62 protein-coding genes and 1 tRNA gene (1 of these 63 only partly in view) are annotated in these 52,518 nt (G+C 67.3%); 35 read left to right on the top strand and 28 right to left on the bottom strand.

Features of this window, described 5'->3' with window-relative positions:
• Positions 1–104, bottom strand: partial view of an Hsp20/alpha crystallin family protein gene (locus DVK03_RS02585; RefSeq protein WP_004970480.1) — the 5' end (the start) only. 259 nt of this gene lie to the left of the window's left edge; only the first 104 of its 363 coding nucleotides appear in the window; the start codon lies at positions 102–104; the stop codon falls past the left edge of the window.
• Between the two features lie 267 nt (positions 105–371).
• Between DVK03_RS02585 and gap the strand changes: the two genes are divergently transcribed.
• Positions 372–1,424 (top strand): type I glyceraldehyde-3-phosphate dehydrogenase, encoded by a 1,053-nt coding sequence (gap, locus tag DVK03_RS02580; protein ID WP_115802150.1) that lies wholly within the window; start codon positions 372–374, stop codon positions 1,422–1,424.
• 75 nt (positions 1,425–1,499) lie between these two features.
• Complete coding sequence (locus DVK03_RS02575) at positions 1,500–2,705, top strand: phosphoglycerate kinase (RefSeq protein WP_115802149.1); 1,206 nt, start codon at positions 1,500–1,502, stop codon at positions 2,703–2,705.
• Between the two features lie 8 nt (positions 2,706–2,713).
• Here DVK03_RS02575 and DVK03_RS02570 read toward each other — a convergent pair whose 3' ends face one another.
• A complete protein-coding gene (locus DVK03_RS02570) occupies positions 2,714–3,013 on the bottom strand; it encodes a hypothetical protein (RefSeq protein WP_004044442.1) in 300 nt (99 codons plus the stop codon).
• Between the two features lie 107 nt (positions 3,014–3,120).
• On the opposite strand from DVK03_RS02570, the gene DVK03_RS02565 reads away from it, so the two are divergent.
• Entirely contained in the window at positions 3,121–3,609 is a 489-nt protein-coding gene (locus tag DVK03_RS02565) for a metallophosphoesterase (protein WP_115802148.1), read from the top strand.
• Between the two features lie 216 nt (positions 3,610–3,825).
• Positions 3,826–4,812, top strand: a complete 987-nt coding sequence (locus DVK03_RS19650) for a hypothetical protein (protein ID WP_147301738.1) — start codon at positions 3,826–3,828, stop codon at positions 4,810–4,812.
• Between the two features lie 138 nt (positions 4,813–4,950).
• On the opposite strand, the gene DVK03_RS02560 is transcribed toward DVK03_RS19650, so the two are convergent.
• Positions 4,951–6,018 (bottom strand): type II glyceraldehyde-3-phosphate dehydrogenase, encoded by a 1,068-nt coding sequence (locus DVK03_RS02560; protein WP_115802147.1) that lies wholly within the window; start codon positions 6,016–6,018, stop codon positions 4,951–4,953.
• Between the two features lie 189 nt (positions 6,019–6,207).
• Between DVK03_RS02560 and DVK03_RS02555 the strand changes: the two genes are divergently transcribed.
• The 4 genes from DVK03_RS02555 to DVK03_RS02540 all read left to right on the top strand — a co-directional run bounded on the left by DVK03_RS02555 (position 6,208) and on the right by DVK03_RS02540 (position 9,754).
• On the top strand, positions 6,208–7,167 hold the full coding sequence (locus tag DVK03_RS02555) for an aminopeptidase (RefSeq protein ID WP_115802146.1): 960 nt from the start codon (positions 6,208–6,210) through the stop codon (positions 7,165–7,167).
• 138 nt (positions 7,168–7,305) lie between these two features.
• Entirely contained in the window at positions 7,306–7,962 is a 657-nt protein-coding gene (locus DVK03_RS02550; protein ID WP_115802145.1) for an HVO_0476 family zinc finger protein, read from the top strand.
• Positions 7,963–8,059: 97 nt separating this feature from the next.
• Positions 8,060–8,998, top strand: coding sequence for a bifunctional 2-polyprenyl-6-hydroxyphenol methylase/3-demethylubiquinol 3-O-methyltransferase UbiG (locus tag DVK03_RS02545; RefSeq protein WP_115802144.1), 939 nt, complete (start codon positions 8,060–8,062; stop codon positions 8,996–8,998).
• 21 nt (positions 8,999–9,019) lie between these two features.
• Positions 9,020–9,754 carry a protein-L-isoaspartate O-methyltransferase gene (locus DVK03_RS02540; protein ID WP_004065276.1) on the top strand — a complete coding sequence of 245 codons (735 nt, stop codon included), beginning with the start codon at positions 9,020–9,022 and terminating at the stop codon, positions 9,752–9,754.
• Positions 9,755–9,805: 51 nt separating this feature from the next.
• On the opposite strand, the gene DVK03_RS02535 is transcribed toward DVK03_RS02540, so the two are convergent.
• Positions 9,806–10,006 carry a hypothetical protein gene (locus DVK03_RS02535; protein WP_004065277.1) on the bottom strand — a complete coding sequence of 67 codons (201 nt, stop codon included), beginning with the start codon at positions 10,004–10,006 and terminating at the stop codon, positions 9,806–9,808.
• A gap of 138 nt (positions 10,007–10,144) precedes the next feature.
• Here DVK03_RS02535 and DVK03_RS02530 point away from each other — a divergent pair, with 138 nt between their 5' ends.
• Both DVK03_RS02530 and DVK03_RS02525 read left to right on the top strand, forming a co-directional pair.
• The gene (locus tag DVK03_RS02530) at positions 10,145–10,420 is read left to right on the top strand and encodes a DUF2892 domain-containing protein (protein WP_115802143.1); all 276 of its coding nucleotides are present in this window, start codon (positions 10,145–10,147) and stop codon (positions 10,418–10,420) included.
• A 126-nt stretch (positions 10,421–10,546) separates the two neighbouring features.
• Positions 10,547–11,917: a hypothetical protein gene (locus tag DVK03_RS02525; RefSeq protein WP_115802142.1), complete on the top strand. Its 1,371-nt coding sequence runs from the start codon at positions 10,547–10,549 to the stop codon at positions 11,915–11,917.
• A gap of 17 nt (positions 11,918–11,934) precedes the next feature.
• Here DVK03_RS02525 and DVK03_RS02520 read toward each other — a convergent pair whose 3' ends face one another.
• Together DVK03_RS02520 and DVK03_RS02515 are read right to left on the bottom strand one after the other, a co-directional pair.
• On the bottom strand, positions 11,935–13,038 hold the full coding sequence (locus DVK03_RS02520; RefSeq protein ID WP_115802141.1) for a pyridoxal-phosphate dependent enzyme: 1,104 nt from the start codon (positions 13,036–13,038) through the stop codon (positions 11,935–11,937).
• Between the two features lie 76 nt (positions 13,039–13,114).
• Positions 13,115–14,071, bottom strand: coding sequence for a succinylglutamate desuccinylase/aspartoacylase family protein (locus DVK03_RS02515; protein ID WP_115802140.1), 957 nt, complete (start codon positions 14,069–14,071; stop codon positions 13,115–13,117).
• 70 nt (positions 14,072–14,141) lie between these two features.
• Here DVK03_RS02515 and DVK03_RS02510 point away from each other — a divergent pair, with 70 nt between their 5' ends.
• On the top strand, positions 14,142–14,459 hold the full coding sequence (locus DVK03_RS02510; RefSeq protein WP_004044454.1) for a hypothetical protein: 318 nt from the start codon (positions 14,142–14,144) through the stop codon (positions 14,457–14,459).
• Between the two features lie 50 nt (positions 14,460–14,509).
• On the opposite strand, the gene DVK03_RS02505 is transcribed toward DVK03_RS02510, so the two are convergent.
• Positions 14,510–15,718 (bottom strand): potassium channel family protein, encoded by a 1,209-nt coding sequence (locus tag DVK03_RS02505; RefSeq protein ID WP_115802139.1) that lies wholly within the window; start codon positions 15,716–15,718, stop codon positions 14,510–14,512.
• A 298-nt stretch (positions 15,719–16,016) separates the two neighbouring features.
• Here DVK03_RS02505 and citZ point away from each other — a divergent pair, with 298 nt between their 5' ends.
• Positions 16,017–17,156 carry a citrate synthase gene (gene citZ, locus DVK03_RS02500; protein WP_115802138.1) on the top strand — a complete coding sequence of 380 codons (1,140 nt, stop codon included), beginning with the start codon at positions 16,017–16,019 and terminating at the stop codon, positions 17,154–17,156.
• 110 nt (positions 17,157–17,266) lie between these two features.
• Here the strand turns inward: citZ and DVK03_RS02495 are convergent, their stop codons facing one another.
• The gene (locus DVK03_RS02495; protein WP_004044457.1) at positions 17,267–18,658 is read right to left on the bottom strand and encodes an MATE family efflux transporter; all 1,392 of its coding nucleotides are present in this window, start codon (positions 18,656–18,658) and stop codon (positions 17,267–17,269) included.
• A 356-nt stretch (positions 18,659–19,014) separates the two neighbouring features.
• Here DVK03_RS02495 and ilvA point away from each other — a divergent pair, with 356 nt between their 5' ends.
• Entirely contained in the window at positions 19,015–20,226 is a 1,212-nt protein-coding gene (gene ilvA, locus DVK03_RS02490; RefSeq protein WP_004065285.1) for a threonine ammonia-lyase, read from the top strand.
• A gap of 44 nt (positions 20,227–20,270) precedes the next feature.
• Here the strand turns inward: ilvA and DVK03_RS02485 are convergent, their stop codons facing one another.
• Positions 20,271–20,477 carry a hypothetical protein gene (locus DVK03_RS02485; RefSeq protein WP_115802137.1) on the bottom strand — a complete coding sequence of 69 codons (207 nt, stop codon included), beginning with the start codon at positions 20,475–20,477 and terminating at the stop codon, positions 20,271–20,273.
• A gap of 368 nt (positions 20,478–20,845) precedes the next feature.
• On the opposite strand from DVK03_RS02485, the gene DVK03_RS02480 reads away from it, so the two are divergent.
• The 10 genes from DVK03_RS02480 to DVK03_RS02435 all read left to right on the top strand — a co-directional run bounded on the left by DVK03_RS02480 (position 20,846) and on the right by DVK03_RS02435 (position 28,652).
• On the top strand, positions 20,846–22,270 hold the full coding sequence (locus DVK03_RS02480) for a cytochrome ubiquinol oxidase subunit I (RefSeq protein ID WP_115802136.1): 1,425 nt from the start codon (positions 20,846–20,848) through the stop codon (positions 22,268–22,270).
• On the top strand, positions 22,263–23,261 hold the full coding sequence (locus DVK03_RS02475) for a cytochrome d ubiquinol oxidase subunit II (RefSeq protein WP_004065288.1): 999 nt from the start codon (positions 22,263–22,265) through the stop codon (positions 23,259–23,261). The genes DVK03_RS02480 and DVK03_RS02475 overlap by 8 nt, the downstream gene beginning before the upstream one ends.
• A 39-nt stretch (positions 23,262–23,300) precedes the next feature.
• Positions 23,301–23,507, top strand: coding sequence for a hypothetical protein (locus DVK03_RS02470; protein WP_004044462.1), 207 nt, complete (start codon positions 23,301–23,303; stop codon positions 23,505–23,507).
• 84 nt (positions 23,508–23,591) lie between these two features.
• Entirely contained in the window at positions 23,592–23,978 is a 387-nt protein-coding gene (locus DVK03_RS02465; RefSeq protein ID WP_004044463.1) for a Rid family detoxifying hydrolase, read from the top strand.
• 1 nt (position 23,979) lies between these two features.
• A complete protein-coding gene (locus DVK03_RS02460) occupies positions 23,980–24,186 on the top strand; it encodes a hypothetical protein (protein WP_008577134.1) in 207 nt (68 codons plus the stop codon).
• A gap of 29 nt (positions 24,187–24,215) precedes the next feature.
• A tRNA-Ser gene (locus DVK03_RS02455) sits at positions 24,216–24,296 on the top strand.
• A 566-nt stretch (positions 24,297–24,862) separates the two neighbouring features.
• On the top strand, positions 24,863–25,045 hold the full coding sequence (locus DVK03_RS02450; protein WP_004044465.1) for a hypothetical protein: 183 nt from the start codon (positions 24,863–24,865) through the stop codon (positions 25,043–25,045).
• A 63-nt stretch (positions 25,046–25,108) separates the two neighbouring features.
• The gene (locus tag DVK03_RS02445) at positions 25,109–25,501 is read left to right on the top strand and encodes a hypothetical protein (protein ID WP_008606282.1); all 393 of its coding nucleotides are present in this window, start codon (positions 25,109–25,111) and stop codon (positions 25,499–25,501) included.
• Positions 25,502–25,716: 215 nt separating this feature from the next.
• A complete protein-coding gene (gene thsB, locus DVK03_RS02440; protein WP_004065290.1) occupies positions 25,717–27,360 on the top strand; it encodes a thermosome subunit beta in 1,644 nt (547 codons plus the stop codon).
• A gap of 296 nt (positions 27,361–27,656) precedes the next feature.
• Complete coding sequence (locus tag DVK03_RS02435) at positions 27,657–28,652, top strand: ornithine cyclodeaminase family protein (protein WP_004065291.1); 996 nt, start codon at positions 27,657–27,659, stop codon at positions 28,650–28,652.
• Between the two features lie 57 nt (positions 28,653–28,709).
• Here the strand turns inward: DVK03_RS02435 and DVK03_RS02430 are convergent, their stop codons facing one another.
• From DVK03_RS02430 to hisH, 6 genes are all read right to left on the bottom strand, one after another.
• Complete coding sequence (locus DVK03_RS02430) at positions 28,710–28,928, bottom strand: hypothetical protein (protein WP_004044470.1); 219 nt, start codon at positions 28,926–28,928, stop codon at positions 28,710–28,712.
• A 123-nt stretch (positions 28,929–29,051) separates the two neighbouring features.
• On the bottom strand, positions 29,052–31,928 hold the full coding sequence (leuS, locus tag DVK03_RS02425) for a leucine--tRNA ligase (protein WP_115802135.1): 2,877 nt from the start codon (positions 31,926–31,928) through the stop codon (positions 29,052–29,054).
• A 213-nt stretch (positions 31,929–32,141) separates the two neighbouring features.
• A complete protein-coding gene (hsp14, locus tag DVK03_RS02420) occupies positions 32,142–32,585 on the bottom strand; it encodes an archaeal heat shock protein Hsp14 (RefSeq protein WP_008608090.1) in 444 nt (147 codons plus the stop codon).
• 116 nt (positions 32,586–32,701) lie between these two features.
• Positions 32,702–33,112, bottom strand: coding sequence for an archaeal heat shock protein Hsp14 (hsp14, locus tag DVK03_RS02415; protein WP_008605294.1), 411 nt, complete (start codon positions 33,110–33,112; stop codon positions 32,702–32,704).
• Positions 33,113–33,255: 143 nt separating this feature from the next.
• A complete protein-coding gene (pheA, locus tag DVK03_RS02410) occupies positions 33,256–34,062 on the bottom strand; it encodes a prephenate dehydratase (protein ID WP_004044474.1) in 807 nt (268 codons plus the stop codon).
• A 54-nt stretch (positions 34,063–34,116) separates the two neighbouring features.
• Positions 34,117–34,776: an imidazole glycerol phosphate synthase subunit HisH gene (gene hisH, locus DVK03_RS02405; RefSeq protein ID WP_004044475.1), complete on the bottom strand. Its 660-nt coding sequence runs from the start codon at positions 34,774–34,776 to the stop codon at positions 34,117–34,119.
• A 453-nt stretch (positions 34,777–35,229) separates the two neighbouring features.
• Here hisH and DVK03_RS02400 point away from each other — a divergent pair, with 453 nt between their 5' ends.
• The 3 genes from DVK03_RS02400 to phnE all read left to right on the top strand — a co-directional run bounded on the left by DVK03_RS02400 (position 35,230) and on the right by phnE (position 37,941).
• The gene (locus DVK03_RS02400; protein WP_004044477.1) at positions 35,230–36,087 is read left to right on the top strand and encodes a PhnD/SsuA/transferrin family substrate-binding protein; all 858 of its coding nucleotides are present in this window, start codon (positions 35,230–35,232) and stop codon (positions 36,085–36,087) included.
• A 95-nt stretch (positions 36,088–36,182) separates the two neighbouring features.
• Positions 36,183–36,986, top strand: coding sequence for a phosphonate ABC transporter ATP-binding protein (gene phnC / locus DVK03_RS02395; protein WP_006600721.1), 804 nt, complete (start codon positions 36,183–36,185; stop codon positions 36,984–36,986).
• Positions 36,976–37,941 carry a phosphonate ABC transporter, permease protein PhnE gene (phnE, locus tag DVK03_RS02390; RefSeq protein WP_004065296.1) on the top strand — a complete coding sequence of 322 codons (966 nt, stop codon included), beginning with the start codon at positions 36,976–36,978 and terminating at the stop codon, positions 37,939–37,941. Before phnC ends, phnE begins: the two co-directional genes overlap by 11 nt.
• A 137-nt stretch (positions 37,942–38,078) precedes the next feature.
• Here phnE and DVK03_RS02385 read toward each other — a convergent pair whose 3' ends face one another.
• From DVK03_RS02385 to DVK03_RS02375, 3 genes are read right to left on the bottom strand one after another with little or no spacing between them, the layout of a single operon-like run.
• Entirely contained in the window at positions 38,079–38,675 is a 597-nt protein-coding gene (locus DVK03_RS02385) for a uracil-DNA glycosylase family protein (protein ID WP_004044480.1), read from the bottom strand.
• Positions 38,676–38,699: 24 nt separating this feature from the next.
• Positions 38,700–39,311: a DUF99 family protein gene (locus tag DVK03_RS02380; RefSeq protein WP_006600722.1), complete on the bottom strand. Its 612-nt coding sequence runs from the start codon at positions 39,309–39,311 to the stop codon at positions 38,700–38,702.
• Positions 39,308–39,478, bottom strand: coding sequence for a DUF5786 family protein (locus tag DVK03_RS02375; protein WP_004044482.1), 171 nt, complete (start codon positions 39,476–39,478; stop codon positions 39,308–39,310). The genes DVK03_RS02380 and DVK03_RS02375 overlap by 4 nt, the downstream gene beginning before the upstream one ends.
• A gap of 129 nt (positions 39,479–39,607) precedes the next feature.
• Between DVK03_RS02375 and DVK03_RS02370 the strand changes: the two genes are divergently transcribed.
• The gene (locus tag DVK03_RS02370) at positions 39,608–40,234 is read left to right on the top strand and encodes an MBL fold metallo-hydrolase (RefSeq protein ID WP_006600723.1); all 627 of its coding nucleotides are present in this window, start codon (positions 39,608–39,610) and stop codon (positions 40,232–40,234) included.
• A 1-nt stretch (position 40,235) separates the two neighbouring features.
• Positions 40,236–40,616, top strand: coding sequence for a hypothetical protein (locus DVK03_RS02365; RefSeq protein ID WP_004065298.1), 381 nt, complete (start codon positions 40,236–40,238; stop codon positions 40,614–40,616).
• A 15-nt stretch (positions 40,617–40,631) separates the two neighbouring features.
• Here the strand turns inward: DVK03_RS02365 and DVK03_RS02360 are convergent, their stop codons facing one another.
• Positions 40,632–40,778 carry a 50S ribosomal protein L40e gene (locus DVK03_RS02360; protein ID WP_004044485.1) on the bottom strand — a complete coding sequence of 49 codons (147 nt, stop codon included), beginning with the start codon at positions 40,776–40,778 and terminating at the stop codon, positions 40,632–40,634.
• A gap of 113 nt (positions 40,779–40,891) precedes the next feature.
• Positions 40,892–41,173, bottom strand: coding sequence for a thioredoxin (gene trxA, locus DVK03_RS02355; RefSeq protein ID WP_394295201.1), 282 nt, complete (start codon positions 41,171–41,173; stop codon positions 40,892–40,894).
• Positions 41,174–41,396: 223 nt separating this feature from the next.
• On the opposite strand from trxA, the gene DVK03_RS02350 reads away from it, so the two are divergent.
• The 4 genes from DVK03_RS02350 (at position 41,397) to DVK03_RS02335 (ending at position 44,082) form a co-directional block, all read left to right on the top strand.
• Positions 41,397–41,561, top strand: coding sequence for a preprotein translocase subunit Sec61beta (locus DVK03_RS02350; protein ID WP_004044487.1), 165 nt, complete (start codon positions 41,397–41,399; stop codon positions 41,559–41,561).
• A gap of 55 nt (positions 41,562–41,616) precedes the next feature.
• On the top strand, positions 41,617–42,225 hold the full coding sequence (pdxT, locus tag DVK03_RS02345) for a pyridoxal 5'-phosphate synthase glutaminase subunit PdxT (RefSeq protein ID WP_004044488.1): 609 nt from the start codon (positions 41,617–41,619) through the stop codon (positions 42,223–42,225).
• A 78-nt stretch (positions 42,226–42,303) separates the two neighbouring features.
• A complete protein-coding gene (gene hisE, locus DVK03_RS02340; RefSeq protein WP_004044489.1) occupies positions 42,304–42,606 on the top strand; it encodes a phosphoribosyl-ATP diphosphatase in 303 nt (100 codons plus the stop codon).
• 222 nt (positions 42,607–42,828) lie between these two features.
• Complete coding sequence (locus DVK03_RS02335) at positions 42,829–44,082, top strand: MFS transporter (RefSeq protein WP_115802134.1); 1,254 nt, start codon at positions 42,829–42,831, stop codon at positions 44,080–44,082.
• 30 nt (positions 44,083–44,112) lie between these two features.
• On the opposite strand, the gene npdG is transcribed toward DVK03_RS02335, so the two are convergent.
• The 4 genes from npdG to DVK03_RS02315 form a co-directional block, all read right to left on the bottom strand.
• Positions 44,113–44,781 (bottom strand): NADPH-dependent F420 reductase, encoded by a 669-nt coding sequence (gene npdG, locus DVK03_RS02330; protein ID WP_004044491.1) that lies wholly within the window; start codon positions 44,779–44,781, stop codon positions 44,113–44,115.
• Between the two features lie 91 nt (positions 44,782–44,872).
• The gene (locus DVK03_RS02325) at positions 44,873–45,088 is read right to left on the bottom strand and encodes a hypothetical protein (RefSeq protein ID WP_004044492.1); all 216 of its coding nucleotides are present in this window, start codon (positions 45,086–45,088) and stop codon (positions 44,873–44,875) included.
• A 49-nt stretch (positions 45,089–45,137) separates the two neighbouring features.
• Positions 45,138–45,992, bottom strand: coding sequence for a TIGR01548 family HAD-type hydrolase (locus DVK03_RS02320; protein WP_115802133.1), 855 nt, complete (start codon positions 45,990–45,992; stop codon positions 45,138–45,140).
• A gap of 31 nt (positions 45,993–46,023) precedes the next feature.
• Positions 46,024–46,476 (bottom strand): UPF0146 family protein, encoded by a 453-nt coding sequence (locus tag DVK03_RS02315; RefSeq protein WP_115802132.1) that lies wholly within the window; start codon positions 46,474–46,476, stop codon positions 46,024–46,026.
• 39 nt (positions 46,477–46,515) lie between these two features.
• Between DVK03_RS02315 and DVK03_RS02310 the strand changes: the two genes are divergently transcribed.
• The 3 genes from DVK03_RS02310 (at position 46,516) to rtcA (ending at position 48,637) form a co-directional block, all read left to right on the top strand.
• Positions 46,516–47,037, top strand: a complete 522-nt coding sequence (locus DVK03_RS02310; RefSeq protein ID WP_004065304.1) for an archaemetzincin family Zn-dependent metalloprotease — start codon at positions 46,516–46,518, stop codon at positions 47,035–47,037.
• A gap of 91 nt (positions 47,038–47,128) precedes the next feature.
• Positions 47,129–47,578 carry a universal stress protein gene (locus DVK03_RS02305; RefSeq protein WP_004065305.1) on the top strand — a complete coding sequence of 150 codons (450 nt, stop codon included), beginning with the start codon at positions 47,129–47,131 and terminating at the stop codon, positions 47,576–47,578.
• Positions 47,579–48,637, top strand: a complete 1,059-nt coding sequence (gene rtcA / locus DVK03_RS02300) for an RNA 3'-terminal phosphate cyclase (RefSeq protein ID WP_115802131.1) — start codon at positions 47,579–47,581, stop codon at positions 48,635–48,637.
• A 24-nt stretch (positions 48,638–48,661) separates the two neighbouring features.
• On the opposite strand, the gene DVK03_RS02295 is transcribed toward rtcA, so the two are convergent.
• The 4 genes from DVK03_RS02295 to DVK03_RS02280 form a co-directional block, all read right to left on the bottom strand.
• Entirely contained in the window at positions 48,662–49,144 is a 483-nt protein-coding gene (locus DVK03_RS02295; protein ID WP_115802130.1) for a YbhB/YbcL family Raf kinase inhibitor-like protein, read from the bottom strand.
• Positions 49,145–49,198: 54 nt separating this feature from the next.
• Complete coding sequence (locus DVK03_RS02290; protein ID WP_115802129.1) at positions 49,199–50,140, bottom strand: VOC family protein; 942 nt, start codon at positions 50,138–50,140, stop codon at positions 49,199–49,201.
• Between the two features lie 208 nt (positions 50,141–50,348).
• A complete protein-coding gene (locus DVK03_RS02285; RefSeq protein ID WP_004044500.1) occupies positions 50,349–52,163 on the bottom strand; it encodes a ribosome biogenesis/translation initiation ATPase RLI in 1,815 nt (604 codons plus the stop codon).
• Between the two features lie 2 nt (positions 52,164–52,165).
• Positions 52,166–52,480 (bottom strand): hypothetical protein, encoded by a 315-nt coding sequence (locus DVK03_RS02280; RefSeq protein WP_004044501.1) that lies wholly within the window; start codon positions 52,478–52,480, stop codon positions 52,166–52,168.
• Positions 52,481–52,518 lie beyond the last annotated feature (38 nt).

Genomic DNA, 52,518 nt, shown 5'->3' with positions numbered 1-52,518 from the left:
GTCTCGGAGGCGAATCCGGCGTCGCCTCCGGTCATGTCGTTCATCATCCGTTCGATTTCGTCGAAGATGTTGTCGAACGGGTCGTCGCGGTCGTCTCTGACCATGAGGGGCGCTATGAAATCGGAGGATAAAACGTTTCTGCCTGTGACAGTCACCTGCCAGCGAATCGCCAGGATTCGGCCGCGAGCGACCGTCTACAACCTGACCACTCGCCCCCGTGCGGGCGTGTCAATCGCCGCCCGTGTCTGACCGGTTATGTTCGTTTCTGTCTAGATTGTGATTGTGAATGAAAGGTAACGTTCGATTCAGTCTGATTTACCGAAACAGATATACTCCTGCGCTCGAGATATCTATACGGATACTACTCGAACATGAGTGAAAAATCCTACCTCAGCGCGGGCGAGAACGTGGATGAATCGGACGTGGTGCGGGTGGCACTCAACGGCTTCGGCCGCATCGGCCGGAACATCTTCCGTGCCGTCCTCGACAACCCGAAGGTCGAACTGGTCGCCATCAACGACGTCATGGACTTCGACGACATGGCGTATCTCGCGAAGTACGACTCCGTCATGGGCCGGCTCGACGGCGTCGAGCGAGACGGCGACTCGCTGTCCATCGGCGGCACCTCGGTGAGCCTCTACAACGTCCAGTCCCCCGCGGAGCTTCCGTGGGGCGAACTCGACGTGGACGTGGCGCTCGAATGTACGGGCATCTTCCGCACGAAGGAGGACGCCTCCGCACACCTCGAAGCGGGCGCGGAGAAGGTCGTCATCTCCGCGCCGCCGAAGGGCGACGAGCCGGTCAAGCAGATCGTCTACGGCGTCAACCACGACGAGTACGACGGCGAGGACATCGTCTCGAACGCCTCCTGTACGACCAACTCCGTCACGCCGGTCGCGAAGGTGCTCGACGAGGAGTTCGGCATCGAAAACGGTCTCCTGACGACCGTCCACGCCTACACGGGCAGCCAGAACCTCATCGACAGCCCCCACGCGAAACAGCGCCGCGGGCGCGCCGCCGCCGAGAACATCGTCCCGACGACGACCGGCGCGGCGCAGGCGGCCACCGAGATTCTGCCCCAGCTCGACGGCAAGCTCGACGGCATGGCGATTCGCGTCCCCGTGCCGAACGGCTCGCTCACCGAGCTCGTCGTCCGCCTCGAAGACAAGCCCTCCGTCGAGGAGATTAACGACGCCTTCCGCGCCGCGGCCGACTCCGGCCCGCTCGCGGGCGTCCTCGGCTACACGGACGACGAGGTCACCTCGCGTGACATCCTCGGCCTGCCGTTCTCCAGCACCGTCGACCTCAACACGACCAACCAGGTCAACGACGGCGGCCTCTACAAGATTCTGACGTGGTACGACAACGAGTACGGCTTCTCCAACCGGATGCTCGACGTCGCCCACTTCGTCACGCACCAGTAGACGCCGCCGCGAATCGCCCGCGGTTTCAGCGCGAGCTACCCACCACTAAGTACTCCCTCCACGTTCTTCCACCCGATGTTCAAGACCCTCGACGACCTCGACCCGGAGCAGCGCGTACTCGTCCGACTCGACCTCAATTCGCCGGTCGAAGACGGCGAGGTCCAAGACAACCGACGGTTCGACCGCCACGCGGAGACCGTCCGCGAACTCGCCGAGGCCGGCCACCGCGTCGTCCTCATGGCCCATCAGGGCCGCCCCGGCGGCGACGACTTCGTCTCGCTCGAACAGCACGCGGACATCCTCGCCTCGCACATCGACCGCGACGTGGGCTTCGTCGCTGACACCTACGGCGACGACGCCATCGCCGCCATCGACGCGCTCGAAGCCGGCGACGTGCTCCTCCTCGAAAACACGCGGATGTGCGACGAGGAACTCCCCGAAGAGGACCCCGAGGTCAAAGCCGACACCGAGTTCGTCCGGACGCTCGCCGAGCACGTCGACGCCTACGTCAACGACGCGTACTCGGCGGCCCATCGCTCGCACGCCTCCCTCGTCGGCTTCCCGCTCGTGTTACCCGCCTACGCGGGCCGCGTGATGGAGACCGAGTACGAGGCCAACTCCTCCATCGCCACCCGCGAGTTCGACGGGCAGGTGACGATGGTCGTCGGCGGGACGAAAGCCACCGACGTCATCGACGTGATGAACAACCTCGGCGACAAGGTCGACCAGTTCCTGCTCGGCGGCATCGCCGGCGAACTGTTCCTCCGCGCGGCCGGCAACGACGTGGGCTTCGACCTCGACGGCATGGACTTCTTCGACGACCAGTGGGAAGCGAACCGCGAGACCATCGAGTCGCTTCTCGACGAGCGCGGCGACCAGATTAAACTCGCGGTCGACCTCGCCTACGAGGACGAGACCGACGACCGCGGCGAAATCGCGGTCGCCAACATCACGGAGAAGGACCGCGCGTACCTCGACGTGGGCTCGATGACGGTCGACGAGTACGACCCCATCATCCGCGACTCCGAGGCCGTCTTCGTGAAGGGCGCGCTCGGCCTGTTCGAAGACGAGCGCTTCGCGGTCGGCACGACCGGCGTCCTCCGCGCCATCGCCGAGACCGACTGCTTCTCCGTCGTCGGCGGCGGCGACACCTCCCGCGCCATCGGGATGTACGGCATGGACGAAGGCGACTTCGGCCACGTCTCCATCGCCGGCGGCGCGTACATCCGCGCGCTGACCGGCGCGCCGCTGGCCGGCGTCGAGGCGCTGAAGCAGGACTGAAGCCGCGCTCAGAGATCCGCGTCCCTTTTTGCGACGAGCCCGGCGGCCCCGTCGACGAGTAACCCCACGCCAGTTGCGAAGACGCCGAGCGTCAAAACCGCAGTGAGAAGCCCGCCGTCCGGGAACGAACCGGCCGCGCGGACTGCGAGTGTATGAGCCGCGCTGTACGTCGTCACACCGACGAGCACCGCGCCGGTGAAGACGGTCCCGTGGTCGCCGGTTTCGAGGACGAGACCGTCCGAGTCGGTCGCGGCTGTCGGCTCGTCGTCGGGAATGTCGTCGCCGTGACGGTTTGGGTCGTCGCTCATTTCCCGGCCTCCGAGTCGATGGCGAGATGGCACATACCGGCGACAGCGGGCGCTCGGGATAAAAGTGTCACCCAACGTTGATAGCCGACGCCGCCGAACCGGCTCCTATGAAACTCGGCGTCGTCTCCGACACGCACGACAACCTCGACCACGTCGAAGCCGCGGTCTCGCACTTCGAATCCGAGGGCGTTGACGCGGTCGTCCACTGCGGCGACATCGTCGCGCCCTTCTCGGCCGCGCCGTTCGACGCGGACTTCGACTTCCACGCCGTCCGCGGCAACAACGACGGCGAGTGGGCGCTCCGCGAGGCGGTCGAGTCGTTCGGCACCTACCACGGCGACTTCGCGCACCTGACGCTCGACGGCCAAGAGATAGCGGTGTACCACGGCACGGAAGCCGGACTGGTGGACGCGCTCGTCGACTCGGGGACGTACGACCTCGTCCTGCGCGGCCACACCCACGAGCGGGTGGTCGAACACCGCGGGAAGACGACGCACATCAACCCCGGCGGCCTGCCGATTCCCGGCGCTGACGACGCGTTCCACGTCGCGGTCGTGGACCTCGACACGGGGAACGTGGCGTCGCGGTCGCTGTGAGGGAACAAATCGGGTGGGTGGCCCGTGTAACGTCTATTATTTATCGGATTGTCCTGTGAAACAGTCGCATGGAGATTCGGACTCGGCAATGAGCCAACTGTTTAAACAGTTATCTCCGTAATCAAAAATAGACGATTAATCGAACTTCAGATTGTTATGCGTAGTTCAACTGATTGGGATGCCTTTCTCCACTCACGGTTTGAGCGATTCAGTCAGATGCATGGGTCCGAATTGGCACAGGCATCCTTTGAAACAGTGTTTCGAGAATCAACATCCATCTCAGAAACCCATAACCCAACGCAGGCAGGTCCACCTGGACGATTCCTCGACCCTTGGGAAGGGTTAGATCTTCCGCCCCATGCACAGCGCAAGGTGGCGATATATCTGCTTGCTATCACCTTACTGAGTGACACCAACCGTGTCGACTCAGGACATTTTGAATATTGGCGTTGTACTGGTGCTTTTGCATCAAGATTCTTAGAGGAGATAGAAAATCGGAGGAAACATATTGAACTCAGTGAACGAGGTGGCAATTTCACAAAAGAAGAGATTGTGAAACTGCACGGTTGGACGGTTGAACACCCGTTTGATGAAGTGGATATACACGAACTTTGTCTCCTCATCCAACTTGGATTACTTAGTTCGAATAAGGAGGAGCGTCTGGAAAACATCACCTATATCCCTTGGAAAAAGGTTGCTACGTATTCTTTCCAGATTGCGTCTCGATTTGGACTTCCCGTGTTAGAGGACCTATCTGATCGAATGTCAGAGCGCGGAAGCCGTATTCAGAAAAACCTCCGTTATTGGTTTGAAGAGACTGAAAACAGAGAGACAGCACGAGTTCTACTCGAATTTAATCGCTTGGGTGACGTAGATACGTCTTCATCTACCTCTGTCGTTTCACAAATCCATGAGACGGTGGATCAAAATGATCTGAGAGACCGTTCGGGCCAGATTCGTGGGGATGGACTGATTAGGAAGTTACACCATATTCGAGGAGGTGTAGCTCACGGTGATTTGGGTCGTGGAGTCGCAGTTATCGCGATTACACTCTGTTGTTTAGTATTCTGGGATTCACTATATCAAGATCAATATACTGCGATTAAAGATCGACTTGCATTTGACTATGCCTTTGGAATCTCAGAATCTGAACAAACCAGTAGACAGAATACATGGCATCCGTATGATTTTTATACTCTCTAATCTGGTGGAATAAGCTAACTGAGCAGAGTCAAAATACACCATCTGCTACGGGGTTCAAAGAGTCGAATGGGTGAAAAGCCGCGGCCGCACCGAACCGTCCCGAACTGCACCGCACCGAACTGAGCAGACGATTCGCCGTTAGTCGTCGGCGAACTCCGCGCGCGCCTGCTCAGAGAACCCAGAAGGGTCGCCGGAGATGCCGATGCCGAGCGTCCGGTCGGTGAGCGCCATGCTGTCCTGTTGGTCTTCGAGGTCGAACATCGCGCGGATGGCGTCGACGTTCTCGGGAATCACGTCGGACTGCTGGTGGATGGCCTGGAACAGATAGAGGTCGCGGCCGTTGACGCCGATGGACTCGCCCCACACGCAGTTTTCCCACATGTCGCCGCGCGGGCGGCCCGCGTCGAGCGCGAAGTCCATGAGCTTGCCCGCGCCGTCGATGCCCATCCCCTCGGGGATGACGTAGACGCGGTTCTCGCCTTCGAGCAGTTGGCGGACGTGCGCGCCGGTCACGTCGTCTTCGAGCGTGACGTTGAGCGCGTGGACGTGCATCAGCGTCGCCGGCACCTTCAGCCCGAGCGTGTCGATTTCGAGGCCGGGGAAGATGGTCTTCACGTCGGGGCCGTGGTGCGACGGAATCTCGATTGGGTTCGGCAGGATGTCGTTTATCGGCCCGCGGGAGTTCTGGCCGGGGTCGCCGCCGCGGCGGACGAGCGTCGCCCGAACCTTCTCGACGCCGTACTCGGCTTCGAGCGGCGCGATGATGCGCGAGAGGCCGGTCGTGTTACAGGAGACGACGCGGACGTAGTCGGCGTCGCGGGCGGCGTCGAAGTTGGCCCGCGCGTTGAAGCTCACGTCGGCCACGTCGGCGTCCTCGCCGCCTTGGAAGATGGCGGGCGTGTGGTGCGTCTCGTACAGTTCGCGGTTCTCCGCGCCGATGCCGGACGGCGTGCAGTCGACGATAACGTCGGCCTCGGCGACCAGTTCGTCAACCTCGCCGGCGAGGTCGACGCCGGCCTCGGAAAACAGCGGCGAGCGTTCCGGAATCGCGGCGTACATCGGGTAGCCCCGTTCGCCCGCGGTGTGCGCTTCGAAGTTGGGCTGGGTCTTGGCCACGCCGATGAGTTCCATGTCGGGCTGCGCGTGGACCGCGTCGGCGACGCGCTTTCCGATTGTGCCGTAGCCGTTGACACCCACTCGTATCATGGGAGACAAACGACCGGGCCCAACCATAGTTATTTCGATGGTTAATACTTAGAAATTAACTCTCGGGCGAGTGAGTCCCTCGATTACCTCCGAGGCGAGTGAAACCCCCGATTCGGGGCGACGGGGCGGAAACCGAACGCGAGGGGGCAGATGGGAACGCCTAACAGCGCCGGCGGCGCAGGTGTCCACATGACCGAAGCCGACGCCGACCTCCGCGCCGCCAGCGAGACGGCGGTCCGTCAGTGTCTCGACCTCCAGCCCGACGAGTCGCTCGTCGTCGTCACCGACGACAAGCGCGAGCGCATCGGCGAGGCGCTCTACGAGGTCGCAGGCGAGGTGACCGACGACGCGACCATCGTCCGCTACCCCCCGGGGAACCAACACGGCGAGGAGCCGCCCGCGCCGGTCGCCGCCGCGATGCAGGCCTGCGACGCCTTCCTCGCGCCGACGACGAAGAGCCTGAGCCACACCCGCGCCCGCGGCGACGCCTGCGACGCCGGCGCTCGCGGCGCGACCCTTCCCGGAATCACCGAGGAGGTGTTCGTCACCGGCCTCGACGCCGACTACGACGCCATCTACGACCACAGCGCGGCGATGCTCGACGCCGTCGGCGGCGCCGACGAACTCCGCGTCACGACCGAGAAAGGCACGGACGTCACGTTCGTCCGCGGGGACCGCGAGTGGCTCGCAGACACCGGCGCAATCGCGGACGCCGGCTCGTTTTCGAACCTCCCCGCGGGCGAAATCTTCCTCAGCCCCGCGTCCGCGACGGGCACCTACGTCGTCGACGGGACGATGATGCCCCACGGCCGCCTCGACGAGGGACGGGAACTCCGCTTCGAAGTCGAAGACGGCTACGTCACCGAGATTTCCGACGACGACATCCGCGAGCAGGTCGAGGCCGCGGCGGAGGAAGTCGGGCAGGACGCCTACAACCTCGCCGAAATCGGCATCGGCACCAACGTCGGCGTCACCGACCTCGTCGGCTCCGTCCTGCTCGACGAGAAGGCCGCCGGCACGGTCCACATCGCCATCGGTGACGACGCCGGCATCGGCGGCGACACCGACGCGCCGCTCCACCTCGACGGCATCATCCGCGAGCCGACGGTGTACGCCGACGGCGAGGCAGTCGACCTGCCGCAACCCTAAGCGGGCGCACGCCGCGCCCGTGACCGGCCGGTCCGGTCGGTCGGCTCGCCCCGTTCGTTGAGCGAGCGTCCTGCCACCGAGTCCCACGCCGAGGCGGAGAAAGGCGGCTTTTTACGGCCTGATGGGCTAGCGACCCGTATGAGCCTACCCGACGCCGGCGAGCGCGTCCCCCTCTCCTGTCCGACGTGTTCGCCCGACGAACCCACCGTCCACGAGGTGCTGAAGCCCGGCGGTCACTCGACCGTCCGGTGTACCGAATGCAGCCACGTCCACAAGGAGAAAGTCGAGATTCCCGACGAGACCGAGATGAACGTCGTCGTCTCGCAGGACGGCGACTCCGTCTCTACCGGAGTGCCCGTGCCGGTCGGCACGACCATCGAGGTCGGCGACGAGTTCATCGTCGACACGCCCGAAGCGATTCAGCTCGTGCGCATCACGGGCATCGAAGTCGGCCCCGAACAGCGCGCCGACGAGGCCGCGGTCGCGGACGTGAAGACCGTCTGGACCCGCGTCGTCGACAACGTCGCGGTCAACGTCACCATCCACCCGAAGGACGGCAAGCGCGAGGACACCCGGAGCGTCACCGTCAACGTCCCCGGCGACTACGAGTTCGTCGTCGGCGAGACGGAGGCGTTCGGCGACGAGGAGGTCGAAATCGAAGGCCTCGTCGTCCGCTCGGACGCTCCCGAGTACCGCCACGGCAAGCTCGACCACCCCGGCGACATGGTGTACGCGAAGGACGCGAAACGCGTCTACGCCCGCGACCAGACCTCGACCGCGTGGTCGGCCTGGTAAGGGCGAATCCGACGCCGAAGCACTCCGCCCCGCCGACGCCGAACGGCACCGCCCGCCCAACGCACGACCTTTTGATTCCCGGCCCGTCGGTTCGACCATGCCTACCCGCGACCGGTCGCAGTCGTCGGTCGAATCGCTCGCGCTCCTGTGGGCCGCCCGCGAGAGCGGCGTCATCGACGCGCTCACGACGAGCGCCGGCACCGCCGAGGCCGTGGCCGACACCGCCGGTATCGAGCCCCGTGCGGCCCGCATCACCGTCGAGGCGCTGGCCGCGATGGGCTTCATCAAGCGCGTCGGCGACGAGTACGAGATAACCAACCGCGCGCTCGGCTTCCTCGCCAAGCGCGACGTGCGCTCCATCGGCCGCCTCCCGCACGCGCTGGACCGCTTTTCGCTCTACGCCGACCTCCCGGAGACGATGGCGACCGGCGAGCCACCCGCGTTCCCGGACGACTGGCTTCGGAACCGACTCGGCGCGCACGATGCCACCGAGGAGTCGGTCGTCCGGGCCTGCGTGACCGCCGCGGTCCGCGCGGCTCCCGACGCGACGCGCGTCCTCGACCTCGGCGGCGCGTCGGGCGTCTTCGCCCGCGAGTTCGTCGCCCGCGGCCGCGACGTGACCCTCGTCGACGACGCGGAGACCGTGGAAGTCGTCCGACCGCTCCTCTCCCGGGCCGGCGTGGACCTCGTCGCGGGCGACCCGACCGACCCGCCGGTATCGGGGTTCGAACTGGTCTTCGCCGGCGACGCCTTCGCCGGGCGCGACCCGGACGACTCGCGGGCCCTCGTCGCGGGCGCGTTCGACGTCCTCGAACCGGGCGGCGCGGCGGTGTTCGTCGATAGCCTGCACGGCCGGTGTTCGACCGACGCGACTGCGGGGCGGGCGGTGAACGCGCTCGCGGCCGGCCGCGGCGACCTCCACGACGAGGAGACCGTTCGCTCGTGGGTCGAATCGGCCGGATTCGACGGCTGTACGGTTCGAGACGTGCCGGGGACCGACCTCCAGGCGGTCGTTGGCGAGCGTGCGGTTGATTAGGACCGACCTCCGAGGTCGACTATGGACAACTCGGTGCTGCGCGACGACATGGTCGACGGTTTGGAGCACTCGCTGGAGTCGCTCCCGGAGGCCGTCTCCATCGCCATGCGCAGCGTCCCGCGACACGAGTTCGTCACCGACTCGCCGTATCAGAACCGCCCGACGGAGCACCGCGACACGAACACGACCATCCTCGCGCCGACGACGGTCGCGCGCCTGCTCGCCGCGCTCGACCCCCAACCGGACGACGAGGTGCTCGTCGTCGGCGCGGGCGTCGGCTACACCGCCGCGGTCCTCGCCGAAATCGTCGGCGACGCCCGCGTCCACGCGGTCGACATCACGCGCTCGCTCGTCTACGAGGCGCGCGAGAACCTCCAGCGCGCCGGCTACGGCGGCGTCCTCGTGGACTGCCGCGACGGCGCGGAGGGGCTGGCCGACTACGCGCCCTTCGACCGCATCCTCGTCGAGGCCTCGGCGGTCCGCCCGCCCGCGCGACTCCTCGCACAGCTCGCTGACGGCGGCCGACTCGTCATGCCGAAGGGCGTCGGCGAGCAGACGCTCGTCGCCGTCGAGGACGGCGAAGTGGCCGAGTCGTTCGGCCCGCTGTCGTTCAAGCCGCTGCTCGTCGACGGCGAACAGACCGGAAGCATCGTCAGAAACCGGACGCGCCGCGAGGACCCCGAGTACGAGGGTCGCGGCTGGCACGCCGGCCACGGCTGGGAACAGGACTGGATAGACTGGGGCGGCAGCGGGTAGACGAGGCGGAACGACGCGGGAGGGTGGAAGCGGGCGCGGCAGGTTGGCCGACTACGTCGCGCCTTCGAGGTAGCCGTACCGGAACCCTTGAATCGCGGTGGCGAGCGTCCAGACCGCCATCGCGAGACACATCGCCCAGAGGACGCCGAGGATTTCGAAACCGCTGATAACGGCGTAAATGACGAGCGTGAGCGTCAGAAACCGACCGATTGTGTCGTCTTCGCCGGGGAGGAGGAACGAGAGCCGGGACATACGCGGGGGAGACGCGGCCGAGGGAGTTAGCTTTTGTCGACGTGTCGGCCGGCGTGACAGTCACGCGTCTCCGGGCGCGGGAATCACCAATCTACGATTTAGCCGCAGAGCGCGTACCTAGGTATCGGTGAATCAACCATGGAGAAGAACGTCGGCGGTTACGACCGTATCACGCGCGCCGTCCTCGGACCGGTGCTCATCGTCGTCGGGGCGGCGAGTCTCGCGGGCTTCCTGACCATCGCGGCCGGCACCCTCGGACTCGTCATCGCGGTCGCGGCGCTCCTCGTCGGGGCGGTCCTCGCGACCACGGCGGTCACCCAGAAGTGCCCGCTCAACGACCTGCTGGGCGTCGACACCTACGAGGGCGCGACGGCGACCGAGACCGAATCCGCGGGCAAACCCCGCGCGCAGTAAGCGTTTCTTCGACTCGTCACTCGGACCCGGCCGGACCGACGAGTGCGGCGAGACCGGGAACTGACTATCAAATCTGATATCTTGCGGGAAACAGCTTTTGCATCGCTCCAGAGACCGGAAGTAGCGATGACGCCACCACTCCCGACGCGGGAACAGCTCCCGGACGACCTGCTCGAACGGGCCAACTGGGTCGGGTGGCGAACGCAGCTGTGCGACGGCGAGGAGACAGTTGTGCCCCGAAGCACGACCGACGGCGGGCCCGCATCGGCAACTGACGACTCGACGTGGGCGACATTCGACGAGGCGCTCGCGTGTGCTCGGGAGGGGCGCGTCGACGGCGTGGGATTCGCGTTCACCGACGACGACCCGTTCGTCGGTATCGAGCTCGAAAACTGCCGCGACGTCGAGACCGGCGCGACCGACGAGTGGGCGCGGGCGCTCGTCGACCGACTCGACTCCTACACGGAAGTGACTCCCTCGGGAACGGGGTTCCGCGTTATCGTCCGCGGGACGCTCCCGTCAGGGAGCGCCCGAGCCGGCGGCCTCGAACTCTCGGACGCCACGCGGTTCCGTCCCGTGACCGGCGACTGCGCCGACGGCGCGCCCGCGGCGGTCGCAGAACGGAGCGACGCGCTCGCGACGGTTCACGGTGCGTACTTCGAAACCGACCCGGAGCCGTCGCCGTCGGTCGACGCCGTCGCCCCGGCCGCCTCAATCGACTCGGTCAACCCAGACGCTCCGAACTCGGACCGAGCGCCCGCCGACGCGCGTCTCGACGAGATAAGCGGCCCGGGCAACGACCTCACGGACGACGAGGTCGTCCGCCGCGCCTCGAACGCCGTCAACGGGGTGGCGTTCACCCGCCTGTGGCGGGGTGACGCGAGCGGCTACGACGACCGCGACGAGGCTGACGCGGCGCTGTGTTCGATGCTCGCGTTCTGGACCGCCGGCGACGCGCGACAGATGTGCCGCCTGTTTCGGGACTCCGGACTCTTTCGGCCGACGTGGGACGAAGTCGTCCACGCCGACGGCTCGACCTACGGCGCGAGGACGGTCCGGCGAGCGATTCGGGAGACCAGCGAGTTCTACGACCCGTCCGGTTGGTCGAGCGCGGTGCGGCGGTCAGCGACGCAATCGGACGACGACCGACACCGGGACCGACACCGGGACCGACACCGACACCCGAACCGGAATCGGCGCGACGACGACGCGGTGACCGACCCGGCGCGACGGCCGCCGGCCTCACCCGGCGCGTCACCGGGCGACGGTCGCGGGGGGTTCGACCGCCTCGACGAACTCCGGGCGCGGCTCGACGAGGTCGTCGACGAAAACGAGCGACTCCGCGACGAACTCGACGCGGAGCGCGAGCGGCGACGCGACCTCGAAGCCCGAGCGGGCGACCGCAACGCGGGAGCCGAAGCGAGAGCCGGCGTCGAAAACGCGGGACGCGGCTGGTCGTTGGTCGACTGGCTCCGGTCGTGGAGAGCGCTACGGTAGCTGTGTTCTGAGCCGGCTCACGATTTGAGACCGCTCCCGGTGAGCGGCACGACCACGTCGGCGTCGCGGTCGAGGACGCCCGAGAGACGCAGTTCGCGGAGCGCCGCGGGCGCGACGGCGCAGGTCGGCTCCGTGTAGAAGCCGTGGCGGTGGAGCCGGTCGAGTTCGTCTTCGACCGCGTCGGCCGACAGGGCGATGGCGTCGCCGCCGGTGGCGTCGAGCGCCTCGTGAATCTCGGCCTCGCGGACGGGGTCGAGAATCTGGATGCCGTCGGCCACGTCGTTGGTCTCGTCGGCCGTGTGGTGACGGGCGTCGGCGATGGGCGAGTAGCCGGCGGCCTGCGCGCCGTACAGTTCGGGCATCCGGTCGGTCCAGCCCGCCTCGTAGAGCGCGCGGAAGCCGCGGTACGCGCCGAGAAAGAGCGTCCCGTGGCCCAGCGGCGTGACGACCGCGTCGGGGACCGACCAGTCGCGCTGGGCGGCGATTTCGTAGGCGACGGTGGCCGTGCCCGCGAAGAACGCGGGGTTCCACGCGTGGCTCGCGTACCACGCGTCGTCGGCCTCGACGGCCTCGACGCAGGCGTCGGTCACGGCCTGTCTGGAGCCCTCGATTCGGACCGGCTTCGCCCCGGCGCGCTCGATGGCGCGGACCTTCGAGGGCTTGACCGACGCGGGCACGTAGATTTCGGCGTCGATGCCGGCGCGGGCGGCGTAGGTCGCGACGGCGGCCCCCGCGTTGCCCGAGGAGTCCTCGACGACGCGCTCGACGCCGAGTTCGGACGCGACGGAGAGCATCGTCGTCGCGCCGCGGTCCTTGAACGAGCCGGAAGGGAAGACGTACTCCAGTTTGAACGAGGCCTCCCACTCCGCGGCGTCGACGAGGGGCGTCATCCCCTCGCCGAGGCTGGCGCGCGGCTCCGTCGGGAGAAAATCGTCGAACGCCCAGAGGCCGTCGCGGTAGTCGAGGTCGGCGTCGTCGGGGGTCGCTGCCGACGGCGTCGGGTCGGCCGCGAAGTCCAGCGGCTCGCCGCAGGCACAGCGCCAGCGCCAGGCGTCGTACGTCTCGCCGCAACTGTCGCACGCGAGTCGGAGCCGAGCGGGGAGGTCGGGTGGTGTCGTCATGGGAAGTGAGTGGGGTGAATCGGGTGAGGTGGTCGAGTCGAGTGAAGCGGTCGAATCGGGTGGACTGGAGTCGGTATCAGTACGTGTCGAGGTCGATGCCGACGGAACAGACGTACTCGCCGGAGGCGACCTGCGGGAGGCGGCGCGCCCGCCAGAAGATGCCGTCGTGGTCGGCGGTGACGCGGGCTTTGAGCGTACCGAACACGTCGGTCACCTCGAACACCACGTCGCCGGCGGAGACGCGCTCGCCGAGGTCGCGCTTGAACCGGACGAGGCCCCCGACCGGCGAGCCGTACTGGTCGAAGCCGCGGGCGCGGGTCTGGGCTTTCAGCTCCACGTCGCCGTCGAGGAAGTCGTAGCCGCGGAGGACGTTGTGGACGCCGCGAACGCCCTTCTCGATGCTCTCTTCGTCCCAGCCGACGCAGCCGCCGAGTTCGGGGTCGATGGTCGGAATCCCGGCGTCGGGGCCGGCGCGGGCGAGTTGGCCGTCGGGACCCTTCTGGTCGAGGACGTAGCCGCAGCCGAACGTCTTGGCGAGCCGGAGACATTTCGCGTGCATCCGGTGGTGGCGGCCGCAGCGGACGCGGACCTCGTCTATCATCCGGCTCGTCGAGCCCTGATGGAGGTCGACGATGAGGTCGGCGTCGCGGGCGGCGGCGAACGTCGCGGCCGCGATGCGCTCCGAGGAGGTGCCGCGCTCGTCGCCGGGGTACGCCCGGTTCATCTTCGTGTCGTCTATCGGATTGCGGTGTTGTGCGACCTGAAACGCGTGGTAGTTGACGATGCCGACGACGAGAATCGCCCCGGAGATATCCGCGGGGTCGAGCTGCGGGACGACCCGCTGGATGACGCCGACGCCGTTGAGTTCGTCTCCGTCCGACGCCGCCTGCATGTAGAGCGTCTTGCCCGACGACGCGCCGTTGATGACGGCGACGGGCAGACCGACGCTCCCGCCGTCACGGGACTCGCCGACTTCGAGGCGGCCCACGTCCATCTCCCCGAGGGCCGCGCTCGCCGTTCCCAAGGTAATCATACCGCCAACCTCGGACCCGCCTCCCTTTAGGGGTTCGGTCCGCTGAGGCCCCGAGGAAAGCGTTGCCGCTATGGTCTCGCGGCCGCAACCGCCGACCGTGACAGACGACGTTCCCGAACGGCCGCCGACGGGGGGACTGGTACAGGCGCTGGACGTGCCGCGAAACGCCGCTATCGGGGCGGCCGTCGGTCTCGCCTTGGCCGTCGTCGCCTACCTGTTTCGGGTGCTCGAACTGTTCGGCCCCTTTGCCGGCACCCGCGAGTACCCGATACTCGGCCCCGAGGGCTGGTTTCTTCTCCTCGCGTTCGTCCTCGCCTCCGCGACGGCGCTGCTCGTCGCGACGGTGCTGACGCTCGTCTCGGCGTATCGACTGAGTAAAACGCTCTGATTCGGGGGTTTCGGCAGTTCGGTTCCGGGATGGATCAGGTCGGGGTCGGCCTACTCGTCGAACTCGCGTTCGTCGCCGACGAGTTCGCCCAGTCGCTCCGCGCCGGCGCGGGTGCCCTTGGCGATGATGAGGTCGCCGCCGTGGAGCCGCGTTTCCGACCCCGGCGAGACGACCCACTCGCGGCCGCCGGCCCGGCGGACCGCGATGACGCGCATCCCCGTCTCGGACTTGACGCGCCGGTCCCCGAGGGTCGCCTCCGCGAGGTCGCTTGTGGGGGCGACCCGCAGGCGGATGATGACCTCGTCGGACTCCTTGACCGCGGCGGCGACGACCGGGTGGGCGTCGATGCCGCGGAGGACGCCCTCGGCGATTTCGAGCGCGGCGTCGGAAATCATCTCCGTCGCGCCCGCGAGTTGGACGAGTCCGCGGAGCGACACTGGGTCTTCGACGCGACTCGCCGCGCGGAGCGTCCACGCCTCGAACCGGGACTTGAGCGCGTCCACCTCGGCTTCGAGTTCCTCGACCTCCTCGGCGACGCCCTCGCTGTCGAACAGCACCGCGCCGTAGGCGAGGTCGACGGCGAGTTCGCTCATGTCCTTCATCAGGACGATGGAGTCGACGGCGCGTTCGAGGTCCTCGATGGTCGGTTCGGGCACGTCCGGCGGGTCGTACCGGAGGCCGGTGGCGGCCTCGTGGACGGTGTGGAGGCCGTCGTCGCGGCCGCGGAGGAGGAGCACGTCGCCGGCGCGGAGCGTCGTCTCGTGGTCGGGGTTGGTCACCCACTCGCCGGCGCGGTGGATGGCGACGACGCGGACGCCCGTCTCGGTCTCCATGTTGATGTCACCGAGCGCGCGGCCCGCGTACGGCGACTCGTCGGTGAGTTCGCACCGAATCGTCGTCTCGACGGCCTCGGGGAGCGCCGCGCGGATGGCGTCCGGGAGGCCGATGTCCTCGATGACGACCTTGGCGATGTCGCCCGCGGCGTCCGAAATCTTCTCGGCCGCGCCGACGACGCCGAGGACGGGCGCGAGTTCCTCCGCGTCCTCGGGGCTGCGGGCGGCCATCATCAGGCTCATGCGCGCCTGAAGTTGGAGGATGTCCATCCGCTCTTCGAGGTCGAGGACCTCGGCCGCGAGGTCGTCGTTGGCGTGGAGGACGGCGGAGTACGAGAGGTCGATGAGTAACTCCGCGGTGTCTTTCATCTCGGCGAGGACGGCCTTGACGCTGACAGGCTCGTACTCGATGTCCTCCGGATTCATGCGCCCGCCTTCACGACGGGACGGCAAAAGGCTTGCCAGGAGTAATGGTGCCACCGTGGTTCGAGAGAACTACGCCGTCGGGGGATATGAGTTTGCAGGTCGCCCGAGCGGCGCGCGCGACCCGTCGGGGGGACTCCGTATAAGTGCCCCGAGAATAACGACAATCGTCGAACACTATTTTAGACACCGACTATCCGCGAAACCGACAGACGGGGCTGCCACTGTATGTGTATGGCGGTCGGTAACAGATGAGTGAAAACGATAACGCTTTTTTGATATGGTAGGCAACGTTCTGGGTATGTCAGGCGAACTGAAGCGGGGGCTGGAAGGTGTGCTGGTCGCCGAATCGAAACTCAGTTTCATCGACGGCGACGCGGGACAACTCGTTTACTGCGGGTACGATATCGAAGACCTCGCACGGGACGCAAGCTACGAGGAAGTGCTCTATCTCCTGTGGCACGGGGAGCTTCCGACGAGCGAGGAACTCGACGCGTTCGGCGACGAACTCGCGGCTCACCGCGGGCTCGACGACGGCGTGCTCGACGTGACACGCGGACTCGCTGAACAGGACGAGTCGCCGATGGCGGCGCTCCGAACGCTCGTCTCGTCGATGTCGGCGTACGACGAAAGCGCCGACTTCGAGGACGTGACCGACCGCGAGGTCAACCTCGAAAAGGCAAAGCGCATCACGGCGAAGATGCCGTCGGTGCTCGCGGCCTACGCTCGTTTCCGCCGCGGCGACGACTACGTCGAACCCGACGAGAGCCTGAATCACGCGGCGAACTTCCTCTACATGCTCAACGGCGAGGAGCCGAACGAGGTGCTCGCCGAGACGTTCGACATGGCGCTCGTGCTCCACGCCGACCACGGCCTGAACGCCTCGACGTTCTCCGCGATGGTCACCTCGTCGACGCTCTCGGACCTGTACAGTGCGGTCACGTCGGCCATCGGGACGCTCTCGGGGTCGCTCCACGGCGGCGCGAACGCGAACGTCATGCGGATGCTGAAGGACGTCGACGACAGCGACATGGACCCGACCGAGTGGGTCAAAGACGCCCTCGACCGCGGCGAGCGCGTCGCCGGGTTCGGCCACCGCGTCTACAACGTCAAGGACCCCCGCGCGAAGATTCTCGGCGCGAAGTCCGAGGCGCTCGGCGAGGCCGCCGGCGACATGAAGTGGTACGAGATGTCGGTCGCCATCGAGGAGTACATCGGCGAGGAGAAGGGTCTCGCGCCGAACGTGGACTTCTACTCCGCGTCGACGTACTACCAGATGGGCATCCCCATCGACCTCTACACTCCCATCTTCGCCGTCTCGCGGGTCGGCGGTTGGATTGCGCACGTCCTCGAACAGTACGAGGACAACCGCCTCATCCGCCCCCGCGCCCGCTACACCGGCGAGAAAGACCTCGACTTCACGCCGGTCGACGAGCGATAGGCGACGAACCGCACGCGACTTTTTCCGTCTGCTGCCCCCGGAGCGACGCGTCGTTCCCTTCACCCTCCGCCTCCCGCTCCCGCGTTCGCCGTCCGCCGCACGCGCCGCCCTCAGTCGTCTTCGCCCACGTCGTCGACGCCGACGCTCCCGCGTTCGACCATGAGCGAGTCGGCGTGGCCCGCCCAGTCGGCGTAGGAGAACGCGACGAGCGCGAACAGCCCCATCCACGTGAACGACAGGACGATGCCGATTCGCGCGCCGAGCGGGCCGTAGCCGAACCCCTCGACGAGCAGGTACGACAGGCCGACGAAGAAGCCGAACACCCCGGTCAGCCGGGCGACGAAGGGAATCCGCGTCGCGCCCGCGCCCTGCAACGACCCGGAGAGGCCGACGAACAGCGCCAGCCCCGGTGCGGCGAGACCGTAAGCGACGGCGAACTTCACGGCCCAGTCGAGGTCCGTGCCGCCGCCGGAGCCGACGAGGCCGACGATGGGTTCGGTGAACGCCGCGAGCAGGAGCCCGATGCCGCCGACCGTGACGACCGAAAGCAGCGCCACCGCGCCGCCCTGATACCGCGCGGTCTCGCTGTCGCCCGCGCCGAGCGCCTGCCCGACGAGGACGCTGGCGGCGACGTTGTAGCCGCGCGCCAGCGGGCTTGCGACCTGCTGGTAAACCCGGCGGCCGATTTGGAAGCCGGCGTTGACGGCGTCACCGAAGCCGAGGAGCAGGGCGTTGAACGGGAACTCCGCGAGTTCGGCGGCGATGCCCTCGCCGACCCGCGGGGTGGCGATACGGACGAGTTGGCCGGCGACCGTCCGGTCGCGGGGGCGGACCAGCGAGGTCGGTGACGCGGGGCGGGCGAGCGCGACCAGAAGCAGTCCCGCCGAGAGGACGTTTGCGGTCGAAGTGGCGAGCCCCACGCCCAGCACGCCGAGCGCCGGCAGGCCGACGAGGCCGAAGCCGAGACCGACCGACAGCCCGATGTTGACGACGTTGGCGAAGACGTTGACCAGCATCGGCGTCCGCGTGTCGCCGACGCCTTGCAGCGACCGCGAGCCGACGAGCGAGACCAACCGCGCGGGCGAGGTGGCGAAGATGACCGCGAGATACGTCGTGCCCAAGGCGACGGCCCGCTCGCTCGCCGGGAACGCGTCGATGGCCGCGCCGCCGAGCGTGAAGCCGAAAATCAGGAACGGAATCCCCGCGAGGAACGCGAGGAGGAGCGCCGTCGAGATGGCCTCGCTCCGGTTGGCGTCCGCGCCGCTGCCCGTGTCCTGACTGGAGAGCGCAATCGCGCCGCCGCCGAGGCCGAGACCGATGCGGAGCGGGAACCGGGCGTAGAGGTCGGCGAGGCCGATAGCGACGACCGCGGCGGGAGAGAGCGCCGCGGTGACGGCCACGTCGACGGTCCGCATCGCCGTCTGGGCGGTCTGCTCGGCCATCACCGGCCACGCGAGCGAGAAGATGCGCTTCCAGACCCGCCGGAGGCGACCGAGGTTCATGCCGAGGCCACGGCCCTCGCGCAGTTGACGGTACCGGAAGCGGCGACCGGCCGACCGCGCTCGATGCGACGCGCGAATGACGAGTGTCATACGCGAGCGTCGGGTCGCCGCAGTCCCCCGATTTCACTTTCACTCCGGGTGGGGGACGTTTATATGTGCGGGGACCAGAAAGACAGTTGCACGTCACACGCGTGCATTCCCCCTTTCCCCTTTCACCGACCGGCGAGCGACCGCGACGGCGTCCGTCGGCGGGTGCGAAACGGAGTCCTCAACCGACGACCATGAGGGTTGACATCACGCCCCTGATACCGATACATTCCCGAACGATTAAACGCGGACACGGGTGATTTCCGACCATGCTCACGCTTGACGACGTACGCGCCGCCCGCGAGCGCGTCGAAGCGGTCGCCCGACGGACACCGCTGGAGTACTCCCACACCTTCTCGGAGATGACGGGTGCCGAGGTGTACCTGAAACTCGAAAACTCCCAGCGCACGGGGTCGTTCAAGATTCGCGGCGCGACGAACCGCATCACGACGCTCTCCGACGAGGAGAAAGCCGCCGGCGTCGTGACCGCGAGCGCCGGCAACCACGCGCAGGGCGTCGCGCTCGCGGCGTCGCGAGCGGGCGTGAACTCGAAAATCGTCATGCCGGAGTACGCGCCGATTTCCAAGGTGAAAGCGACCGAGCGCTACGGCGGCGACGTGGTGCTCTACGGCAACGACTACGACGAGGCGCAGACCAAGGCCCACGAAATCGAGGAGTCCGAGGGCCGGACCTACGTCCACGCCTTCGACGACGAGTACGTCATGGCCGGACAGGGGACCATCGGCCTCGAAATCGCGGAGGACTGCCCCGACCTCGACACCGTGGTCGTCCCCATCGGCGGCGGCGGCCTCATCTCCGGCATCTCGACGGCCATCAAAGCGCAGTTCCCCGACGCCCGCGTCATCGGCGTGCAGGCCGAACAGGCCTCCAGCGCCGCGGACTCGCTGAACAAGGGGTCGATTCAGACCATCGACGAGGTGGACACCATCGCCGACGGCATCGCCGTCCGCAGAATCGGCGACAAACCGTTCGAGGTCATCCGCGAGCGCGTGGACGAGGTCGTCACCGTCTCCGACGAGGAAATCGCCGTGGCGCTGACCTACCTGCTCGAACGCTCGAAGACGCTGGTCGAGGGCGCGGGGGCCGTCGCCCTCGCGGCGCTCGTCTTCCAGAAGTTCGACTACGAGGAGGGCGAGGTCGTCGTCCCCGCGCTGTGCGGCGGCAACATCGACATGAATACGCTGACGACCGTGGTGATGCGCGGCCTCGTCGAGACGGGCCGGTACCTCAAGATTCGGACCGAACTGAAGGACCGCCCCGGCTCGCTCGAACAGCTCATCGAAATCATCGCCGCGGAGAAGGCGAACATCTACGCCGTCAGGCACGACCGCACCTCTCGGAAAATCGCGCTGAACGCGACCGAGGTCGAAATCGACCTCGAAATGCGCGGTCCCGACCACGTCGAGTCGCTCCTCGAAGAGCTCCGCGACGCGGGCTACGACGTGGAAGTCCTCGACTGACCGCGTCGACAGGAGCGGCCGGGCCCCGTATTCGAAACCGGCGCTCAGACGAGGCCGGTAGCCCCGATGAACACGAGGAGCGCCCCGATGCCCCGATAGAGCCAGACGGGAGCGTCGGACGCTCCGGACTCCTCCGAGGGCGAGCGCCGGAGGAACTCGAACCCGAACGCGTGGATTCGCGCGGGGAACGCGAGGTACGCGACGCCGAGAACCGCGATTCCGACGTGGACAGCCTGCCACAGGAGAGTCATGTGCTACATCCGAACGGTTCCGGCGTATGCTTGTCGGTCGGGACGGTCGGGACAGTCGAGGCGGTCGGGCAGTCGGGCGGTCGGGGCGGTTGAGGCGGCGCGTCGGTGCGTTGGCGACCGGAATCCGCCCGAGACGGGCGCGTTGCGAGCGTGTGAGCGCGTTTCTGGCCCGTCGAGTTCCGACGAACGCCCGCCTTTTTACCCGGTCGATTATGTCGAATTCGGGCGGGAGACACCGTCTACGATGATTTTCACTTCGTGGGAAGCATGCAGGGATTGACCCTCCCCCAATACGAAGGCGTTTAAGAGGGAAGCCCCATCCCCCGCGCCCCGGTTCGCCCCGTCGTCAGCGACCCCGCACCCCAACCATGCTCGACCCAGTCATCGCCAGTCGGCTGCAGTTCGCGCTCACGACCATCGTCCACATCATCTTCCCCGTGATGAGCATGGGCCTCGCGCCCTTCCTCATCTACTTCACGTGGAAGGACATCCGCACCGACGACCCGGTGTACGAACAGCTCAGGCGATTCTGGACCAAGATTTTCGCCGTCTCGTTCGTCGTCGGCACCGTGACCGGCATCGTCCTCGAATTCGAGTTCGGGACGAACTTCGCGGCGTTCTCGACGGCGGCCGGCGAGCTGTTCGGCGGCCCGCTGGCGACCGAGGGGATGATGGCGTTCATGCTCGAAGCGACGTTCCTCGGGGTGTTCGTCTTCGGCCGCGAGAAGGTCTCCGACGCCCTGTACATGGTGTCCGCCGTCGCCGTCGGTCTCGGGACGTGGCTCTCGGCGGTGTGGATTCTCGTCGCCAACTCGTGGATGCAGACGCCGCGGGGGTACGAACTCGCGCGCGAGAGCGGCCAGCTCGTCGTCTCGCTCGTCGACCCCATCGCGGCGTACGCCAACCCGCGGTTCCCGTGGATGTTCGTCCACATGCAGAACGCCGCGGTGCTGTCGGTCGCGCTGTTCATGGCCGGCGTCGCGGCGTACCACGTCTGGCAGCGCGGCATCAGCGCCGACGACGACCGCGAGGGCGCGCGCTTCTGGCGGAAGACGCTCAAAATCGCGCTCGTCGTCCTGCTCGTGACCGCGCCGTTTCAGGCGATTCACGGCGACGCCTACGGTCGGCACGTCTACGAGACCCAGCCGCAGAAGTTCGCCGCCATGGAGGCCGTCTGGGAGACCGACAGCTACGTCCCCGAGTACATCTTCGCCATCCCGACGAGCCTCGACGGTATCACCGACCCGCGCGCGAAAGAGCTGTTCGGCATCGGCATCCCCGGCGGGGCCTCGTGGCTGGCCAGCGGCGGCGACCCGCAGGCCGAAATCACCGGCCTGAACGAGTTCGACACGGAGGCCCCGCCGGTCGCAATCGTCTTCTGGTCGTTCCGGCTCATGGTCGCCGCGGGGTTCTGGTTCATCCTGTTGGCGTTCTGGGCGGGCTACCGCTGGTGGGCCGACGAGTTGTACGAGGACGACCTGTTGCACAAGGCGTTCGTCGGGTCGTCGCTCCTCGGCATCTTCGCCGTCGAGGTCGGCTGGATCGTCACCGAGGTGGGCCGACAGCCGTGGGTCATCCAGGGCGTCCTCCGGACGAGCGAGGGCGTCTCGCCGGGGCTCACGAGCTTCGAGGCGACGCTCACGCTCGTCGGCTTCGCCGTCGTGTACACCGGCCTGCTCGCGCTCTACACCTACGTGATTCGCCGCATCATCCGCGAGGGACCGCCGAGCGTCGACGAGACCGAGGCGGGTGCGGAGGCCGCCGCGCCCGCGGGGGTGACCGGCGATGACTGACTACGGCGCGTTCGCCACCGACCCGCTTTTCGGCCTGCCGTTGCAGGAGCTGTGGTTCGGGCTCGTCTTCTTCATCCTCGGGATGTTCCTGTTCCTCGACGGCTTCGACTTCGGCGTCGGGGCCATCTTCGCGACCCGCGACGACGACGAGGAACGCGAGACGCTTCTGGCCGCCATCGGCCCCTTCTGGGACGGCAACGAGGTGTGGCTCGTCGTCTTCGGCGGTGCGCTGTTCGCCGCGTTCCCGGCGGTGTACGCGAACCTCTTCAGCCGCCACTACCTGCTCATGTTCGCCATCCTCGGGGCGCTCATCCTCCGCGGACTCGCCCCCGAGATGTACGAACAGCGCCACGACGAGGCGTGGCAGACGTGGTGGGGCCGGGCGTTCGTCGTCGGCAGCGTGAGCGCGCCCTTCTTCCTCGGCGTGTTCGCCGCCCACTGGCTCCTCGGCGTCGAGTCGCTCCTGTCGCTGCCCGGCGTCGTCGTCGGCCTCGCCGTCGTCGCGCTCACCGTCGTCGCCGGCGTCGGCTTCCTCGCCATGAAGACCCGCGGGAGCCTCCAGCGCGACGTGGCCGACTACGGCCCGCGGGCGATGGCCGCCTACCTCGCGCTCGTCGTCGTCACGCTCGGCTACCTCGTCGCCGTCCGCCCCGACCTCGGCGTTCTCGCGCCGGTGCCGCTGGCGCTCGTCGTCGTCAGCCTCGCCGCCGCCGCGGGCTATCTGCTCGCGCTCCGCGAGGGGCGCTACACGCTCGCGTTCGGGGCCGTGCCGGTGCTCGTGTTCGCGTTCGTCGCGCTCGTGGCGACGCTCATGTTCCCCCTGGCCGACCCCGCGACCGGGCTGACCGTCGCGGACGCCATCATCTCCGTGCTCCCGCTGAACATCATGAGCGTCGCGTCGGCGCTCCTCCTGCCGCTCGTGTTCACCTACTTCGGCATCCTCTACTCGACGTTCAGCGGGCCCATCGAGACCGGAGAATCGTACTCCTGACCGACTGCAATCCACCACCCACTACCAACCAATCCACCCATGGCTACGCTCCCCAACACCGAACCCACCGCCGAATCGCTCACTAAACCGCTGACTCTCCTCGGCCTCGGACTGGTCGTCGTCAGCGTCGCCGTCGCGGGGTTCGCGCTCCGAGACGGCGACGTGGTCACCGCCCTCGGGATGGGGCTGTTGTTCGCCTCGGGCGTGCTCACGACCGGCATCAGCCTCTCCGGCAAGTCGGTGTAACCCGACGGACCGCGGCGGGGAGGTCCCGCCGCGGACCCGGACGTTCCACCCTATTTTATCACGTCGTGGCGAAATCCACCGCGTATGAAGCGCGTCATCGAAACCGACGAAGCGCCGGCCGCGGTCGGCGCGTACAGTCAGGCGACGACCAACGGCTCGCTGCTCTACACGGCGGGACAGATTCCGCTGACGCCGGACGGCGAACTCCTCGACGACGAGGACATCGCGACGCAGACGACGCAGTCGCTCGACAACGTGATGGCCATCCTCGCGGAGGCCGGCGCGGACGCGACCGACGTGCTGAAGACGACGGTGTTCCTCGCCGACATCGACGACTTCGACGAGATGAACGAGACGTACGCGACCTACTTCGACGAGGAGCCGCCGGCCCGCTCGGCGGTCGAGGTCGGCAACCTGCCGAAGGGCGTCGGCGTCGAAATCGAGGCCGTCGCCGTCGTCGACGAGGAGTAACGTGGCCCGCCGCGTCCGGTCCGCGCTGGCGTGGGGCGCAGCGAGCCTCCTCCTCGTGGGCGTCCTCGCGCAGGGCGCGGTCCTCCTCGGACTCGGCATCGACGCGTCGTTCGGGGCAGTCGCCGCGGTGGCGGTCGCGTCCGGCGTCGCGGTCGCGTCTGTGACATACGTCATCGAACCGCGACTCGAACGGAAAGGAAGGGCTTAAATTATCCAGGCGGGAACGTTGCGTTGTAAGCCAGGATGGCCGAGCGGTAAGGCGCACGCCTGGAAAGCGTGTTCCCTCTGGGATCGGGGGTTCAAATCCCTCTCCTGGCGCTTCTCTGAAAACTACACTCCGAGCGATGCGTCTCGGCGCATCGCGGTGGCAGTTTTCGTGAAGCGTTCCCGAGAGGGAATTGAATTAGGGAGCGAAGCGAACGGAGTGAGCGGAGCGACCGAGGTTCAAATCCCTCTCCTGGCGCTTCTTCCGAACGCAACCCACGTAGCAGCGCGTCTCGTCGCGCTGCGGACTGCGAGTTCGGGAGAACGCCTCAGTTGGATTTGAACCAAGGAGCGAAGGGAACGAAGTGAGCGAAGTGACTGAGGTTCAAATCCCGCTCCTGGCGCGTCTCTGAAAATCCACATCTTCGGCCCAGACCCCCCGCTGAAAACACCAACTCGAACTCCCGCTCTTCGCACCCGAAGCACATAGCATCTCCCTCAATCGCCGGACGGCGGGAACCGTCGGCGGAGTCTATCCCACCACCCGCCAAGAACAAGGTACGTCGAAACTGGCAGGGCACCCCCAGTTCGACGCGACCCAAGGCACCACCACAGACCCGACCGTATCAACTGTTCGGACAAAACATTCATCCCCATGGGATATGATACCACGATTGACAATGCCTGACACCAAGACCGGCCGCGAGAAGAAGGGCCTCAACAAGCGGACCCAACTCACCGAGCGGCTGTACGAACGCGAGTTATCGGTGTTAGACGGAGACGACGACGAGCCCCCGCTCGACGCCGCGAGCGACGACGCCGACGGCGAGTTCCTCGCGGACGAACTCCCCGAAGACGACTGACGGCGCGGCCGACACGACCTCCGACCACGCGAATTTTTATCGGGCGCAGCAGAACGTGTGAGCGTGCACCACCGCGCGAACTACGCGACCGTGTTCATCGGCTCGCACCTCCACCCCGAAGGCGAGACGCTGGACCTCGACTGGGCGGACGACGCCGGAGACGAGACGGAGACGTTCGAATTCGACGTGCCGACCGACGACCCCAGAGAGCCGTATCTCGGCATCCAGGCGTTCGACGTGGGCGAGTACGGCCACGAGATTCGAATCAACGGCGACCCGCTTTCGGGGTTCGATATCCCGCCGGGCGACGGCTGGCAGTACTGGGTCGACACCGTCACGGGCGCGAGCCTCGTCGAAGGGACGAACACCATCCGGGTCGTCCGCGACGACGAGGGGAACGACGCGTTCGCCGTCGGGACGGTGACGGTCCACTGGAAAGAGCCGGTCGAAGAGTAGCGTATAAAGCGGTTCGACCGGGCACAAATTGTGGTGTGAAATAGCGTACCATACTTTGCCCTCGAACACATCGAAGACGGGCTCAGTCGCGCGATTATCGGGAGTACACGGCGAGCGCTCGGATTCCGTCCTTCGATTCGCCGGCGAAGCTTTTTTATAGAATCACAAACAATCAAGGCCTGTCTATGAGCCAGCGAATGCAGCAGGGTCAGCCGATGATCATCATGGGCGAGGATGCACAGCGCGTCAAGGACCGCGACGCGCAGGAGTACAACATCCGCGCCGCACGAGCAGTCGCCGAGGCGGTACGTTCCACACTCGGCCCCAAAGGGATGGACAAGATGCTCGTCGACTCGATGGGCGACGTCACCATCACGAACGACGGCGTCACCATCCTCAAGGAGATGGACATCGACAACCCGACGGCCGAGATGATCGTCGAAGTCGCCGAGACGCAGGAGGACGAAGCCGGCGACGGAACGACGACGGCGGTCGCCATCGCGGGTGAACTCCTGAAGAACGCCGAGGACCTCCTCGAACAGGACATCCACCCGACGGCCATCATCCGCGGCTTCAACCTCGCCTCCGAGAAGGCGCGCGAGGAAATCGACGACATCGCGGAGCGCGTCGACCCCGACGACGAGGAACTCCTGAAGAAGGTCGCCGAGACCTCCATGACGGGCAAGAGCTCCGAGCTCAACAAGGAGCTTCTCGCGGACCTCATCGTCCGCGCCGTCCGGCAGGTCACCGTGGAAGCCAACGACGGCTCCCACGTCGTCGACCTCGAAAACGTCTCCATCGAGACGCAGACCGGCCGCTCGGCGTCCGAGTCCGAACTCCTCACCGGCGCCGTCATCGACAAGGACCCCGTCCACGACGACATGCCGGTCCAGTTCGACGAGGCCGACGTGCTGCTGCTCAACGAGCCCGTCGAGGTCGAGGAGACCGACATCGACACGAACGTCTCCATCGAGAGCCCCGACCAGCTCCAGAAGTTCCTCGACCAAGAGGAGGCCCAGCTGAAGCAGAAGGTCGACCAGATTGTCGACTCCGGCGCTGACGTGGTCTTCTGCCAGAAGGGCATCGACGACCTCGCTCAGCACTACCTCGCGAAGCAGGGCATCCTCGCGGTCCGTCGGACGAAGAAGTCCGACATCCGCTTCCTCAAGAACATCACCGGTGCGGCGGTCGTCTCCGACCTCGACTCCATCGAGGCCGCCGACCTCGGTCGCGCCTCCGTCCGCCGCGACGAGGCCGACGAGCTGTTCTACGTCGAGGGCATCGGCGACGACGTCCACGGCGTCACGCTCCTGCTCCGCGGCTCCACCGACCACGTGGTCGACGAGCTCGAACGCGGCGTTCAGGACGCTCTCGACGTCGTCGCCTCGACGGTCGCTGACGGCCGCGTGCTCGCCGGCGGCGGCGCTATCGAGGTCGAACTCGCCTCGCGCCTCCGCAACTACGCCGACTCCGTCTCCGGGCGCGAGCAGCTCGCCGTCGAGGCGTACGCCGACGCGCTCGAACTCGTCCCGCGCGTCCTCGCCGAGAACGCCGGTCTCGACTCCATCGACACGCTCGTCGACCTCCGTGCGGCCCACGAAGACGGGCAGGTCCGCGCCGGGCTGAACGTCTTCACCGGCGAGGTCGAAGACGCCTTCGACGCCGGCGTCGTCGAGACGGCCCACGCCAAAGAGCAGGCCGTCGCCTCCGCCTCCGAAGCCGCGAACCTCGTCCTCAAGATCGACGACATCATCGCGGCCGGAGACCTCTCCACCGGCGGCGACGACGACGAAGAGGGCGGCGCACCCGGCGGCATGGGTGGCATGGGCGGCATGGGCGGTATGGGCGGCGCGATGTGAAAATCGGCTAACGCCTTCACACCCCCATCCCCCGACGCCTGCCGCGCGACAGACCACGTTATTTTAGCGAGCGTCCCAGACGGCCGGAGAGCCGCGGCTACGGCGTCCGAATGGCGGCACGCGGCGGAGACCAACCGACTCGCGCCGACTACGACTTCCCGACAGTCCGAGGGGAGCCGACCGTTCCGACTCACCCGCCACTCAGAAGTTGGATAATTCTCTCACTTTCCAAGATACACTTGCAGTTGTGTTCAGAAATAGAACGAACTAAGTAGCAGGTACGGCAACGTGTCTCCATGCGCAAGACGCTGCTGTTGAACAAGGACGACGTTCACGAGAACGTCCAGATGCCGGAGCTCATCTCGGCCATCGAGGACGCCTTCGCCGCCTACGAGTCCGGCGACGCCCAGATGCCGCCGAAGTCCTACATCGACCTGCCGCAGTACAACGGCGACTTCCGGTCGATGCCCGCCTATCTGGACGCCGGCGACTGGGACGCCGCGGGCATCAAGTGGGTCAACGTCCACCCAGACAACGGCGACAAGTACGACCTGCCCACCGTCATGGGCACGATGATTTACTCCGACCCCGAGAACGCCTTCCCGCTGGCGCTGCTCGACGGGACGGAGCTCACGATGCTCCGCACCGGCGCGGCCGCGGCCGTCGCCACCGACCACCTCGCCGTGGAGGACGCGTCCTCGATGGGCATCGTCGGCGCGGGCGTCCAGTCGTACACGCAGCTTCGCGCCATCAGCGAGGTCCGCGACATCGAGGAGGTCGTCGTCTCCGACCTCGACGAGGAGCGCGTCGCCGACTTCATCGACGCCTTCGAAGACGAGTTCGACATCCGCGCCGGCTCCATCGAGGAGGCCGCGAGCTGTGACGTGCTGTCGACCGTGACCCCCGTCGAGTCGCCCATCGTCCCGCGCGAGGCGGTCGGTGACCACACCCACATCAACGCGATGGGGGCCGACGCCGAGGGCAAACACGAACTCGCCGACGAGGTGCTGTTGGACGCCAAGCTCGTCATCGACGACCACGCCCAGACCACCCACTCCGGCGAAATCAACGTCCCGTACCACGAGGGCGTCCTCACCGACGACGACATCTACGGCGCAATCGGTGACATCGTCCTCGGCAACCTCGACGGCCGCACCGACGCCGACGGCATCAGCGTCTTCGACTCGACGGGACTCGCGATTCAGGACGTGGCGGCGGCGCACGTCGCCTACGAGCACGCCTTCGAAAACGACAACGGCTACGCGTTCGACCTCCTCGGTCTCGCCGAGTGAGGCCGCTCGACGCGACGCGGCTGGCATTCATCTTTCTTTTCGGCTCAAGTTCCCGGGCTACGGGCTCGGCCCGCGCTGCGCGTTGAGGTAGCCGAACACCTTCGAGAGGACGTAGACGATGGCGATGAAGGGCAGAAACGGGACTAACAGGACGACGAGGATGAGAAACATCGTCCACCCGATGGAGTCCATCTCGCTGTCGGGTCGCATGTGCGACCCCGGCGTGACGGTGTGGTAGGCCTTCCGTGCGAGGCTCGACGAGTCGTCTTCGCTCATACGATACTGTTAGTTCGGCTAGAGGATAAATCGAGCGACGGAGAGGAGCGGTCGCCCCGAGAGCCGCGTCGCGGGTCGGGCGAATCGCGGCGTTTCGGTCGCGGCGCGCCGAGACGCGCCGGACTATTCGAGGTGGACCGCGGGGCGGAACGGAATCGCCTTCGAGGCGCGGTCGCCCGGGTCGACGATGTCGTCGTCGTCTTCCGCGAACACCTCGACCGCGGCGTCGAACTCGCGGGCGAGGAAGTCGGCGGCGCGCTCGTAGGTATCGGCCTCGTCCAGTTCGAGTTGGGCGCGGAGCGTCGATTCGTCGCGGCCGCGGGTCTGGTCGACGAGGTCCTGCACGAGGTCGTTCACGTCGTTACCCCGCTCGCGCAGGTCGGGGTCCTGCATGACCTGTCCCATGATTGCGCCGACGTTGTCGCCGTTGTCGACGACCGTCTCGAACACGTCGCGCTTCCAGTCGGCGGCGACGTACACACGGATGGTGTCGGGGTCGGAATCGGTCACGTCGATGATGTCGCGGACGTCCTCGGTCAGGCGCTCGACCTGTCGCTCTTCGAGTTCGACCGACTCGTCCTCGAAGCTCTCGTCCGGCTCGGGCCACGGCGCGTCCTCGGCGGGCGTGCCGGTCAACTGCTCGTGCAGCTCGTTCGTCATGAACGGGATAAAGGGCGCGAGCAGGCGCAGCCGGGTTTCGAGGACCGTCCGGAGCGTCCACTTGGCGGCCGGGCGGTCGAGGTCGGTCCGGCGGCGGTACCACCGCAGCGACTCCTCGAAGTTGTAGAACGCCGCCTGACTGGCCGAACGCGTCTCGGCTTCGTCCATCGCGGTCGTCACGTCGCGGACGGTGTCTTGCAGCTTCGACAGGAGCCAGCGGTCGACCGTCTCCAGGTCGGGCTGGTCGTCCGGACCGGGGTCGGTGATAATCTCCTGCGCGCGGTTCCAGAAGCGTTCCAGTTGGTCGTGGACCGAGCCGACGAGGTCGTCGCGCCAGTCGTAGTCCTGCCACGGTTCGGCGGAGTTGAGCAGGAAGAAACGGACGGTGTCCGCGCCGTACTCGCCGATGGCCTCGCCGGGGAGGACGACGTGGCCCTTCGACGACGACATCTTCTCGCCTTCGAGCAGGCCCATGCCCATGATGACGATACCCTGCGGCCACTGCGGCTCGTCGAACAGTTCGCCGTGGTGGAACTGGTAGAACGTCAGGTGGTTCGTGATGAGGTCGTTACCGGAGAACCGATAGTCGACGGGGTACCAGTAGTCCCACTCCTCGCGCAGGTCGAGCGCCTTCTCGGGGGCGTCGTCGACCGCGTCGGGACCGTAGAACAGCGCGTCGAAGAACTCCTGGGTGAGCTCCTCGGTCGGAATCTCCTGCAGGCGGTGGGCGATGGTGTAGTACGCCATGTAGATAGTCGAGTCCGAGAGGGGCTCGATGACGAACTGGTCGTCCCACGGCAGGCGGGTGCCGAGGCCGTAGTTGCGGATACATGGCCACCCGTTGAGCCAGTCGATGGTGTGGTGGTACTCGTCGCGAGTGTTCTCGGGGATGGCGTCCAGCCCGTCGGCCACGTCGTGGGCGAGTTCCTTCCAGTCCTCGTCGTCGTACGAGAGGAACCAAGTGTCCTGTTCCGCGACGACGACGTCGCCGCCGCAGCGACAGACGACCTCCTCGGAGAACTCCTGCATCACGTCGAACTGGCCGGCCTCGACGCCGTCGACCTTGAAGTCGTCGCGGACCTCCTCGACGAGGCCGCCGGCGTAGTCGCCGTAGAACTCCTTGAGCCGACCCGCGTGGAACTCCTTGTTGTAGAGGTCCTTCGTCGCCTTTTCGAGCGCGGGGTCGTCGGAGGACTCGATACCGCGGTTCTCGACGGCCGACTTCGCGGGAATCTCGCCGTAGGTGTCGTCCTCGGAGTCGACGTCGAGAATCGGAATCGGCTCGATGGCGGCCACGTCGGCGGGGTCGATGCCGAACGATTCGAGGTAGTCGGTGTCGGCTTTGGCCTCCTGGAGCGCCACGTAGTCGTCGGGGCTGTGGGCCGGGACGGACATGACGACGCCCGTCGCGTTGTCGGCGTCGACGAAGTCGGCGGGCAGGACGAGCACGTCGTCGCCGGTGACGGGGTTTTCGACCGTCTGGCCGACGAGTTCGGCACCCTCGACGGTTTCGAGAATCTCCACGTCGCGGGCCTGATATTCGAGTTTGTCGGCCGCGTAGTCGGAGACGAACCACGTCTCGCCGTCGACTTCCGCGACCACGTAGGTCGCCTCGGGGTCGATGTAGGCGTTGGTCACGCCGTGGACCGTCTCGGGGCGAAGCGTCGCCATCGGGACGACCACGTCGCCGCCGTCTCGGTCCCAGCCGAAGCGGACCAGCGTGTACTCCTGGAACTCCGCGTTCTCGCCTTCCAGCAGGTCGTGGGTCGTGACCGGCTGTTCCTCGTTCGTACAGAACTTGACGGGGTGGAGACCCTTCTCCAGTCGCCCGCGGTCGCGGAGCGTCCGGTACTGCCACTCGACGAACTTCGAGTAGCGCTCGTTGTTGGTGGTGAACTCGCGCCGCCAGTCCACCGACAGGCCGAGCGACTGCATCCCCTTTTTGTAGTGTTCCTCGATGAAGTACCGCGCCCAGCCCATGGGCGATTCGAGATCAGAAAGCGTGTCCTCGGGGACGTTGTAGGTGTCTGTCAGCACCGAGAGCTGTTTCTCCTCGCGGTTTTGCAGGCGCTCGACCGCGCCGATAATCGGCGTGCCGGTGACGTGCCACGCGATGGGAAACAGGACGTTGTCGCCCTGCTGGCGTCGGTAGCGAGCGTACACGTCGGGAACGGTGTACGTCCGCGCGTGCCCGATGTGCATCCCGCCGCTGGGGTACGGATAAGGCACCGTCACGAACGTCGCGTCGTCGGCGTCTGCGTCCGGGTCGGCCTCGTATCGGCCGGACTCGGACCAGCGCTCCCGCCAACGCGCTTCGAGTTCCTGCGGGTCGTAGTCCATATCCGTGGTAGTGGTACCCCGGCCTAAAATAACTCCTATACTCGACTTGCGCGGCTGTCTGATTGCGGCAGATATTGCCTCACGATGACACGGGAGGGGGGCGAGAAAATCGAGTCGTGAAACGGAGACAGAGAAACGAAAACGGGGAACACCCACCACGAGGGGACCCATCGCGGGCGGCGAGTCAGAGACGCCCGTGAGCGCCGAAGCGACTCAGTCGATGTCGATGCGGCGGGAGTCGTCGGGTTCGGCGTCGTGTTTGGGGAGCGTGACCGTCAGCACGCCGTTGTGGTAGCTGGCGGACGCGCCGTCCTCGTCGACCGTCTCGGGGAGGCGAATCGTGCGGCGGGCGGACTCGTGGCGGCGCTCGCGGCGGAGATACTCGCCGTCGGCGCGTTCCGCGTCGAGTTCGCGCGTCGCCTCGACGGTCAGCGTGCGGTTGGCGACCGACAGGGCGATGTCCGATTTCTCGTAGCCGGGGAGGTCGACCGTGACGACGATTTCGCCGTCGTGGTCGGTGACGTCGATGGCCATCTCGTGGCGGACCTGCGCCATCATGCCCGAGCGGTCGAACTGGCGTCCCATCTCGTCGAACTGGCGGGACATTCGCTCGAACAGTTCCTCGAAGTCGTCGAAGGGGTTGGTACGTCGCATCATGTGTGTTTTCACCGAGGGTCATAGACGCCGTCTGAGGAGATAATCGTTGCCGGAACGTGGATAGCAGTTCGCACGGCTCGGGAGCCAGAGCGCCGGTATTCAAAAGATGAGCCGCGTCACTCGATGTCGATTTCGGTCGAGTCGTCGCCCGCGGGTTCGGCCTTCGGGAGCGTCACGGTCAGGACGCCATTTTTGTACGACGCCGTCACCTCGTCGCGCACGACTTCGGCGGGGAGCGTAATCGTCCGGGAGACCGAGCGCTGACTCCGCTCGCGGCGGACGTACTGCTCGTCGTCGACCTCGCTCGACTCCTCGCGGTCGGCCGCGATGGTGAGTCGCCGCCCGCTGACGCTCACGTCGAGGTCGTCCTTCTCGAAGCCGGGGAGGTCCGCGACGACCTCGATGGCCTCGTCGTCGTCGACGACGTCGAGGGAGATATCTTGGAACCGACCGATACCGGACTCCTCGAACGACCGGCCCATCCGGTCGAACAGGTCTTCTATCTCGTCGAACGGGTTTCGCTGCATACGCGTTTAGATACGTCGCCGACGACAAAGAAAGATGTGCTCGGACTCACACGTTGAGAGCGACCGAGCGGGCGTGACGGAGCGGGACGGGGTGGACGCGGTGAGGTGCGGCGCTGGGCGAGCGTCTCGGCGTCGAAACGGCGTCAGTACAGGACGTGTCGGGTGTCGTACGACCCGAGGACGCGGACCCAGCCGTTGCTGGCGATGCCCTCCACCTCTTCGAGCGCCCCTTGCATCCGCTCCTCGTAGAGACCGGCGTCGGCGTCGATGTGGAACAGGTAGTCGCCGAGGCGGTTGCCGCTCGGCCGCGACTCGATGCGCGAGAGGTTGATGTCGCGTTCGGCGAACGCTTCAAGCAGTTCCAAGAGGAGACCGGGGTAGTTCGCGTTCGGATAGACGACGAGCGAACTCTTGCCGCCGGCGTCCGAGCGGGCGGACTCGGGGCCGATGACGAGGAACCGGGTGGCGTTCGACGACTGGTCTTGGATGTCCTCGGCGATGATTTCGAGGTCGTCACCGACGTTGTCGGGGTGGCCGATGCCCGCGACCGTCGGGTCGGCGCGGGCGCGCTCGACGCCGCGGGCCGTGCTGGCGACGGCTTCGAGTTTCGCGTCGGGGTAGTTCTCTTCGAGGTACGTCCGACACTGCGCGAGCGCTTGGGAGTGGCTGGCGACGACGTCGAAGTTCGCGCTCTGGGCCAACAGCGCGTGGCGGATGGGCGTGACGATTTCCTGGACGACGCTCACGTCCGAGTTCGCCACGGCGTCGAGGCTCTCGGTGACGCTCCCTTCGATGCTGTTTTCGATGGGGACGACGCCGCGCTCGAACGACCCGTCGGCGACCGCTTGGACGATAGACGTGACCGATTCTCGGAAGGCGACGTCGTCGGCGACCGCGCGGGCGGCGCGATGGGAGTACGTGCCCGCCGGACCGAGCGTGACTGCCTGCATGGGCACCCCTTCACGAAGCGGCGACAAAAGACCGTCGGGGCAGGCAGATTCGGCCTATCGCTCCGCGCAGAACTCGACGAAGTTGCGGAGGATGGTCAGCCCGGTCTCGCCGGACTTCTCGGGGTGGAACTGCGTGCCGAAGACGGTGCCCGCCTCGTTGGCGACGACCGCGGGGAACGCCACGCCGTAGTCGGTCGAGGCGACGACCGCGCCCTCGTCGTCCGGGTCGGCGTAGTAGGAGTGGACGAAGTAGGCGTACTCGCCGTCGACGCCCTCGACGAGCGGGTGGTCGCGCTGGACGTTGAGTTCGTTCCAGCCCATGTGCGGGACCTTCTGTCCCTCGTCGAACCGGACGTTGCGGCCGGGGATGAAGTCGAGTCCCTCGACTTCGCCCTCGCCGGCGTGGTCGGCCTCCTCGGAGGAGGTAAGCAGCATCTGCATCCCGAGACAGATGCCGAAGACGGGCGTCCCGTCGGCGGCGGCCTCGGCGAGCGGTTCGCGGAACGGTCCGGCGTTTTCCATCCCCTCGGAGAACGCGCCGACGCCGGGGAGAACGATGCCGTCGGCGTCGTCGAAGTCGGCGGGGTCGTCCGAGATGACGACGTTCGCCCCCGCGCGTTCGAGCCCGCGCATGGCGCTCCGGAGGTTTCCGAGCCCGTAGTCGACCATCACCACGTCGGCGAGGGTCTCCTCGGGCGGCTGTGTCGTGCTCATACCGAACGTCCGCAGAGGACAGCAAAGTGATTTTCCCTCGGGGTGAGCGCTCCGCGCGGGAGCCGTCGGAGACCGGCCGCGCGACCCTGCCGCACGCCTCTGACCCGTCGCGTGAAGGGGTCCGAAGTCCGAACTCGAAGACTCCACGGGGGCTTGCAGGGGCGATAGCGCCGTCAACCTGAGAACACCGGTTCTATTCAATACGAATATAGAGAAAAAATAGCAAATCTTAACAACAAGTGTCGGAATTACAAGACGAGTTCAATGGCGAGTAGACGAGAATTCATCAGAACGGCAGGAATCACTGGCGTCGCGGGGTTGACGGCGCTCAGTGGATGTACGGGTGGCGACGATAGCTCGGAAGCGACGACGACCACGACGGAGTCGGGAGCGTCCTCGGAGACCGAGGCGACGACGACGTCGACTACGACCGAGTCGTCACCGGAGTCCATCATGTTCGCGCTCACGCCCGCCGAGTCGGACGTGGACGTGGAAGCGCAGTATCAGCCGCTTTTCAACTACATCGAGTCCGAGGTCGGCGTCACGGTCGAATCCACCGTGGCGGCCGACTACGCGGCGGTGTTGCAGGCGCTCGACAGCGGACAGGCCGACATCGCCGACGCCGCCCCCGCAATCGCTATTCAGGGCGGGAACGAGGGCATCACCGAGGTCATCGGCATCCGCATCGCCTACGGGGCCTCGCGGTACTTCTCGCTCATCACGACGACGCCCGACAGCGACATCGAAGAGCTGACCGACCTCGAAGGCGAGACGGTCGCGTTCGCTGACCGCCTCTCGACGAGCGGGTCGCTGTTCCCGCTGTCCATGCTGAGCACGGCCGGCCTCGACACGGGCGGCGCGCCCGACGGCAACCCCGTTGACTTCGAGGCGCAGTTCTCCGACCACTCGACGGCCCGCGAGACGCTCATCAACCGCGACGACGTCGTCGCCGCGGGCACGGGCGCGTTCTCGACGGCCCCGCACGTTCCGGAAGACCAGTTCCCCGAACAGTTCCTCGACATGTCGGCCGAAAACGACGGCGACCTCGGAACGGCGTCGCCCGAACTGCAACTGCTGTCGTGTTCCGACCCCATCCCGCGTGCCCCGATTCTCGGCCGCACCGACATGGACCAAGGGCTGTACGACGACATCGAAGAGGCGCTGCTCAACGTGACCGAAGACGACCTCATCAACGAGGACCTCGAAGACGACCAACAGCTCTGGTTTACCGGGGTCGACCAGGGGTCCGTCGACGACTACGCGCCCGTTCAGGAAGTCCTCGACGAGCTCGGCGTCACGCTCGGACAGTAAGAGCGAGACTCCGCGGTTTTGATTCCCTACCGTGCGGTCGCAACCCGACGAACGGTTCGACCGTACGCGAACTACGCGACGCGACAGACACGATAATGAGTACGATTGAAGTAACGAACCTCAGCAAATCCTACGGAGATGTCACGGCCCTCGACGACGTCTCGTTTACTATCCCGGACGGCGAGTTCGTCGTCGTCCTCGGGCAATCGGGGGCGGGGAAGTCGACCCTCCTCCGCTGTCTCAACGGAATCACTCGCCCGACGAGCGGGTCGATTACCATCGACGACGCGAACGTGATGGGGCCTCGAAACGACGTGGCAATGATATTTCAGCAACACTACATCCTCGGGCAGATGAGCGCGTACAGCAACGCGCTCACCGGGGCGCTCGGCCGGACATCGTTCCTCGGCAGCCTGCTCGGCCTGTACGACGGCGACGACAAGCAGGAGGCGCTCCGCGCGCTCGAAACCGTCGGACTGCTCGACGAGGCCAACCAGCGCGCCGGGAAGATGAGCGGCGGGCAGCAACAGCGCGTCGGCATCGCCCGCGCGCTGGTCCAGAACCCGAACCTCCTGCTCGCGGACGAACCCGTCGCGAGCCTCGACCCCGCGAGCGCGGAGACGGTGATGCGGTACATCCGCGACGCGGCCGACGAGCGCGACTTGACCACCATCGCGAGCCTCCATCAGGTCAACATCGCCCGCGAGTTCGGCGAACGGTTCATCGGAATGAAAGACGGACAAATCGTCTTCGACGGCTACCGCGAGGACTTCGACGTCGACGTCATCGACCGCATCTACGGCGACATCGAGACGGAGGCCATCCGCGAAGAACAGACCGACGAGCCGCCCGAAAACAACGCGGCCGCCACGAGCGGAGCGAGGTCACATGAGTACTGATACCGACCGAATCGAGGACGCGCTGCGGAACATCCAGATTGCAAAGCGAGTCAGACTGCTGTTTTCAATCGTCGTCCTCGTCCTCTTCGCGTGGTTCTTCACGAACGCGCTGAGCGAGGTCGGCTTTTCCATCGGTGAAATCGTCGAGTACTGGCCGGAGTTCACCGACGCGCTGGGCGACTTCTTCCCGCCGGGAACGCTGTTCGGCGTCATCCCCTTCGTCGACGTCAGCCAGTACTGGGCGTTCATCCAAGAACGGAACCTCCTCCTCCAGTTCCAGGACGGGAACCCCGTTCTCGGCGCGGTGTTCGTCACGTTCGCGATGGGGTTCGCCGGGACCGTCCTCGGCATCCCCGGCGCGCTCATCCTCGGGGTGCTCGGCTCCGAGCGCGTGACGCCGTACCCCTTCAACTTCATCTTCCGCGGGACGATGAGCGTCATCCGCGCCATCCCGGCGCTGGTGTGGGCGCTCATCTACATCCCCCTCGGCGGCGTCTCGCCGTTCACGGCGACGCTCGCCATCGGGACCGACACGATGGGGAACCTCGGTCGCCTGTTCACGGACGCCCTCGAAGAAGTCGAGGACGGACCGATAGAGGCCATCGAGTCGACCGGCGCGAACAGCCCCCAGAAGGTCGTCTTCGGGATGCTCTCGCAGGTCTTTACGCCCTTCATCGCGTGGACGATGTACATCCTCGAAATCAACGTCCGCATCGGCGTCACGATGGGACTCATCGGCGGCGGCGGCCTCGGACAGGTGCTTCAGACCCAGCGCGGTCTGTTCCGGTACACGAACATGATGGCGACGATTCTCGTCATCTTCATGCTCGTCGTCTCCGTCGAGTTCGTGAGCCAGCGGGTCCGGTCGTACATCCGCGGCAACGAGGAAGGGACGAGCCTGCTCAAACTCATCGTCGAGTTCCCGCAGCGGATGGCCCGCTCCATCTGGGAGTAGGCGTCCGCCCGCTCGGTGACGCACCCGCGGTTCGGTTTTTATCGCTCCCCTGCGTCTCACAGCGTCGCCCATGTCGTCGCCGCCGACTGCCACCACGAGGTCGCGTCTCGCCTCTTCGCCGGCCGCCCGCGCCGCGCTCAGAAGTCACCGAGACTGGCCTGTCCGTCCGCGGAGTCCGCGAGCCCCGAGAGGTCGGCGGCGCGCGCGATGGTCTCGAAGAAGCCCTCGCGTTGGCTCCGGTCGTACAGCGTCGCCGCGGGGTGGACGGAGAGGAGGACGCGGTAGGAGGCGTCCCCGACGCGGGCGTCCACGACCGACCCGGACTCGTTCGTGATGGCGACGCCGCGGTCGAGCAGGTGCTGGGAGGGCACCTTTCCGAGCGTGACGACGAGTTCGGGGTCGACGAGTTCGAGTTCGCGGGCGAGGTAGCCCCGGCAGTTCGACAGTTCGTCGCTCGTCGGGTCGCGGTTGTCCGGCGGGCGGCACCGCACGCAGTTGGTGATGCGAACGTCGGCGCGGGCGAGGCCGGCCTCGCGGAGCGCGTCGTCCAACACGGAGCCGGAGCGACCCACGAACGGCTCGCCGCCCTCGTCTTCCTTCGCGCCCGGCGCTTCACCGAGGAAGAGCAGGTCGGCGTCGTCGGGGCCGACCCCGTTGACGATGCGACTCCGCGAGTCGACGAGTTCGGGGCATCGCTCACAGCCCGTCACGCAGAGGCCCTCCATGTGTTCCATACTCGGTTCGAGGGCGGGGACGGCTTAATCCCCGGCGAAGCGTCGCGCGGCGCGGGCCGCCATCCGGGCCACGCGAATCGGCTCGGGGCGGCCGCCGGTCGGGGTAAAGCCGCGGACGACTTGCGCGGCCTCGTCGCCGTCGCAGCCGGCGGCCCGGACGAACACCGTCTCCCCGTTCACCTCGACGGGTCGGCGGGGCGGAGCTGCGCGGTAGGTGTCGAGTCGTCGGTCGAGCGCCGCGCCCGAGAACTGCTCGGTGAGCGCGGGTTCGAGCCCCTCGCTCTCCTCGAAAGAGACTGAAAGGACCGGGCGGTCGAGGGCCGCGGCGAGGCGGTCGATGTCGACGAGGTTGAACCACGCCGGAGCGATGCCGGAGACGAGCAGGTAACGTACGTCCTCGCGGTCGAGGGAGTCGTACAACGAGGCGATGGCGTCGGTCGCGTCGTCGCCGCCGACGGCGCACGTCTCGAAGGCGAGGCCGTCGACGACCCGGTCGGCGCGGACGACCGCGCCGCAGAGGACGCTCTCCGGAGACGGGTCTGTGGAAAAATGAGCGTCGTCAGCGTCGTCTGTGGGTGCGCGCGCCGCCCCGGGAGAGGATTCCGCGACCCCGAGGGCGCGAGACCCCGACTTCACTCGTCTTTAATCTCCTGGAGCCGGTCGAGGAGTTCGTCGTTGGACGCGCCGATTTCGAAATCGACCTCGCCCTCGTGTTTCTCCTCACTCGTCGTGACGCCGTCTTCCTCGTCGAAGTCGACGTTCTGGTCTCCTTGTTCGGACTCGTCGTAGCTCCCAAATCCCATACAGATATACGTACACGACCGAGCCCCAAAAAGGATTTGTCGCGTGAGCCCGATGTTCGGTGGCGATTCACGCGGCGAGGTGACGCCTCACCCGCCCGACTTTTTCCGGTCGAGCGCGTACGCGGCGGTATGGAAGTCATCCCAGTCACCGCCGACGCCGAGACCTTCACCTGCAACGCCTACCTCGTCCTCGGCGAGCGAACCGTCCTCGTCGACGCCGGGACGATGTCGGGCGTCGAAGACGTCGTCGCAGAACACACCGACGACCTCGACGCCGTGGTCGTCACCCACCAGCACTCCGACCACGTCGGCGAACTCGGCGCGGTGGTCGAGCGGTTCGACCCCGACGTGTACGCCTACGCCGACCACCCGCTTCGGACCCACGAGCTCGGAGACGGCGACCACGTCGCGATGGGCGACGAGTCGTTCGAAGTGGTCTACACGCCGGGCCACGCCGACGACCACGTCTCGCTCGTGAGCGGGCGGTCGCTGTTTTCGGGCGACGTGTTCGTCTACAACGACGGCGCGTTCGACGACGGCAGTTTCGGCCGCACCGACATGCCGGGGCAGTCCCGCGAGCGCCTCATCAGCAGCCTGCACACGCTCCTCGACCGCCTTCCCTCGACCGTCGAGGCGCTGTACGCCGGCCACGGCGACCCCTTCGAGAACGAGGCCGGCGGCGACACCGTCCGCGACGCGCTCGAACGCGCAATCGAACGCGCGGAGCGGCGCGAGCCGAAGTACCCGGAGGCCTGAGATGGCGACCGACGCGGCTGGAGACGCGGGCGGCGACCTGACGCGACTGCACTACGTCGGCGTCGCCCTCGCGGCCGTGACCGGCGCGATTCACCTCGTCCTCGGCGCGGGCGCGCTGGCCGCGAACCCCGCCGACCCGCTCGGCATCGCGTTCGTCGGGGCCGCCGCGGGGTTCGCGGCCGGTATCGTCGGCGTCCTCCGCGGCGACGAGCGCCGCCGCTCGCGGGTGGTGTTGCTCGGTATCCCCTTCACCGCCGGGCAGGTCGTCCTCTACGTCGCGCTGAACTGGCCGAATATCTTCGGCATCGGCGGCGTCGCGGACAAACTCGTCCAGCTCGCGCTGCTCGCGGTGCTGTTCGCGCTGTATCGGCGAGACGCCTGAGAGAAGCGTGCGGGCTTACGCGGCGCGGCGTTCCTTCGACTTGGGTCGAAGGTGCTTGTAACCGCACTTGCGGCACTGCTTTGCCTTCTGGGGGTTGCGCGCGTTGCACCGCATGCAAATCTGCTTCTCGAGCGTCCGCTTCGTCGCAGCGTCACTAGCCATGCATACGAGTCCCGCCGCCGGTCGTATAACGCTTGCGAGACACACCGCCGGCGCTCGCGGCGCGCTCGGCGGTCGTCCGGATGGGTCGGAAAACGCGGCGGTCCGCGGCGCGCTTACGCGCCGGCCTGGCTCAGCGCCGACTCGATGTCGTCGCGCTGGGTGACGCCCACGAAGCGGTCGACGATGCCGTCGTCGTTCTCGACGATGAGCGTCGGAAGCGAGCGAACCTGATACTGGTTGGCCACGTCCTGCTCCTCGTCGACGTCGACCTTGACGAACTCGACGGTCTCGTAGTCGCCTTCGAGCTCGTCGAGAATCGGGTCCTGCGTCTTACAAGGGCCGCACCAGTCCGCGTAGAAGTCCAAGAGTCGAACAGTCATCGTATCCCGGCGCAACTTGCCCGCCCCGGCGCATAAGGATTACTCATGGGCCCGCGGCTCTCCGGTTGTGCGCCCGTCCAGTTCAGTCGAATTCCAGCCTTCTGAGCGTCGAGGGGGCCGTCAGCCGACTCGCAATCCGAGCGGATTCGCCGGCAAGTCGGGAGGCGTTCCGGCCGGGCGACCCCCGGGACCGGAGCGAGCCGAAACGTTTAGGCGGCGGACGCACGGACGGTGGAACATGAGCAAGGGCCAGAACAGCGGCGGTCTGATGTCGAGTGCGGGCCTCGTCCGCTACTTCGACGCGGAGGACCGCAACGCGATTCGAGTCAACCCCAAGACCATCTTCGCCGCGGGGGCGCTGTTCGGCATCGGCGTGCTGGTGCTGAACTCGCTCGCGTTCTGAACCGCGCCGACCGCCGAACGGACGCTTTTTGTCCACGGCTTCCCGAGACCCGTCTATGACTACGCTACGCGCCGGTGTCGTCGCCGTGCAAGGCGACGTGTCCGAACACGCCGACGCCGTCGAGCGGGCCGCCGAGGCCCACGGCGTCGACGCCGAAATCGTCGAGATTCGAAGCGACGGCCTCGTCCCCGACTGCGACGTGTTACTCATGCCAGGCGGGGAGTCGACAACCATCTCCAGACTCCTCGAACGCGAGGGCATCGCCGACGAGATTCGCGCCCACGTCGAGGCTGAAAAGCCCGTCCTCGCCACTTGTGCCGGCCTCATCGTCGCCTCCCGCGACGCCAAGGACGACCGCGTGACGACGCTCGACCTCCTCGACGCGACGGTCGACCGCAACGCCTTCGGCCGGCAGGTCGACAGCTTCGAGGCCCCGCTGGACGTGGCCGGTCTCGACTCGCCGTTCCCCGCGGTGTTCATCCGCGCGCCCCTCATCGACGAGGTCGGCGAGGGCGTCGAGGTGCTCGCCGAGTGGGACGGCAACCCCGTCGCCGTCCGCGACGGCCCCGTCGTCGGCACGTCGTTCCACCCCGAGTTGACGCCCGACAGCCGCCTCCACGACCTCGCGTTCTTCGACGAACTGGCGGTCGAAATCGACGCCTGAGCGGCCGGCTAACTGGCTGAGTGACGGCCGCTCGCCGGAACCAGAGGGTCTTTTTCCGCGCCCGCCCGTCGTGCGACCATGGACGCCGACACCCCGACCGACGAGGTCTTGGACGAACTCTTTGCGACCATCGAGTCGCGCAAAGCCGACCTCCCCGAAGACTCCTACACGACGACGCTTTTCACCCACGAGAAAGGCGAGAACTACGTCCTCGAAAAGCTCGGCGAGGAGACGACGGAGACCATCCTCGCGGCCAAGGACGACGACGGCGAGGAACTGCTCTACGAGAGCGCCGACCTCGTCTACCACCTGCTCGTCCTGCTGTCGATGAAAGACGCCTCGCTCGACGACCTGCGCGACGAGCTGAAAGCCCGCTTCTGAGACGGGGTCCCACGACCGCGACCGCGACGACGACGCCGGTAGTCGCTCGCCGCGCCGACGCCCGCAGTTCCCGGACGAGACGGCCCGATTGCAAAGCACCAAGAGCGTGCGTTTACGATAGCGCACCCTCTCGATGCACGCCCCTCGAACCCGCGACTCCCAGTCCGCTCCCGCGCACCCCACGCCCCACCGCGCCGCGTCCGCCTCCCGAGGGTCGGCGGCGTGAGTCGGCTGTTCGGCGGCGACGAGCCGTCAGTCGAGTTCGTCGCGGGCAGCCTCATCGCGGGCGTCTTCTTCGGCGGCGTCGGCGCGGGCGTCGCCTTCCCGACGCTCCCGACGCTCGGCCCCATCATCGGCATCACGCCGTTCGTGGTCGGTCTCATCCTCTCGGCCAACCGGTTCACCCGGCTGGTCGTGAACACGCCCGCCGGGCAGATACTCGACCGGATGGGGACGCGCCGGCCGATGATAGCCGGCTTCGTCGTGCAGGGGCTGTCGCCGTTCGGCTACGTCCTCGGGCTGAACCCCGGGCCGATTCCGCTCGACAGCGCGACCGTCTTCCTCCTGTCGCGGGCCTGCTGGGGCGTCGGCTCGGCGTTCGTCTTCGTCGGCGCGTTCAGCACCATCACCCACGTCACCTCGGACGGAAACCGCGGGAAGTGGGTCGGCTACATGCGCGGCGGGCAGAGCCTCGGCTTCCCCGCGGGCCTCGTCGTCGGCGGCCTCGTCACCGACGCGTTCGGCTACGCCACCGCGTTCGCCGTCGCGGGGTGCGCGGGGCTGTTCGCCGCCCTCGTCGCCATCTCCGTCCTCCCGGACGTGAAAACCGACGTGACGGCGGCGAGTTCGCTCCGCGAGGTGCCGCGGCTTGTCAGCGCCGACATCCGCATCTTCACCGTCGGCACCGTCAACTTCGCCGTCCGATTCCTGTTTTCGGGCGTCCTCCTCTCGACGGCCGTGCTGTACGCGACGGCGAACGACATCTCGCTCGGCGGGCTGTCGGGGGCCGGCGTCAGCGGCGTCGTGATGGCCGTCGGCGTCGTCGCGTCGAGCGTCACGACGCTCGTCGTCGGCCGGTACTCCGACCGCCTGTCGAACCGCGCGGCGCTGACGCTCCCCGCGCTGGGCGTCCTCGCGGCCGGGTTCACCCTGCTGGCGCTCGTACCGACGCTCCCCTCGACGCTCGCGGGCGTGGCGCTCATCGGCGTCGGCGTCGGCGGGTCGAACCCGCCGCTTTTGGCCTATCTCGGAGACCTCAGCCCGGCCGACGACGTGGGCAAACTCGGCGGCGTCTACAACGTCTTCGGCGACTCGGGGTCGACGCTCGGCCCGCTCGTGGCCGTCCCGCTGGCCGAGGTGGTCGGCTTCCGCGTCGAGTACCTCGCCTGCGTCGCGCTCGTCGTCGTCGTCGGACTGCTCGTGGCGCGGACGCTCTACGGGGAGGCCGCGACAGTGCCGCGGTCGGAACTGTCGTGAAAAATGGCTTCGGGCGCGGGTCGGACGGCGCTACTTGAACCGGATGCCGAGGTCGTGTAGGCCGTCGTTGTTCCGCGCGACGTTGATGAGAAGCGGGGTGATACCCTCGATTTCGGGGGCGTTGGCGAGGCCGCCGCCGTCGAGCGCGCGGAGGCCGTCGATGCCCTCGGCGAGCAGGCGCACCGTCTCTTTGGCGTCCTCGTCGTCGGCGACGAGCAGCGTGTCGATACCGAGGTCGGCGTCGAGGTCGGCCAGTCGGCCGGCCGCGAGGTTGTGGAACGCGCCGACGACCGGCACGTCGTCGGGGGCCGCGTCGGCGACGAGCGCCGTCACGCTCCCGGCCTTCGGCGGGTGGTAGTGGAAGCCGTCGTCGTCGCGCTTCATGCCCGCCGCGGGCGTGACGAGCACGTCGCCCTCGGACAGCGAGTCGGAAACGGCCTCGACGGTGTCGGAGACGTGGTACGGCGGCACGGCGAGGACGACCACGGAGGCGCGGTCGGCGGCCATCTCGTTCGTGAAGCCGTTTACCTTCACGTCGCGGCCGCGGCTGGAGAGTTCGGTCTCGTACTCGTCGGCCTTCGCGCGGGCCTTGTCGGGGTCGCGCGACCCGACGATGACCTCGTGGTCGGTGTGGTAGGCCCAGCGGAGGGCGAGGCCCTCGCCGATGTCGCCGGTCCCACCGAGGAGTGCGATTCGCATACACACACCTCCGGACCGAGCCGACCTAAAGGGTTGTGCGACCGGTCGGTTCTGCCTGTGTTCGCGGGCGGGCGGCGGCGGGTGGACGGCGCTATCGACCCCCGCCGTCGGACTCGACGAGCGCCTGCACCCGCTCGAAGCCGTCGCGGTAGACGAGCCACCACGCGACCACCGGGGCCAAAAGCAGGAGCGGCCCGACGAGGACCAACTGCGCGAACGGGTCCGGCGGGAGGAGGTACGTCCCGACGACGACCACGAGCGCGTCGAGCGCGAGCAGCGTGACGACGAAGGCGCGGAGGTGTCCCATCAGCGACCCTCCGGCGGCGAAACGGGAGTCTGAGTCGGCGTCTGAGCCATCAGTCGAGCAGGTCCGGAACCTCGTTCACGTCCTCGACGACGGCGGCCGCACCGATTTCGGAGAACTTCTGTCGGCCGTCGTCGCCGGTCAGGCCGCCCGAGAGGACGCCCACGCCGTAGTAGACGCGCTCGGGGTCGGCGGCGTCGGCGTTCAGCGCCGTCTTCACGTCGTCGAGGGTGTCGCCGACGAAGACGACCGAGTCGGCTCCGAGGCGCTCCGCGACCGTCACGAGCGCGGCGGGGTGGGGCTTGCCCTCCTCCCAGTCGTCCATCGTGAACCGGTGGTCGTCGGCCACGTCGAGGTTGACGCGGTCGAGCGCGATGTCGGCCTCGGCGGCGGGACGACCCGTGACGACGCCGAGTTCGCGGTCGCCGAGGGCGTCGAGCGTCTCCGGGCGGAGGAGCACCGGTTCGTCGTGGATGTAGCCGGGGGCCTCGAACGGCGGGTCGCCGCCTTCGAGGTCGCGGTACAGGTCGCTCCCGAGGTAGAGCGCCTGAAACGTCTCGCGGAGCGCCTCGGGGTCCCACTCGTCGAAGACGACGCTCGGCTCCGAGAGCAGGGCCTCGACGGTCGCCTCGGCGGCGTCGAGGCCGCCGCCGCGGGCCTCGATTTCGCCGGTGAACGCGGCGACCGACAGGTCGGCCTCGCGGGCGGCGAGGACGGACAGCGCCGCCGCGTAGGTGAGTTCCCAGTCGTTGTTGAAGCCGCCGGCGTCCTTGAACAGTTGGACCTCGTCGCGGGAGATGGTCGTGCCGTAGTGTCGGTCCACGGATTCGACGATGGCGCGCCGGTAGGAGTCGGCGACGTCGACGAGCACTCCGTCGATATCGAGGACGACAGCGTCCGCGTGCATACCGGAAGCCCGCGACGAGCGGGCAAGTGCCTTACTCTTGGGACCGACCGGGAGAGTCCCGCCGGGCGCGCTGGTCCCGTCGCCCGCGCTCGGCGGCGTACAAGGTGTCGCCCGGCAGCGACTCGCGGGAGACCGGAATCGAGGGCTCGTCGTAGCCGAGCGTGGTAAACAGGAAGTCGGCGTCGGCGCGGCGGGCGACCTCCGCGGCGGGGCGGTGGAGTTCGACGGGGACGTTCAGCGCGTAGACGACCTCGGCGGCGGCGTAGGGGCCGAGGTCGGCGGCGTCGGCGCGGGCGAACACGTCGTCGCGGACGAACGAGACGCCGTCGGGGACGGGGAAGTCGTGCACGTCGACGGCGACCACGTCGACCCCGCGGGCGGCGAGGGCGGCCGCCACCGACGGCTCCCGGCCGACCCCGACTTCGACCGCGCGGTCGTACCCCGACAACCGTCTGACGAGCGCGTCGCGCAGCGATTTTTTCACGTCGGGATATTTATGAAGCGTCCCCGCTTAATCCCTCGCATGCTCGTCGATATCGTGCCTATCGGGGATATTTCTGCGGCCGTCAAGCGGGAGGCATCCGCCGGACTCCGCTCCGTCTACGACTGCGACGTGACCGTGCAATCGAATCAGGCGATACCCGAGGGCGCGTTCGACCGGAGCCGAAACCAGTACCGGGCCGAGCAGTTCATCGAGCTGGCGAGCCGCATCGGGCGCGGCGAGAAGAACATCGGCATCACCGAAAAAGACCTCTACTACCGCCGCCGAAACTACGTCTTCGGCCTCGCGTACCTCAACGGCAACGGCTCCGTCATCTCCACGTACCGTCTCCAAACCTCCAGCGACGGCGGCATCACGAACAAACCCGCCGAGGAGGTGCTGTCCGACCGCGTGCGAAAAGAGGTCGTCCACGAAATCGGCCACACCCTCGGCCTCGAACACTGCGACAACAACAAGTGCGTCATGTCCTTCTCGCCGACGGTCCGAGAGGTCGACGTGAAAGAAGAGAACCTCTGTGGCACTTGCAGTCGGCTCGTCCACTAGCGCCCGAACGCGAGTCCCGCCCGTCTCGTCTCGTTCCGTCTCGCTCCGTCTCGACTCACCCTTTTTCTCGTCTCGGCACCTGTATTCAGGTATGAACTTCGTCGTTGCAGTAGACGGCTCTGCGGCCGCCGACAGAGCGCTCGACCACGCGCTTTCGATGCTCGAACCGCTGGGTGCGACGGTCACAATCGTCCACGCGGTCGAACCGCAGGTCCTCGTCGAAGGCGGCGAGGAGCCGGTCGCGGGCGTTGCGGGGACGGGCGACCGCATCGTCGCCGAGAGCCTCGAAGACGCGGAATCGCGCGCCGAACGCGTCCTCAACGCGGCCGCCGAACGCGCCGCCGACGCCGGCGTCGACGCGGCCACGGAACTCCTCTACGGCGACCCCGTCGAGGCGATTCCGGCCTACGCCGACGAGGCGGACGCGGACGGCATCTTCGTCGGCCACCGCGGCCTCTCGAAGCGCTACGAGGGGCTGGTCGGCAGCGTCGCCAAGGAACTGGTCGAACGGGCGTCCTGCCCCGTCACCGTCGTCCGCTGAATGCGACGACTCGACGGCCGAAACGGCGGCGGCCAACCCCTGCGAACCGCCCTCGCGCTCTCGCTCGTCACCGGCGAATCGTTCGAGATGACGAACGTCCGCGGGAACCGCTCGACGCCCGGACTGAAGGCCCAGCACGTCGCCTGCGTCTCGGTCGCGGCGGCCGTCTCGAACGCCGCGGTCGAGGGCGGCGAGGTCGGCTCCTCGACGCTCCGCTTTTCGCCCGACAGCGTCCGAACCGACCCCGTCGAGGTCGCCGTCGGCACGGCCGGGAGCGCGACGCTCGTCTGTGAGACGGTGCTCCCGGCGGCCGTCGCCCTCGACGACCCGCTTTCGCTCACCGTCACCGGCGGCACCGACGTTCGGTGGTCGCCGCCGGCCGACTACCTCCGGTACGTGAAGCGCCCGTTGTGTTCGAGGTTCGGCGTCGAGTTCGGCGTCTCGGTGCCCCGCCGCGGCTTCTACCCGGCCGGCGGCGGAAGGCTTTCGCTCCGCATCGAACCGGCCGAGCCGACCCCGCTGGCGCTGGACCGCCGCGCGGACCCCGACGAACTCCGGGTCTACTCGGTCGAAAGCGACTCGCTCGCGGACGCCGCGGTGGCCGAGCGACAGGTGGAGGGCGTCCGCGACGCGCTCGCCGAGGCGGGTGTCGAGTTCCCCGTTCACGCCGCGGTCTCGTCGGTCGAAAGCGACTCGCCCGGGTCGGTCGTGGTCGCCGTCGCGCGGGGAGAGGATGACGAGCGCGCCGGCGACGGCTCCGAGTCGGTCGTCGCCGGCTTCGACGCCTACGGCGAGCGCGGCACGCCGGCCGAGGCGGTCGGGTCGCGAGCGGCCGCGTCGTTCCTCGACTGGCTCGGCGGCGACGCGCCCGTGGACCGACACATGGCCGACCAGCTGCTCGTCTGGGTCGCGCTCGCCGGGGGTCGCCTGCGGATTCCCGCCGTCACGGACCACGTGCGGACGAACCTCGACGTGATTCGGGCCTTCGGCTACGACGTGACGCTTCTGGCGGGCGACGACGGCGCAGGTGCGGTCGTGGAGTCCGACGGCGGCCGGTGAGCGAGGGACCCGTTTTCGGCCGGCTCAGAGCGCGTAGCACCCGGTCAGTTTCGTCTCGGCGACGACGTGTCCCGCGATGGCGCGCTTCAGGTCGGCCTTCGTCGCGCCCGCGTCGAGGTCGAGGGGTGCATCGAGCGCGTACAGCAGGAACCGGTAGGTGTGCTCGCCGTCCGGCGGGTTCGGGCCGCCGTAGCCCCGCTCGCCGTAGCTGTTCGTTCCCTCGACCGCGCCCGGTGGCGTCTCGCCCGCCGCGATGGCGTCCGTCTCGGGGGCGACGTTCCAGACGAGCCAGTGGTCCCACACCTCGCCCGCGGGCTTCACGGCGTCGGGGTCGTCCATCACGAGGGCGAGCGAGGCGGTCCCGGGTGGCACGCCGCCGATGCGGAGCGGCGGATTCTCGTTTGCGGCCGCGTAGCCGTGGGGGCGGGGTATCGGGCATCCGTCGTCGAACGCCGGGCTCCGGAGGGTGAGCCCGCGACGGCGCTCGCTCGACTCGCTCGATATCATACCGTCGCGTTGGGCGACCAGCGACAAAATTATTCGTTCGGGAAACCCGACGCGTCAGCGGCTGCGAACGACGCGAACGCCGATTCCGTCGGGGTCGGAGAGGACGAGCGACTCGGTCGCGGTTGACGCGTCGGCCGCGTCAGTCGCGTCGCCGTCGCCGGACCCGGGCTCGTCGGACCCGTCCTGTTCGATCTCGTGGCCGGCGTCGACCAGCGACTCGCGGACCGCGTCGAGCGTCGCGGCGTCGGGGACGACGACTTCGAACCACTCGATGCCGCGGCTCCCGCCGGCCGGGGCGCTTCGGGTGTTCCAACTGTTCAGGCCGACGTGATGGTGGTACTCGCCGGCGGCGACGAACGCCGCGCCGGGGTAACCCTCGTCGCGGACGCGCATACCGAGTGCGTCGACGTAGAAATCCCGCGAACGAGGGACGTTCGTGACTTCGAGGTGGACGTGGCCGAGGTCGGTGCCGGCGGGCGCGACCTCGTCGCCGGCGGCGTCGTCCGCGAGCGCACCGAGGTCCAGCGGGAGCGTGTCCATCGACACCCGGCGGTCGTCGGTCCACGGCCACTCCTCGCGCGGGCGGTCGCGGTAGACCTCGACGCCGTTGCCCTCCGGGTCGCGGAAGTACAGCGCCTCGCTGACGAGGTGGTCGGACGCGCCGGAGAGCGTCGCACCCGTGTCGCCGGCGCGGGTTCGGGCGCGGGCGAGCACGTCACCGAGCGCGCCGCGGTCGGGCACGCGAACCGCGAGGTGGAACAGCCCGGCCTCCCGGCGACCGCGCTCGGGGGCGTCGGAGTCCTCGTCGAGGACGACGACGGGCGTCTCGCCGGCCGAGAGCACCGCCCGCGACCCGTCGCGTTCGCGCTCGACCGCGAGGCCGACCACGTCGCGGTAGAACGGGACGACGCGGTCGAGCGAGCCGACGCGGAGCGCGACCCGACCGAGGTGGGTGTCGTCCGTGAGCGAGCCGTCGGATGGGGAATCGTTCGTCATATCCCCGTCTTCGAGCGTGGCCGTGAAAACGTCCGTAGTAACATCGGAGTCACTCGCGGCGCGGCGTGTAACCGGGTCGCCGGCGGCGAGAAACCGCCGGCTGAGACGGAAGGAAACCGAGACCGAGAGCTAACCGAAAGCGAGAGCGAAGGAGCGAAAACGGAAACAAAAACGAGGCGGACGGAAACGCGAACGGGCGACCGGGTCGCTACTCGGCGTAGTAGTACTCGCCGGCGCGCTTCTGCTCGCGGTCGAGTTGCGAGTCGGGCTTGTTGATGCGCGGGCGCTGGGTGCGCTCGTCGCGGCGGAACGTGATGTCGAGGTCCGACAGGAAGTCGTTCATGCCGTCGCGCATCTCCTGCGGTTTCGAGGCGTGGCCCTCGATGGACGGCTCGCCGTCGAACACCATCAGGCGGTCCGCGAGCAGGTCCATCATGTAGATGTCGTGGTCGATGACCATGACCGTCGCGTCGTGGTTCTCGGCGTAGCGGCGGATGGCCGAGGTGGCCTGCACGCGCTGTTCGACGTCGAGGTGGGCCGACGGCTCGTCGAGCAGGTAGAGGTCGGCATCCTGCGAGAGACACGCCGCGATGGCGACGCGCTGGCGCTCACCGCCGGAGAGGTCGGTGAGGTTGCGCTCCATGATGCGGTTGAGCTGGAGCGGGTTCGCGATTTCGGTGTTCCAGTACGACGAACCGAACTGGTCGGTGATGGACGAGAGGAACGCGTCGACCCGCATCGGCTGGTCGATTTCGATGTACTGCGGCTTGTAGGAGATGTCGAGCGCGAAGTCGAGGTCGCCCGCGTCGGGCGTCAGGTCGCCCGTAAACAGCTGTGCGAGCGTCGACTTCCCGATACCGTTCGGGCCGACGACGCCGAGCACTTCGCCGTTGTAGATGGTGCCGGATTCGACTTCGAGCGAGAACTCGCCGTCGCCGTAGGACTTGGCGAGGTCGGGGTACTCGACGAGGGGTTCGGCCTTCGTCGTCTCCCGCGGCGCGTGTTCCTCGAAGGTGATGGCCTCCGGGCGGATGCGCATGTTCTCGTTCGAGAGGTAGCCCTTCAGATACTCGTTGATGCCGTTTCGGACCGACTTGGGGTCGGTGATGACACCGTACGCGCCGGGCTCACCGTAGGCGACGTGGAGCGTGTCGGCGAGCAGGTCGAGGATGGCGAGGTCGTGTTCGACCACGAGCACCGCGCGGTCTTCGTCCTCCGCGAGTTCGCGGATGAGCCGCGCGGCGGTGACGCGCTGGCCGATGTCGAGGTACGGCGAAATCTCGTCGAGGAAGTAGAAGTCGCGGTCGCGGGCGAGCGTCGCCGCGAGGGCGACCCGCTGGAGTTCGCCGCCGGAGAGCGTCTCGATGTCGTTGTCGACGACGGGCCCGATGTCGAGGCGGTCGATGTAGGAGTCGAGCGCGCCGCGCTCGTCGGTCGCTTCGAGGAGTTCGCGCGCCGTCCCGTCGAACTGCTTGGGAATCTGGTCGACGTACTGCGGCTTGCGCGCGATGGAGACCTCGCCGTCGCGGACCTGCTCGACGTAGTTCTGGAGTTCGGTCCCGCGGAAGCGGTCGAGGACGGCCTCCCACGTCGGGTCGTCGTCGTAGTTGCCGAGGTTGGGGACCATCTCGCCCGCGAGGGCGCGGACGGCGGTCGTCTTCCCGATACCGTTCGGGCCGAGGATGCCCGTGACCGAACCGGCCTCGGGGACCGGAAGCCCGTACAGCGAGAAGGCGTTCTCGCCGTAGCGGTGGGTCGGCTCCTCGTCGAGCTCCGACGGGAGGTTGATGATTTCGATTGCATCGAAGGGGCATTTCTCGACGCAGATGCCGCAGGTCTCGCCGAGACAGATTTCCTCGGAGATGCGCACCTGGTCGGGGCCGCCCTGCTCGGCGTCCTCGCCGCGGAGCGTGATGCACTCTTTGCCCGTCCGGTTCGGCGGACAGAAGTTCGAGCACTCGTAGCTACAACGGTCCGGGGAACACCGGTCCAAGTCGACGACGGCGATACTATCGTCGGCCATCGTTAGAGCTGAACACCCGAAGTCAGCAGGATGGCGAACGTGATGAACCAGAGCGCGAAGGTCATGAACACCACGTAGAGGTAGTCCTTCGCGCCGAACCCGTTGACGTCGACGCCGACGACGCGGAGCACGGGGAACTGAATGAGGACGAGCGCCCCGAGGATACCCACGGCCAACTGATTGGTCGCGGCCTCGGGACTCGTCCCCACCACAGCACCCGAAACCACCGCGGCGGCGATGCCGGCGAGGCAGGCGAGTGTCGTGACCGTCACTCCGCGAATGTGACTGGAGAGTCCGGTCTGCGTTTCCGTGGCCATGTGTTCCCGTGCGATATCCGGCGTCAAAAGGCGTTCGT

This window comes from Haloferax sp. Atlit-109R, from assembly GCF_003665865.1.
GTDB classification, from domain to species: domain Archaea; phylum Halobacteriota; class Halobacteria; order Halobacteriales; family Haloferacaceae; genus Haloferax; species Haloferax volcanii.
This window is presented reverse-complemented; position numbering and strand designations above follow the sequence as displayed.

Bases quoted from the DNA above. Each gene is read 5' to 3' on its own strand.
- DVK03_RS02290 (WP_115802129.1), bottom strand. From the start codon at position 50,140: ATGACGAACGATTCCCCATCCGACGGCTCGCTCACGGACGACACCCAC.
- DVK03_RS02285 (WP_004044500.1), bottom strand. From the start codon at position 52,163: ATGGCCGACGATAGTATCGCCGTCGTCGACTTGGACCGGTGTTCCCCG.
- thsB (WP_004065290.1), top strand. From the start codon at position 25,717: ATGATCATCATGGGCGAGGATGCACAGCGCGTCAAGGACCGCGACGCG.
- DVK03_RS02430 (WP_004044470.1), bottom strand. From the start codon at position 28,928: ATGAGCGAAGACGACTCGTCGAGCCTCGCACGGAAGGCCTACCACACC.
- phnC (WP_006600721.1), top strand. From the start codon at position 36,183: ATGAGTACGATTGAAGTAACGAACCTCAGCAAATCCTACGGAGATGTC.
- DVK03_RS02375 (WP_004044482.1), bottom strand. From the start codon at position 39,478: ATGGGATTTGGGAGCTACGACGAGTCCGAACAAGGAGACCAGAACGTC.
- hsp14 (WP_008605294.1), bottom strand. From the start codon at position 33,112: ATGCAGCGAAACCCGTTCGACGAGATAGAAGACCTGTTCGACCGGATG.
- DVK03_RS02350 (WP_004044487.1), top strand. From the start codon at position 41,397: ATGAGCAAGGGCCAGAACAGCGGCGGTCTGATGTCGAGTGCGGGCCTC.
- DVK03_RS02530 (WP_115802143.1), top strand. From the start codon at position 10,145: ATGGAGAAGAACGTCGGCGGTTACGACCGTATCACGCGCGCCGTCCTC.
- DVK03_RS02400 (WP_004044477.1), top strand. From the start codon at position 35,230: ATGTTCGCGCTCACGCCCGCCGAGTCGGACGTGGACGTGGAAGCGCAG.
- DVK03_RS02555 (WP_115802146.1), top strand. From the start codon at position 6,208: ATGACCGAAGCCGACGCCGACCTCCGCGCCGCCAGCGAGACGGCGGTC.
- gap (WP_115802150.1), top strand. From the start codon at position 372: ATGAGTGAAAAATCCTACCTCAGCGCGGGCGAGAACGTGGATGAATCG.
- DVK03_RS02295 (WP_115802130.1), bottom strand. From the start codon at position 49,144: ATGATATCGAGCGAGTCGAGCGAGCGCCGTCGCGGGCTCACCCTCCGG.
- DVK03_RS02320 (WP_115802133.1), bottom strand. From the start codon at position 45,992: ATGCACGCGGACGCTGTCGTCCTCGATATCGACGGAGTGCTCGTCGAC.
- pdxT (WP_004044488.1), top strand. From the start codon at position 41,617: ATGACTACGCTACGCGCCGGTGTCGTCGCCGTGCAAGGCGACGTGTCC.
- DVK03_RS02505 (WP_115802139.1), bottom strand. From the start codon at position 15,718: ATGAATCCGGAGGACATCGAGTACGAGCCTGTCAGCGTCAAGGCCGTC.
- hsp14 (WP_008608090.1), bottom strand. From the start codon at position 32,585: ATGATGCGACGTACCAACCCCTTCGACGACTTCGAGGAACTGTTCGAG.
- DVK03_RS02310 (WP_004065304.1), top strand. From the start codon at position 46,516: ATGCTCGTCGATATCGTGCCTATCGGGGATATTTCTGCGGCCGTCAAG.
- DVK03_RS02465 (WP_004044463.1), top strand. From the start codon at position 23,592: ATGAAGCGCGTCATCGAAACCGACGAAGCGCCGGCCGCGGTCGGCGCG.
- DVK03_RS02470 (WP_004044462.1), top strand. From the start codon at position 23,301: ATGGCTACGCTCCCCAACACCGAACCCACCGCCGAATCGCTCACTAAA.
- DVK03_RS02435 (WP_004065291.1), top strand. From the start codon at position 27,657: ATGCGCAAGACGCTGCTGTTGAACAAGGACGACGTTCACGAGAACGTC.
- phnE (WP_004065296.1), top strand. From the start codon at position 36,976: ATGAGTACTGATACCGACCGAATCGAGGACGCGCTGCGGAACATCCAG.
- DVK03_RS02325 (WP_004044492.1), bottom strand. From the start codon at position 45,088: ATGGGACACCTCCGCGCCTTCGTCGTCACGCTGCTCGCGCTCGACGCG.
- DVK03_RS02480 (WP_115802136.1), top strand. From the start codon at position 20,846: ATGCTCGACCCAGTCATCGCCAGTCGGCTGCAGTTCGCGCTCACGACC.
- DVK03_RS02540 (WP_004065276.1), top strand. From the start codon at position 9,020: ATGGACAACTCGGTGCTGCGCGACGACATGGTCGACGGTTTGGAGCAC.
- DVK03_RS02385 (WP_004044480.1), bottom strand. From the start codon at position 38,675: ATGGAACACATGGAGGGCCTCTGCGTGACGGGCTGTGAGCGATGCCCC.
- pheA (WP_004044474.1), bottom strand. From the start codon at position 34,062: ATGCAGGCAGTCACGCTCGGTCCGGCGGGCACGTACTCCCATCGCGCC.
- leuS (WP_115802135.1), bottom strand. From the start codon at position 31,928: ATGGACTACGACCCGCAGGAACTCGAAGCGCGTTGGCGGGAGCGCTGG.
- hisE (WP_004044489.1), top strand. From the start codon at position 42,304: ATGGACGCCGACACCCCGACCGACGAGGTCTTGGACGAACTCTTTGCG.
- DVK03_RS02370 (WP_006600723.1), top strand. From the start codon at position 39,608: ATGGAAGTCATCCCAGTCACCGCCGACGCCGAGACCTTCACCTGCAAC.
- DVK03_RS02520 (WP_115802141.1), bottom strand. From the start codon at position 13,038: ATGACGACACCACCCGACCTCCCCGCTCGGCTCCGACTCGCGTGCGAC.
- DVK03_RS02495 (WP_004044457.1), bottom strand. From the start codon at position 18,658: ATGAACCTCGGTCGCCTCCGGCGGGTCTGGAAGCGCATCTTCTCGCTC.
- citZ (WP_115802138.1), top strand. From the start codon at position 16,017: ATGTCAGGCGAACTGAAGCGGGGGCTGGAAGGTGTGCTGGTCGCCGAA.
- DVK03_RS02360 (WP_004044485.1), bottom strand. From the start codon at position 40,778: ATGGCTAGTGACGCTGCGACGAAGCGGACGCTCGAGAAGCAGATTTGC.
- DVK03_RS02485 (WP_115802137.1), bottom strand. From the start codon at position 20,477: ATGACTCTCCTGTGGCAGGCTGTCCACGTCGGAATCGCGGTTCTCGGC.
- npdG (WP_004044491.1), bottom strand. From the start codon at position 44,781: ATGCGAATCGCACTCCTCGGTGGGACCGGCGACATCGGCGAGGGCCTC.
- DVK03_RS02570 (WP_004044442.1), bottom strand. From the start codon at position 3,013: ATGAGCGACGACCCAAACCGTCACGGCGACGACATTCCCGACGACGAG.
- DVK03_RS02365 (WP_004065298.1), top strand. From the start codon at position 40,236: ATGGCGACCGACGCGGCTGGAGACGCGGGCGGCGACCTGACGCGACTG.
- DVK03_RS02560 (WP_115802147.1), bottom strand. From the start codon at position 6,018: ATGATACGAGTGGGTGTCAACGGCTACGGCACAATCGGAAAGCGCGTC.
- DVK03_RS02525 (WP_115802142.1), top strand. From the start codon at position 10,547: ATGACGCCACCACTCCCGACGCGGGAACAGCTCCCGGACGACCTGCTC.
- DVK03_RS02475 (WP_004065288.1), top strand. From the start codon at position 22,263: ATGACTGACTACGGCGCGTTCGCCACCGACCCGCTTTTCGGCCTGCCG.
- DVK03_RS02305 (WP_004065305.1), top strand. From the start codon at position 47,129: ATGAACTTCGTCGTTGCAGTAGACGGCTCTGCGGCCGCCGACAGAGCG.
- hisH (WP_004044475.1), bottom strand. From the start codon at position 34,776: ATGAGCACGACACAGCCGCCCGAGGAGACCCTCGCCGACGTGGTGATG.
- DVK03_RS02565 (WP_115802148.1), top strand. From the start codon at position 3,121: ATGAAACTCGGCGTCGTCTCCGACACGCACGACAACCTCGACCACGTC.
- ilvA (WP_004065285.1), top strand. From the start codon at position 19,015: ATGCTCACGCTTGACGACGTACGCGCCGCCCGCGAGCGCGTCGAAGCG.
- DVK03_RS02535 (WP_004065277.1), bottom strand. From the start codon at position 10,006: ATGTCCCGGCTCTCGTTCCTCCTCCCCGGCGAAGACGACACAATCGGT.
- DVK03_RS02450 (WP_004044465.1), top strand. From the start codon at position 24,863: ATGCCTGACACCAAGACCGGCCGCGAGAAGAAGGGCCTCAACAAGCGG.
- DVK03_RS02515 (WP_115802140.1), bottom strand. From the start codon at position 14,071: ATGATTACCTTGGGAACGGCGAGCGCGGCCCTCGGGGAGATGGACGTG.
- DVK03_RS19650 (WP_147301738.1), top strand. From the start codon at position 3,826: ATGCATGGGTCCGAATTGGCACAGGCATCCTTTGAAACAGTGTTTCGA.
- DVK03_RS02550 (WP_115802145.1), top strand. From the start codon at position 7,306: ATGAGCCTACCCGACGCCGGCGAGCGCGTCCCCCTCTCCTGTCCGACG.
- rtcA (WP_115802131.1), top strand. From the start codon at position 47,579: ATGCGACGACTCGACGGCCGAAACGGCGGCGGCCAACCCCTGCGAACC.
- DVK03_RS02575 (WP_115802149.1), top strand. From the start codon at position 1,500: ATGTTCAAGACCCTCGACGACCTCGACCCGGAGCAGCGCGTACTCGTC.
- DVK03_RS02280 (WP_004044501.1), bottom strand. From the start codon at position 52,480: ATGGCCACGGAAACGCAGACCGGACTCTCCAGTCACATTCGCGGAGTG.
- DVK03_RS02545 (WP_115802144.1), top strand. From the start codon at position 8,060: ATGCCTACCCGCGACCGGTCGCAGTCGTCGGTCGAATCGCTCGCGCTC.
- DVK03_RS02510 (WP_004044454.1), top strand. From the start codon at position 14,142: ATGGTCTCGCGGCCGCAACCGCCGACCGTGACAGACGACGTTCCCGAA.